Here is a 57,671-nt window from a genome sequence, read left to right on the forward strand (position 1 = left end):
AAAGAAATAATATCTCCTTATATTCAATTCCGTAGCGGTTTTAACCAGAGGTAATTATCAATTATCAATTATCCATTATCCATTAATGAACTCCTGTCTCCTGTCTCCTGTCTCCTGACTCCTAGATCAAAAAACTTGGTATTTATCAAGATACGCTCAGGGGTTCTATAGGACTTACGCACTGACCATAGATATAGTTATTTGTGGGTGACGCTACGGCTAACACACCCTACCAATAGCGTTCATGCGTAAATCCTGAATTATTTCTCCCTGTTCCCTGTTCCCTGTTCCCTGTTCCCTGTTCCCTCTTTTGAAGGAGATGTCACTATATTGAGAAAGGTAAACCACAGAAAAAATCAAGAATGACCTCAACCCTAGTCCAACCAACCCTCGAATCTCTCAACGCCCCTACTATCCACCAACTACCAAATGGACTTACTATCATTGCCGAATACCTACCAGTTGAAGCAGTTAATCTCAATATTTGGCTAAACGTTGGTTCTGCAGTTGAATCCGAACCAATCAATGGTATGGCCCATTTTCTTGAGCATATAATTTTCAAAGGCACTCCCAAACTCGCTGGTGGTGAATTTGAACGCTTAGTAGAACAACAAGGTGCCGTAATGAACGCCGCCACTAGCCAAGACTACACCCATTTTTACATTACCACTGCTCCTAAAGACTTTGCCAAATTAGCACCTTTGCAGTGGGAAGTACTCCTAAATGCCAGCATTGCAGATGACCCTTTTGAAAGAGAGCGGTCTGTTGTACTAGAAGAAATTCGGCGCTCAGATGATAACCTTAACCGTCGTTGTTACCGAAAAGCGATTGAAACCGCCTTTGAAAAATTACCTTATCGTCGTCCGGTATTAGGTCCGGCTGAAGTTGTTTCTCAACTGCAACCCCAACAAATGCGCGACTTTCATCAGACTTGGTATCAACCTGGTTCTATGACTGCCACTGTAGTCGGAAATTTACCAGTAGAAGAATTAATTGATATAGTCGCCAGTTCATTTACCGAAGCACAAAACAGCAAAAATATTCCAGAAATACCTCCACTACCACCCACAAATAATTTAACCCCAGAGCAACCTTTTACAAAAATAGTTCGCCATGAAGTAGTTGATGAAGCTCTTCAACAAGCAAGGTTAATGATGCTTTGGCGAGTACCTGGGTTAACTCAATTACATGAAACTTATGCCTTAGATGTATTGGCAACTATTTTGAGTCGGGGGAAAACATCTCGCCTGGTGCGTGACTTACGGGAAGAGCGAGGTTTGGTTTATTCTATTGGTGTGAGTAATATGAGTCATCGTCATCAAGGTGTTTTCTATATATCTGCTAGGTTGCCAGAAGAAAATTTAGCTGAAGTAGAAGTAGCGATCGCTCACCACATACATACTATCCAACAAGAGTCGGTGACAGAAACAGAAATTCAACGCATTCGGACATTGGTTGCCAATAGGTTTGTTTTTGCCAATGAGACACCGAGCGATCGAGCTAATTTATATGGTTACTATCACTCAATAGTGGGAGACTTAGCACCTGCGCTCAGTTATCCTCAGAATATTCAGGCACTTGACTCGTCTGATATTCAACAGGCGGCATCAAAATATTTGTCTGTTGATGCTTATGGAGTAATAGCGTTTCGACCTAAGTAAGTGTAAAAATTCGGCGTTGCTGAGGGGCGGGATGAATCTAGAGGGAACGGGCAAATCCCAAAACTTAAGATAGTGAATTAATAGTCGGATGGAATGTTTAAGCATCTCTATTGACTTGGAATAACACAAGGTCTTGCGATGTAAGCGAGCCAAATAATGTCTTAGACCTGTATTTTCTCCCTCTACTCGGGTCATGTAGGTCTTGCTCACTATCTGGTCGCCCGATACGAATATACTGGGGGTACACCTTAAACCCATCAGTAACGTAGAAGAAGCACTGCCACAGTCCAACAATCTGCCATAGAGGTTCAAAAGTCAGAGCACTATGGTCTCCTACCACCCAACCTAATATACCAGCTTGGAAGTGGTCAACTGCTGTCCAGAGCCAGATTTTCTTTTTTTTGAGCCGACAAAAGTTTGTAGTTCGTCAAGGAACCCAACTTCAGGAATTTCGGAGGGTTCATAGGCATCTGGTAACTGTTCTCCCACCTGTCGTAACCATCGGATGACGGTGGTATGATGAATTCCTGTTACCCGTTCTATCCCACGAAAACCCATACCATTGACATACATTTTTAGACAAATGAGACGAGCATCGTCACTGTATCCTAGTTGAGTTTGAGGATTCGATACAAATTGGCGACCGCAATTGACACAAATGTGGTTCTGCTGGCCGCGTCTGCGACCGTTCTTACGGATATGTTTAGATTGGCACTCTGGACATTCCATATTTTTTCCCTTTGACTTGCTCTGTCCCAACCTATCATTCATCCCGCAAATCTGCAACGCCTAAAAGTTAGGTAGTTAGGTAGGGTGCGTTAGGCAGTAATCATATTTGTGGTGAATTACTCTATTGAAAATTTCTGCCGTAACGCACCAAGCAATCAAAATTGGCAGTAATCATATTTGTGGTGAATCACTCTATTGAAAATTTCTGGCGTAATATCATGTCCGGTTGAATAGTTTAATTAAAGCTCTACTACAAACAAAAACTTTTTGATTGCTCATGATCCGGACATCATATAATGCACCGAGGAGTCAAAATTCCCGGCAATTAAGCCATCAGTTACATCCGTTACTAACATGACTTTTGGAAGTCGCCACTACATCTATAGGACTAACTTGAAGACGAAATAATACAACGATCACACTTTAATATCCGGAAAGAGTTATGTCGCTTCATCAAAACTTAATAATTACCCATTCCATAGCAATACATTAGAATCTCGACTCCTAATATATTTGGCTGATTTTGACTACAAAAAACACTGTAGACTTTTTTAAAGATTCGGTAAAGTAGAGCATAAAGGGGTTGCAGAAATTTCGGGGGGGAGGTAGATTAGATTTGTACGCAATCAAAATAAACTTTACTAAGGAGATTTAATTATGTTGAAAAAGCTTTCTATTGCTGCTGCTACTGCTTTAGGCATTGTTCTTGCAGGTGGTACTGCTCAGGCACAAACTTTCGATATTAACGGCACTAATAGTTGGGATAACCTAGGCGATTCTGATAATGAAGTATTGACTCTAGACATTGCTGATGCTCTAGGTATGTCTGGTTCTGCAATTAATTTGTTTGGCGTGGAATGGGATGTAACTATTGAGACCTTTGGAATTTCATGGTTAAGTGAAGCTGATATTCAGATTACTGATACTAGTGGTAACGTATTATTTGATCTTGATCCTGGTACTGGTACCACTGGGACTGATACTTTTGTTGGTAGTGAGTCTTCTTCCTTCTATTTGCCTGATGGTCTAGTCAATGTAGAATTTTATGAGTCTTTTGATGATGTAGGTGATGCAATTGATGCAACTTTCTTAGACACTAGTATATTAACCTTTGATGCTGAATTAACAGAAACAATATTTACTCAGGCACGAACTTTCGATATTAGTGGTACTAACAGTTGGGATAACCTAGGTGATTCTGATAATGAAGTATTAACTCTAGATATTGCTGATGCTTTTGGTCTGGGTTCTGGTTCTGCAGTTAATTTGTTTGGCGTGGATTGGGATCTAACTATTGAGACCTTTGGAGGTTCATGGTTAAGTGAAGCTGTAATTCTATTTAGTGATACCAATGGTAACTCATTATTCTCTCTTACTGCTGGAGCTGGTAATAGTGTTCCCGGAACTGAAACTTTTGTTGATAGTGGGTCTTTCTTGACCCCTATCTTTTTAGCTGATGGTCTAGTCAATATAGAATTTTATGAATCTTTTGATGATGTAGGTGATGCAATTGATGCAACTTACTTAGATACTAGTACATTAACCTTTCATATAGAATCAGAACCAGCAGATGTTCCAGAACCAGCTTTCCTACTCGGTTTTGTTCTATTAGGGGGAGAACTATATCGTAGAAAGCGTACAAATAAAGGTTAAGTAATTCCCAGGTCTGAGAAAGTGATTTCTCTAGAAGCTCTAAGGGTAAGGTAAGACAAAACAGAAGTTCTAACCTTTTGTCTCTTGTGTTCTTACCCTTTTAGTATGAAGAATTTCAACTAGAAATGGTCACGGCGGTAAATATTCTAAGTCAAAAAATTATGAGCAATTCCCTTCAACAAAATTACTATGATGTCGTTATTATCGGGGGAGGACCTGCTGGTAGCACAGCAGGAACACTGTTAAAGAAATATGCCCCTAACTTGCAGGTTCTCATCTTAGAAAAAGAGAAATTTCCCCGTGACCATGTAGGAGAAAGTCAACTTCCAGGAATCAGCAATATTTTGGCGGAAATGGGTTGTTGGGATAAAGTAGAAGCTGCTAATTTCCCCATTAAAATTGGTGCGACCTATCGCTGGGGAAAAGATCCTGACCTTTGGGATTTTGATTTCATTCCGGTTGCAGAATTTAAGGATGAGTCCCGTCCTGCTAAATATAAAGGACAGCGCAAAATTACGGCATTTCAAGTTGATCGAGCAGTCTATGATGATATTTTGCTGCGCCATGCAGAAGAGTTAGGTTGTGAGGTTCAGGAAGAAACAGCAGTAACCAAAGTTGATATTGATGGCGATCGAGTTACCGCTCTACACTTAAGTAACGGACAACAGGTGACAGCTCGCCACTATATTGATGGCTCCGGACATATGGGAGTGCTGCGACGTGCTTTAGGTGTGCAAACCGATATCCCCACACGACTCCAAAATATCGCAATTTGGGATTATTGGACGAATGCAGAATGGGCGGAAGAAATTGGCGTTGGTGGGACTCGTGTTCAAGTCATGAGTTTGAGTCATGGCTGGATTTGGTTTATCCCCCTGGGACCAACTCGTACCAGTATCGGTTTTATTTGTCCTGCTGAACATTATAAAAAACTGAGAAAACGCCCAGAAGAAGTTTATGCTGAAGCATTAAAAAGTGAGCCTCGAATTGCTAATCTGATTACTAATGCTACCAGTCGAAACAAGATTGAAACAACCAAAGACTGGTCTTTTCTAGCCCAACGAATGGTAGGGGAAAACTGGTTTTTAGCTGGTGAATCAGCCGGTTTTGCCGATCCAATCTTAGCTGCGGGGATGACTCTCACTCACTCTAGTGCTAGAGAAGTAGCTTATACCATTCTTGAGTTAGAACGAGGAAAGCATGATTCAGGTTGGCTGAAAACGCACTATGAGCAAACTCAGCAAAGACGGATTAAACAGCACATCCAGTTTGCTGACTACTGGTATGCAGCCAATGGACAATTTACTGATTTGAAAAAACACTGTCGAGATATTGCCAAAGACTCAGGTCTACGGTTAAGTCCAGATGAAGCTTTCCGGTGGCTTGCCCAGGGTGGATTTACGAACGACCACATTGAACAGCCAGTGATTGGTGGTTTTGACCCAGGTTCTATGAAACATGTTTTACAAAAATTTGCCCAGCAGAAAGCTAAATGGCAAATTGATGGTTTTAATATCTTTAAGCTTAACTTGAAAGGTGCTCAAGAAGATTTTATTCCTCACTATTCCCAGGGAGAAATTAAACGAATCAAGTGTTATGTTAGAGGTAATGATCGTTTGCCGATAGCAGGTTACTATGACCTAATTTTTAAGGTTTTAAGCCAAACTTCAGATATTAGAGAGATCGCCAATGTAGTTAAAGTATTTTGTCAAAAGAAATTTTCCTCATCTCAACATGCACGCATCGCATTCAATCAAGTTTTTCAGTGTTTAGATGTGCTTGTCAATGAGGGATGGGTGAAAGCACAATTGGATAAGAAGAAGCCAAAGCTCACCATGACTATGCCAGAAGAGACTACTCATATTCACTCCCATCAATAAGATTAAGGGGCGAGCGGTAGTAACCTAAAGAAGTTTACCTCAACTTCGTTTTGCAGATTATTGGTATGCTGCAAATGGTCCGTTTAGTGACTTACAAAAACATTATAATTAATAATTAATAATTATTAATTAAATAATTCAGCTTGATTCGCCTCCCCTTTCAAGGGGAAAAATCGGTCGTTAGCGTAGCTTCCCGAAGGGTGGGATGGCGTACTTCGGAGCGGGTCTGCAAGAACGGGTCTCCTCGCCATATCCAATCGACCAAGAGAGCGGTCGTTTTGCTAGCGCAAAGCTCCGCTAACGTCTATCGCCGACATATTTGCACAGCATTCCGTAGGAAAAAGCGGAGCTTTCGGTAGGATGGGATGGCGAGGAAACCTCGCTATATCCAATCAACCAAGAGAAAAGTGCTATGATATTTCCTGATATTCAATCAAGCACCGTTTTAACCAGAGGTAATTAGGGCTTGCTGATTAAATCTAAAAGTATTTACAGATAAAGGTTTTAGCCTTTTTGGGGCCTTTAAAAAGTGCGCCTGTTTCAGCTCTTGACGCTCAAAAAGGAGCGTATTTTAGGCTCATAGTTGGGCAGAACAATCTTGGGACAATTCTTATCTTACTCCTATCTCCTCGCTCCCGACCCATTTCTCCCCTCCTGGGAGGGGGAGGGGCGAGGGGTGGGTTGTCTCCTGTCTTCCCCTCCTGGGAGGGGGAGGGGTGAGGGGTGGGTTGTCTCCTGTCTCCTACCCTTACCCATAAGACTTTTTCAGCAAACCCTAATTATCCATTATCCATTAATGAAGGTGTGTCTCCCAATCTTGATATTTCGGCCAAAAATTCCTTGCTCTCCAACTTCGGGAGTCTGTAGAAGTAGCGACTTTCGTTTGGCCTCCCCCGCTCCTGACTCCTGACTTTTTAGCCCAAGTGTCCCATCTCCGAGTTGAGTCTAGAGCCAGAGTGTACTATGCTGCTGATTAGCTATTTCCTAGTTATCATTAACCTAGCATGGAACTTAAAGACTTTCTGGGGACAGACCTTAAATACGACGTCAAAACTCTCGCCGATGATGAACACCTCACCCGTGAGATTCAGGCCATACTCATTGACCTAAATATGCTTAACCCTCCAATAGATGGCATATTTGGCCCATTAACCACAGCAGCACTTCATCGATTTCAAGTAGATCAAAAAAGTGGTGAAGCTGGATATTTAGGGGAGAAAACTATCAAAAAATTGTTCGATGCAAAAGAAGTAAATATTCCTGCATCTCTAATCATATTAAAAACGAAAAAAGACACTATCCTGAAATCAAGACCCCTTCAATCTTCTCAATTAACTGAGTCAGAAAAACATCATATCCCTGCTAATCAAGAGTTTGAACTTTTAGCTTACGCTACAGTGAGAAACCACTTCCGGATTGCCTTTCGTAACCATAAACACAACAGTTCAGGAATTTGGTATATCCATGAAAAACACATCGAAATTTATGAAAATCATCAAATTGTGCATCCTAAGCACAAACCAAATACTATCAGAATTAAAGTTCCCTACAAACCAAAACTAGACAATTGGTATAATCCCACAGGTTTATGTAATATTACTTCAATCGCTTCCTGTTTAGAGTTTTTGCAGGCTAATCGTAGGTCTAATTATGGTCAATTTGAAGATGAACTTTATGAATATGCTTTAAGTCAAGGTTACAGTCGTCATAATCCACATCATTTAGTTAAAATTGTTAGAGATTATGGATGTCAAGATACTTTTAAAACTAATGCTACTATTGAAGAAGTTCAAGACTACCTAATAGCAGGAAATCCTGTGGCTATACATAGTTATTTTACTTCTTTTGGTCATCTGATTGTCGGTGTTGGTTTTGATAATGAAGGATTATTTATCCATGACCCCTATGGGGAATGGTTTTCTACTGGATATCGTACTGACCTAAGTGGTGCTTATTTACATTATTCTTATCGATTCATTCGGAATGTTTGTATGCCAGATGGGAGTTTCTGGGTACATTTTATTTCAAAGTAGAAGAAGGAAGAAGGGGCGTTGCTGAAGCGCGTGTATGATATTAATCTTAATTACTTAGGAGACAGGAGACAGTCCTCAGGAGTCAGGAGGGAAGAAGCAAAAAGGTTTTATTTATCTAGGAAAGAAGGCTTAAAAGCACGAAAAGACCTATATTTTCCTTAGATATTCACCCTTTGATTTACATGAACAATATCAATAGATAATGATATAAATTTTGAAAAAAAATAGGGAAATGATAGAGATAGTTTTCTAATTATTGGCGTGGATATTTTGAAGCATCTAGCATCTATACTTCGAGATTATTTGTAGTATTTTTTTTCAAACTGGTATAAAACCTAAAACCTACCATCTAAAACCTTTTCTATTTTCATACTTAAATCTAACCAAGTTGACCGAGTAACGAGTAATAGGAGCGCTTGTAGAAATATCATCTACTCCTATTTCGGCAAAATTCCTAATAGTTTCCAGGGTAATATTTCCCGAAGCTTCTATTTTAATCTGACTATTATTTTGCCAAATCATTTTAACTGCTTGCTCCATAACTTCAACAGACATATTGTTGAACATAATAATATCTGCCTGATGCTCTAAATTAGTCTTTACCTCTACTAATGTTTCTGTTTCTATTTCAATAGTAAAAGGATAAGGGATTGTTTCTTTTACTTTGGCGATCGCTTCCCCAATACCTCTAGCACCAGAAGTTAAAATACCCTAGCTGCGATGGCTAAACCTGCGATGACTACTATTTCCTTTACTAACCAATGGCCTATTTCTAGAATTATTTCATCTCCTACAAATAGGCCAGAAGTTGTGCGATCGCCCCTGTCAATATCTTCTTAGGAACCCATTTTTTAATAAATTGTCTAATATTACTTTTGGTGATATAACAAGTTTAATCGTTTTGTCTAAAGAGAGTTGGTTTACCTGAAATATCAATAATTTTATGTAAATCCAAGCTCTCAGTAGAATATAATTAGTGTGAATTCCGACTATAATTATAACCTCTCTGTCTCCAGCAATGCCCTCCGCATAGCATTTAGGCTTTCTTCTTGATCCACCAGACGGTTTAGAGCTAATACAATATCATCAGGAACTCCTAAAAGTTTAGCTGCTTTTTTGACTGCCATTTGTTCTTGAGTGGCGAATTCCGAATCTGCTCTACACATTTGAATGGCATCAAAAATTAATGTCCTAGGAACACTAAAAGGCACATCACATTTATTAATATCAGGAACTAGCTCTTCCAAGTTAGCATTTTTATAGTCAAATACTTTGTATGCCTCAATAATTTCTTCTGGCACATTTATAGAACGTTGATGATTTATTAACCCATTCATTTCTGCTTCGCTAACTTCTCCATCTGCTCCAGCAATAGTCAACATCCCATACCCATATTTAAGAGTAGCTATTTCATCTGCATAGGATCAACCATATGTCTGTTGATAAAATTCAGGAAATTCTACTTTTTTTCCAGATAAATCGCTCATAGTTATTAGTAATGAGGAATAAGATTAGTCTTCAGGATAGTATCATAACTATAATCAATCTCATTTGTGTTTATCATTATTTCAACATTTTGATGACAGTTTAATGAAAGTACAAACGTTTTATGGAATCTCCTTACCGAATAATAAAGGTTTAAAGCCTCCTTTAAAAAAGAAAAAATTTTCACGCTCCGCGTCAATCCTCCCTCCCTCTTTTTTTCAAGGAGATGTATTTGTTAATTATTAATTATTAATTGTTGAATCTACCCTGTGCTTCATCTAGCTGAAAACCGCTATAAATTAAATTAAATTCACCAAAAAACAAAGGCTCCCTCGTATCGTTGAGAGAACCTTTGTTCATATTTAACCTGGCATCGCGCTATTTTACCGGGCGGCTACCCACCGAGTATCTTCGCCACCGTAGCGTTTAACTTCCGAGTTCGGGATGGATCGGAGTTGGTCCACTACGTCATAGACACCAGGAAAAGCTGATCATGATATAAATTAATTATTTTTGCCTTAAACTATTTAAGTTGTTGGGCGCTTTCTTTTCCTTACGTTTACTACTATAAATATCTTTTTCAGAAATGTCAACCCCCTAAGCAAATTTTTTTTAATCTCTGAATTTTAGGCCAAGGGGAGTGGGGGAGTGGGGGAGTAGGGGAGCAGGGGAGTAGGGGAGTAGGGAAGTAGAGGAGCAGGGGAGCAGGGGAGAAATTCAGATAAATCAAGGTAATTATCCATTACCCATTATCCATTATCCATTATCCATTATTGAATCCCCTCTTTCTCATACCATTTAACCACCTGTTGCACCGTCAAATCTTGGAGTGGTACACCAAATTCTTGAGAAACCTCTTTTAAAGGACGTAACGAGGAGATGACTAACCTAGTAAAAAAGCTCTCAAAGTTAGCATCTACATCTAAATGTTCCTTAATATTCTCGTCCTTTTGAATCCAAGTAGTTATTTGCTCTGAGGGTATTTCTTCTGGAGCTAAACCTGTTTCTTCTGCTATTTGCTTCAGACACCTCAATGAATAAATGGCCAGTCGCGTTGAAAACTTGTCTTTGGAAGTTAGGAGCGCCCCATCAACTTGAGCAGATTCCTCCGCTGTTAAAAATTCCATAGATTGTTGCATATTAATTTTTGATTTTATATTTTTGATTCAGGAGAAAAGGGGAGTGGCTCACACTGATTATGGCACGGATATACGGATACGGAAGGGAGGACCGGGAGTAGGGGAATGGGGGAGTAGGGGAGATTGAAGTAATTATAGAATGGTCAACACATATCATATTTATCAAAATAATATGGGTCTAAAACCCCGCCTTGACTGGCGATCAGGTTTTTGGAGCAAAGCTCAAATCCTCGTTACAAAAATAACTTCTGACTTCTGACTTCGTTAAATAACCGGATTCTATATCAGAATTAGACTACTCATTCTTATAGCAAGGTTAGGACAGAAACTGATGATAAAGGAAATGTTTCCCCCTATTCCCTATTCCCTATTCCCTGTTCCCTGTTCCCTCTCTTAGTTATTAAATAACCACAACGATGTTCTCCATTAACAATCCAATGAGTTCTCTCCACAGTACAATCAGGCAGTACAGCACCAAACATCTCTAACTCATGGCCACAAACACTGGGAAAAGATTCGGCCACACTGGAGATAGCACAGTTGTGCTCCATAAATATGTAGCGTTCAACGGGCAACTGTGGTTCCCCTATTTCTGCTGAGGAAGCTGAATCACTTTTGACTTTTGAATTCTGAATTTTGAGCGATCGCTCGTCCACTTCCTGAGATTCTACAGGATACCACTCTGCCATGAAACCCTCTGCTTTGCGGAGTTCTACTAAATGGGCTACGCGTTCCTGCACTTTTCCTGTCCCTAATAGTTGGCGATAGTGCATTGCTTTACGCTGCCATTGTTTGTGGAATACTTGACTGAGTTGGTCCTGGCCAATAGTTTCGGCTAAGGTGTCGAGGAAGGAAACAGCAAATTCATCATAATTATGGGGAAAGCGATCGCGTCCTTGGGTGGTCAATTCATAAATATGTTGTGGCCTTCCCATCCCGGTTTGTACTGACTTATATATAATCAGTCCTTCTGCTTCTAAGTCTTTTAAATGGCGACGTATAGCTTGGGGGCTAATTTCTAAAGATTCTGCTAACTCTAAGGCGGTGGCTTGAGTTCGCTTCATTAAATGTTGTAGGATTTCTTGTTTGGTCGAATTTTGTTGGGTAATTTCCATTTTGTCAAAAAAAATACTTAAATTGGACTTTGACAATATCATTGTTGTTAATGTAACCTAAAATAGACTTAAGCAACAAATAAGTTGTTTAAGTGGTCGCTAAAGGCCATCTAAATTACTAAAGAAGTAAATATAACTAGGAAATAAATACAATGACTGCTAAAGTAACAACCTTAGTTAATCAACCTTATAAGTATGGTTTCGTTACCGATATCGAATCAGAAACTATTCCTCGTGGACTGAGCGAAGATGTAGTTCGTCTGATATCTGCTAAAAAAAATGAGCCAGAGTTTATGCTCAACTTTCGTCTGAAAGCATATCGAAAGTGGCTACAAATGAAGGAACCAATTTGGGCACAGGTTGACTATCCACAAATAGATTATCAGAATATTATTTACTATTCTGCGCCAAAAGTTCAAGATAAGAAGAAAAGTCTGGATGAAGTAGATCCTACTTTGTTAGATACTTTTGAGAAACTTGGCATTCCCCTTTCGGAGCAGAAGCGTCTGAGTAATGTTGCGGTTGATGCTGTATTTGATAGTGTTTCTGTTGCGACTACTTTTAAGGAGAAACTTGCTGAAGATGGTGTGATTTTTTGTTCTATTTCTGAAGCAGTGCAGGAATATCCAGAGTTGGTGGAAAAATATCTTGGTAGTGTTGTACCTGTAGGGGATAATTTTTTTGCTGCTCTTAATTCTGCTGTATTTAGTGATGGTTCTTTTGTCTTTATTCCTAAAGGTGTAAAATGTCCGATGGATCTTTCTACTTACTTCAGAATTAATAATGGAGACGCTGGTCAGTTTGAGCGGACTTTAATTGTTGCTGAGGAGGGTAGTTCGGTAACATATTTGGAGGGTTGTACTGCTCCAATGTTTGATACTAACCAACTTCATGCTGCTGTAGTTGAACTTGTTACTCTTGATAATGCTGAGATTAAATATTCGACGGTGCAAAACTGGTTTGCTGGTGACGAAAATGGTAAGGGTGGTATTTATAATTTTGTGACTAAGCGCGGTTTGTGCAAGGGAGTAAATTCTAAAATTTCTTGGACGCAGGTAGAAACTGGTTCTGCTATTACTTGGAAGTATCCTAGTTGTGTGTTGGTGGGAGACAACTCTGTGGGAGAATTTTATTCTGTTGCTCTGACTAATAATAAGCAGCAAGCAGATACAGGTACAAAAATGGTGCATATTGGCAAAAATACTCGCAGTACAATTATTTCTAAGGGTATTTCTGCTGGCAAATCTGCTAATAGTTATCGTGGTTTGGTAAAAATGGGGTCTGGTTCTAAGGGGTCGCGGAATTATTCTCAATGTGACTCAATGTTAATTGGCGATCGCGCTCAAGCAAATACTTTTCCTTATATTCAAGTAGATAATAATACTGCTAAGGTTGAGCATGAAGCTTCTACTTCTAAAATTGGTGAAGATCAACTTTTCTATTTTACTCAACGGGGTATTTCTGCTGAAGATGCGGTATCTATGATTATTAGTGGTTTCTGTAAGGATGTTTTTAATGAGTTGCCTATGGAATTTGCTGTTGAAGCTGACAAATTATTGAGTTTGAAATTAGAAGGAACAGTTGGATAATGGATAATTAATAATTAATAATTAATAATTAATAATTAATAATTAATAATTAATAATTAATAATTAATAATTAGGTGTTGCACAGTGACGAATGATTTGATATTTTTGATTGAATTGGATTGTAGATTTGAGAATTGCTAGAATGATTAATATGAGGTTTTTTTAGTCAAAATCTAAACCAATTTTTGGCAGTATCATTCCATAATGTGCAACCCCAATAATTATTAATGGATAATTGGTAATTATGAAAAATAATGTAGTCAAAGAAAAATCATTTGCATTTGCACTACGAATTGTTAAACTGTCAAAACACCTTAATCAAGAGAAACAGGAGTATGTTTGATCAAAGCAATTACTTCGTAGTGGTACAGCAATTGTTGCTTTGGTGCGTGAAGCTGAATACGCTGAAAGTCCTGCCGACTTTGTACATAAAATGGCTATTGCTCTAAAAGAGGTCAATGAAACTCTGTATTGGTTAGAGCTATTACATCAAGGAAATTACATTGATGTCAAAGGGTTTGACTCAATTAATCAAGACTGCATAGAACTCTTAAAACTTCTGACAGCTATTGTCAAATCGACCAAATCAAATAATTATTAATTATTTATTATTAATTATTCATTATTTACGGATGACGGCTATTGTTAAATCGACCAAATCAAATAATTATTAATTATTTATTATTAATTATTCATTATTTACGGATGACGGCTATTGTTAAATCAGCAAAATCAAAAAACCAATAAAAAGTTATCAATTATTCATTATCAATTACAAAAGAGGTATATATGATTAAAGAAAATAGCGAAGTTATTTTATCTGTTAAAAATTTAACTGCTAATGTAGAAGGAAAGGAGATTCTTAAAGGCTTAAATTTAGAAATAAAAGCTGGAGAAATTCATGCCATTATGGGTCCGAATGGTTCCGGGAAAAGTACATTTTCTAAAGTATTAGCAGGTCATCCTGCCTACGAAGTTACAGGGGGAGAAATTACATTTTTAGGCAAAAAATTATTAGAAATGGAACCTGAAGAACGTTCATTAAATGGCATTTTTTTGGCATTTCAATATCCCCTAGAAATTCCTGGAGTTAGTAATTTAGACTTTTTAAGAGTTGCTTATAATACTAAACGTAAACATCAGGGATTAGAAGAATTAGACGCTTTTGATTTTGACGATTTAGTGCAGGATAAATTAGATATTGTCAAGATGAAACCAGAGTTTTTAGACCGGAGTGTAAATGAAGGTTTTTCTGGGGGAGAAAAAAAGCGAAATGAAATCTTACAAATGGCATTGTTAGATCCAAAATTAGCAATTTTAGATGAGACTGACTCAGGGTTAGATATTGATGCTTTGAGAATAGTAGCAAATGGAGTAAATGAATTAGCAAATGAATCAAATTCTCTGTTAGTAATTACTCACTACCAACGTTTATTAAACTATATTGTGCCAGACTTTGTTCATGTAACAGAAGGCGGTAGAATTATTAAAACTGGTACAAAAGAATTAGCATTAGAGTTAGAAGAAAAAGGTTACGATGATTTGATTGAAGAAGCAAAAGTGGGAGTGTGAAAAATATGCAAGTGTCCGTAAAACCAGAGATATCTTATTTAGATAAGTTACTGAAAGAGTGTTGTAAAGGAGTATCTCCAACGGTACCGCCAGAATTTCCTCTAGATGGAAATATGGCAAGTTGGTTACAGCAAGTACGCGATCGCGCAGGAACCTGGGTGCGTGAGTTGGCCTTTCCGACAAAGCAAGATGAAGAATGGCGCTTTTCTGACTTGTCTGCAATGATGAAGTTAGATTTTCAAGCACCTGCACCAGTAAATTTGGATGCGTTGAATATTACTCCTTTTATTTTGCCGGAAGCAATAGACAGTCGGTTGGTATTTGTGAATGGGGTATTTGCGCCAAAGTTATCATCAGTCGAAGGTTTGACAGATCGAGTGTTTGTCGGAAACCTAGGGCAGTTACCTCCCGAATATCAAGACCGCATCGGAGATTATTTGGGGCAACAACAGGGAAGCAAGGAAGTATTTACATCCCTAAATACTGCTGGTTTAACTGATGCAGCAGTGGTATGGTTGCCAAAAAATCAAGTTGTGGAAAAACCAATACATCTATTATTTATTGCGACTCAGACCGACATTCCCATCTTGACTCAGCGTCGTTGTTTGGTAGTAGCGGAGCGTAACAGTAGTGCGACAATAATTGAGCATTGCGTTACAGCAGAAGTTATTTGTCCGGAAGCACCTAGTTCTCACTCCTATCTGACAAATACAGTTACAGAAATATGGGTAGAGGAAAATGCCGAAATTAATCATACTCGCGTACAACGAGATGCAGGTGCAGCATTTCATATCGGCAAAACAGCGATCGCTCAAGCTAAGAATAGTCGCTATACTTGCAATGCTATCCATTTAGGAGGAAGGTTATCTCGTCATAATTTGGAAGTTTCTCAAATGGGAGAGGGTACAGAAACTAATCTTTATGGTTTGGCATTTATTGGTAATGAGCAAGAAGCGGATACTCACAGTGCCATTATTTTGAATCATCCCAATGGTGTGACTGATCAAGTTTATAAATCTATTGTTGATGACAAAGCACATTCTATATTTAATGGCAAAGTCTATGTTTCTCAAACTGCCCAGTTGACTAATGCAGCTCAGTTAAATCGTAATTTGTTACTTTCTTCTGATGGGAGGGTTGATACAAAACCGCAGTTAGAAATTATTGCAGATAATGTCCAATGTTCTCATGGTGCAACTGTTAGTCAGTTGGATGATGATGAAGTGTTTTATTTGCAAAGTCGAGGTTTGAATGAAGAAGTAAGTCGTAACTTATTAATTGATGCTTTTGCGGCAGAAATTCTTAACAAGTTGCCACTACCTTCTTTGCAACAGATTTTAAAACAATGTGTTGCTTGTAAAGTGTAAAAGAAGGAGTCAGGAGTCAGGAGTCAGGAGTCAGAATATTATCAAAACAATCTATTCAATAATTGATAATTGATAATGGATAATTGATAATTACCTTTCCCTAAAAGGAAGAGGATTGAATAAAAGGAAAATTTTTTCTTGTTTCTCCTTGCTCATAAGAGAATTTTTACCTTAATTATTCGGTAATATCATGTCCGGTTAAATAGTTACACTTTGGATGAAGGAAGGAGGAAGAAGGTTGGTTTACAGAACTTTTGAGGAAGTGTGAGGTAGAGTTTAATACTAATCTCTATTCCCTATTCCCGAAATTCGTAAAACTTTGTACTTCATCAACTCCAAAACTGCTGTAAAAGTTGATTTAGACTTATGTAATAGAAAAAGATAATCTTTGAAAATTGGGAGGAACATTTTTAGTCAACATCTAGTAGATGAGAAACATTAGGATAGTAGACCTTTGATTTTTCAACGGGGCAAATTTTGTCTTTTGCCAGATTGGAAAATTGCCAGGAATATTTTGAGTAAAAATCTATCTAATAGATGAGGAACATCAGCAAAAGTAGACCTTTGATTTTTCAACTGGGTAAAATATCTAAAGGATTTGAGAATTTTCCCTTTTTGTCTTTTGCCAGATTTGAAATATTGACAGGAATATTTTGAGTAAAAATCTAATAGATGAGAAATATCAGCAAAAGTAAACCTTTGATTTTTCAACTGGGCAAAATATCTAAAAAATAAGGAAGGAGGAAGAAGGAAGAAAGTAGGAGGAAGAAGGTAGGTTTACAGAACTTTTGAGGAAGGGTGAGGTAGAGTTTAATACTAATCTCTATTCCCTATTCCCGAAATTCGTAAAACTTTGTACTTCATCAACTCTAAAACTGCTGTAAAAGTTGATTTAGACTTATGTCATGGAAAAAGATAATCTTGGAAAATAGCCAGGAGTATTTTTAGTCAACATCTCATCTAATAGATGAGAAACATCAGGAAATAAACTTGAAATTTGTTAACCCTGAAGACAAAAGTCCTAATTTCAACCTTCTTACTACTTCAAGTAAACAGATTTAAAATCAGTCAAAAACAAAATCTTACTTCAAAGAAAAATGACTATTATTCAAGAAAAAACATTAGGTGAAAAAGTACGGGAAGAATTTCCGATTTTAAATCAGGAAATAAATGGTAAACCACTGGTTTATTTAGATAATGCTGCTACTTCCCAAAAACCCCTAGCAGTTATTAATATTTGGCAAGAATATTACCTGAAATATAATTCTAATGTGCATCGTGGTATTCATACCTTAAGCTCAAAAGCAACAGATGCTTATGAAGGAGCAAGAGATAAAGTAGCTTCTTTTGTAAATGCAGCATCTCGGAATGAAATTGTTTATACTCGAAATGCTAGTGAAGCAATTAATTTAGTCGCCTATTCTTGGGGTTTAAATAATCTCAAAGCAGGAGATGAAATTATTGTCTCAGTTATGGAACATCATAGTAATTTTGTTCCCTGGCAAATGGTTGCTCAAAAAACTGGAGCAGTTTTAAAATTCGTAGAGCTAACCAAGACCGGAGAATTTGATTTTGAACAATATAAAACTCTAGTTTCAGATAAAACAAAATTAGTAGCAGTTGCCCATATTTCTAATGTTTTAGGCTGTCAAAATCCAGTGCAAAAAATCTGCGCGGTCGCTCATCAATATGGAGCTAAAGTATTAATAGATGCTTGCCAAAGTGTTCCTCATATCACAGTAGATGTACGGGAAATAGATTGTGATTGGTTAGTAGCTTCCGGTCATAAAATGTGTGCCCCTACTGGTATCGGTTTTCTCTATGGAAAATTAGAATTATTAGAGGAAATGCCTCCATTTTTAGGAGGAGGTGAAATGATTTCCGAAGTATTTTTTGACCATTCCACCTATGCAGAATTACCCCATAAATTTGAAGCAGGAACACCAGCTATTGGAGAAGCGATCGCCCTTGGTGCAGCAGTAGATTATCTGACAAATATAGGTATGGAAAAAATCCATAATTATGAAGCAGAATTAACTACTTATTTATTTGAAAGATTGAATCAAATTCCGGAAGTTACTATTTATGGGCCTCAACCAAATGAGAAAGGTGAAAGTAGGGCAGCATTAGTATCTTTTACCGTAGAAAGTCTTCATCCCAACGATCTATCAACAATGTTAGATGAAGCAGGTGTAGCAATTCGTTCCGGTCATCATTGCGCCCAACCTTTACATAAATATTTGAATATTTCATCCACAGCTAGAGCAAGTTTATCTTTTTATAATACTCGTGATGATATTGATGCTTTTATTGTTGCTTTGAAAGAAACAATAGAGTTTTTTAGCAATATTATGGGATAACAGAGGAGTCAGGAGTCAGGAGTCAGAAGTCAGGAGGAAAGAAAGAAGTAAGAGGAGGAAAAGGAGAAAGATACAGTAGCTTGGGTTAAGCGGAAGCGCAACCCAACAAATACCTAAACCAAACCTACATGAACAGTTATTTTTCACTCTTAAATTTATGGTTATGGATAGCTTTTAGAAGTTAAAAATGCGAAATATTATGACCGGAGCATAGTTGATTATATTTCTTTGTTTAAGCAGAAATAATGTAAGTTCTGCTAATGTCCTATGTGTTGAATTTTGTTCCTCAACCCAACTTACAAAAGTGAATATAGAATTAAATCATAATTGTAAGAAACCCTTCTGCTTTCTGCCTTCCTTCTACTAAAGTGTAAATATTCAAGCGGACATGATATGAGAGACTGGAATCTAAATAAACTGATAGTTATTAACTTAATTGTTTTGAATATTGCGATTATTTTTCTAGCGGTGGCGTTAATTTTTTCACCTAATAGGACTTTCGCAACTTCTATTCCTGAAACTACATCTAAAATAGAACAAAAAATTGAGGCGATCGATTCAGAAAAGTTAAGTCAAGGTAGAGGTAGAAAATATGAATATAAGGTTGAATATCAATTTGGTTTTCCTCAAAGTAATGAAGAAAGAGACCGCTATATAGAAGCTTTAAACGATGCGGGTAAAGATGGATGGGAATTAACTCAAACTGACGTTGTTTTTAATCCTTCTAGTGGGCGAGGATTATATATTCTGATATTTAAAAAAGATAAATAGTTGAAGAAGGAAGAAGGAAGGAAGGAAGAAAAAATGGATGGGGACTCAAACTCCAACTAATTGTAAATACTCCCGTTGACCGTGGGATATTAAACCCAAAAGAAAAGGAAGAAGGAAGAAGGAAGAAAGAAGAAGGAAGGAAGAAAAAATGGATGGGGACTCAAACTCCAACTAATTGTAAATACTCTCGTTAACGGTAGGGTATTAAACCCAAAATAACCAAAATGAAAAGATAATCAAGATGATTATTTATAAGTTACAGCACTTTTGAGGATAGCGAGGTACAGTTATAAGACTATTTATTCCTGTATAGCAATACGCAAATAGGTTAGGACATTGATAAATACTCAAACTCTGTCAGGGATTATTTCTGACTTCTGTACGTTGCCAATTGTACGTTGCCAATCCGGTGGTTCCCCTATGCGCGTAGCGCTATATTTCCAGATCCGGTGTTCTCTGTTCCCTAAAACAATAAAACCTTGTACTTCATCAACTCGATAACTGCTGTAATTAATCCTATTTTTGGGGTGCATCTCATATTTGCAAAAATACTTTTTTCCTATATATTCCCTGTTCCCTGTTCCCTGTTGCCTGTTCCCTGATGAACTGTTGCCTAAAAGCGATAAATTTTTGGCTTTATTCTTGCATTGAGATGCACCCTATTTTTGTGCTGTCACTTCAATAATTTCTGTATCCATAATCATCTTACTATTACTGACTAAATCTTCGTGTTTATTGGTATTTAGAGTAACAGTTATTTTATTGTTGCCTGGGTCTAAATTTCCTAGATAATACCAATTGCTATAAATTCTAGTAATTTTTTTGTCATTGATATATAAATGAGCATGACCTTCATTAGGGTTACTACTTTGATTTACTGTTTCTGGGGCAAACTTAAAATTAGTTAGCTTCAACTCTAAATTCCATCCTTTCATAGTATCCTTATAAGCAACTAAATCAACTTTAGGAACTGGTTTATCTGCTGGAATTTCTATTTTTTTATGACTATGACTCATACCTCCGTGAGACTCATCAGCAATTAGATCGTTACTAGAAGAATGAACTGTCTTAGCAATTCCTAATCCCACAGTTAAAATAAATATTACTGATGTTAGTTTTAATATTTTTTTCATTCTTCTCTTTCCTTTATTTTATGATTTTTAATTTTGGTGTTGCTGATTCTAGGTATGATTTGATAATTTTGTATTTTGTATTTTGGATTGTTTGAATTACTTGTTAATATTAACTGTTCCCTGTTCCCAATTAAGTGTTGCCTATTCCCTATAAATCTATTTTCATACCTTAATTCAGCAATGCCTTAATTTTTTTTATGATGGGTAAAAGTAGTGAAAATGTCAAAAGACAAGCTGTCATACTTAAAAATTTAGGACGTAGGAAATATTTTCAGCACAAATTATATTATGTCCGTCTTAGTAGTTATAGCACTACAAGAATTGGTTAAGACATTTTTCAATCTTGTTAGCGGAGGGTTCCCGCAGGAAAAAACCTTTTTATAATTTGCTCTTTCCTGTTATCTGTTCCCTATTTCCTATTCCCTATTTCACTAAAAGGAGAATATAAATTGAATAATATTAACAAACTCAAAGCTATAGAATTATTTTCTGGAATTGGTGGATTTTGTTTAGGAATGAAAGCTGCAAATATTGAAACTATTTGGGCTAATGATATTAACGAACTTTGCTGTCAGGTTTATCAAAGTAATTTTGGTAATGACTCAATAGTATTAGGTGATATTAATAAAATTCAGATATCAAAAATTCCCGAACATGATATTTTAACTGCTGGTTTTCCCTGTCAACCATTTAGTCAAGCTGGCAAAAAAATGGGAATTAGAGATAAAGTTAGAGGAACACTTTTTGAGCGGATTATTGAAATTATCCAAGCCAAACAACCCCAATATTTTTTATTAGAAAATGTCAAAAGAATTTTAACAATGGAAAAGGGGTATCATTTCCGAATAATTTTAAATGCTCTAGCTGCATTAGATTATTTTATTTAATGGCGAATTATTAACCCAATAAATTTTGGTATTCCTCAAAATAGAGACAGAATTTTTATTTTTGGTACTAGAGTAAAATCAACACAAAAAATACTCGATTTAGAAAAATTTTCTGTATTTTTAACAGAGAATGATATTGACAGTTTACCCTGGAATAAAAATAGCGAAATAGAAACATTTATGCAGCCCATTATTCATGGTACTAGCAAAAATTATCACTGGGGTATTGCGTATAAAAATAAATTTTATAGTCAATCTTTACCTTTAATGCTTGATATCAAACCCAGAAAAAAACTCAAAGATATTCTGCAACATGAGTTAGAAATAAATACACAATTTGATTTTACTTCTGAAACTCTTGAAAGAATCAAACAGAGCAAAATTGTTAATAGATATTGCAACGGTGTTGAAATATTATATAACCAGGGTGGAGGAGCGCGTCTTGGCTATACTATCTTCGGTATTAATGGGGTTACTTCCACATTAACTGCCTCTACTTCTAGACATTTTAAAATATCTATCAAATATAGCAGAAGGAAGAAGGAAGAAGGAAGAAGGAAGAAGGAAGAAGGAAGAAGAAAAAATATTGCTTTGTCTGAATTTTAGGCTTTTAATATGTCCTAACCTTTCCTTCGACTGCAATAACAGGTCATTTCAGTTATCAGTTATCAGTTAGCCTACTCCGGAGGAACTGCGGACTTCAGTAACTCTGCAATAAGGAGGCAAGAAAATACGGAATTCTCTTTTTTTTATCCCCAATGATACCCGCTCTAAAAGCACATCATTAAATAAACTCAAGATTATCAATTTGAAAATATCTAGAAAGATGCAAAAATGAAAATATCTAAATAGGATTTGCTGATTTTTTCCAAGCAAGTCATAAATAAACAAAGGAAAATCCCACAAAAATTATTCAATTATTGCTAAATCAAAAGCAATAAAATACAAAAACTTGCCAAATAAAAATAGTTGTGTATTAATAACTAAAATATCCCGAATAAATAAATGACTTATGCTAGAAATTAGTGACTTATTTGATGAAAACCTTTATCTAGATGTTAATCCCGAAATTGCAGAAGCAGTAAACAATGGCATCGTACAAAGCGGCTTCGACCACTTTATTCGCTTCGGTCAATTTGAAGGGCGAGACCCCAGTATTTTTTTTGATACTAACTTTTATTTAACCAATAATCCAGATGTTGCTGCCTTAGTTCAACAAAACTCAATCACTCCCATTCAACATTTTATTCAAGTCGGTCAATTTGAAAATCTCGATCCTAATTCTCAATTTAATACCGATATTTATCTCCAAACAAATCCAGGTGTTGCTGATGCAGTTCAACAAAACTTATTAACTGCCATCGAACATTTCGTTAATTTTGGTATTGCTGAAAATAGATTATTTTCCCAAAATTTTATCGGCATAATATTTGATGTAGTTGTCACCAGTGCAGCTAATAATGGTAACGATGCAGCAATTCGTTTTGATGGTTTAACTGGTCGATTAATTGGTGAATTTCCTAATGGTGGAGAATTAACCGACCCCAGGGATATTGTACAAGAAATTGATGGGTCTAGTACTGTTTTAATTAATGGTGGAAATGACAATGTTTTACGCTTCGATGCCACTACAGGAAACTTCATTGAAACATTTATAGAATTTCCCGAATTAAATGGTGGCGGTGCAGTTTTTGGACCAGATAATAATTATTATGTAGGGGCGCGATCGCTAGGTTCAATTGTACGTTTCAACGGTCAAACTGGAGATTTTATTGATGAGTTTATTCCCTCAGAATTAGTAGATTTTCCCAGAGGTTTTGTATTTGGTTCCGATGGCAATTTTTACTTAGGAAATGGTGCCGACCCAGCAACAGGTGGTGGCGGTGGAACAGTCATTCAATATGATGGTCTTACGGGTCAAGTATTGAATCCTAATTTTGTCAATGACCCTGAATTAAGTCCCCTAGATGTGATTAATGGTCTGGATGGCAATATCTATGTCAGCAGTGAATTTCCTTTTGGTCAGGATGATTCGGTAGCTAGTGTTCGCGTGTATGATGTTGAGACAGGAGCGTTGTTAGATGTACTTGATGCCGGTTTAGATGCAGAGGGAGTGCCAATATTGGATGCCCCAAGAGGGTTAGGTTTTGGACCAGATGGTAATCTCTATGCTAGTAGCACTGGTACTGGTAGTGTGGTTCGTTTTGATGGTGCAACGGGTGACTTTATAGATGTGTTTATTGAGTTTCCTCAGTTGAATGGTCAAGCATTAAATTTCGTTCCTGCGGAAAATTAAGCTATCTAATTAGTTATGATACAGTAGGTTGGGTTAAGCGGGAGCGCAACCCAACAAATACCAAGTTGGACTTATACAAAGAAATTATATCAAATCCGGTAGCATTGGTGTAATTAGATAAAGAATGTGGAGACCCACCCCTAACCCCTCCCAAGAGGCGAATCTGGGGAGATCAAATCCCAGGAGGAGAATGTGGGGAGATCAAGAAAGATTTGGCAATGGCGCTTGTGATGTAACATTTTTTTATACCTAATTAACCAGATTTGATATTAGACTTGTCGCTTTATAACTTAAAAAATCCCCAAAAACTTTGTTCTGTAAGGATTGTAGCTATTGGCAACCAAAAAATCTTGGAATTATTGCTCTGTCTAGGTTGGAACGGTTTTTTCCCTCTATTTAGCGACAACTCTATTATATATAGTCAGGAAAAACTATGCGGACATAATCTAAGTTTTGCTAATGTCTTATCTATTAGACGTCTCCAGAAAAGAGGGAATAGGGAATAGGGAATAGAGAATAGGGAACAGGGAAGAATAATTGATAATTTATGGATAAGAATTGATTTGATTTTTGATTTTGGAGATGTCTATTGGGTTTTGTTATTCAACCCAACCTACATTAATGATATTAACTGTTATTTTTCACGATTAAATTTATGGTTATGGATGAGGGAGTAATAAAATATCAATGTCATTGGGTTAAAGACGAACCTGTGGCAAGCTATAGTATTACTGATTTAATGAAAAAGCGGGATTTCATGTACTCGTTAGGATTAATTGGCGTTTATGAAAATGGTATTGGTTTCGGTAATATCAGTCAGAGAATAAATAACTCAAATCAGTTTATTATTACTGGCACTCAAACCGCCCATTTAGAAACTTTAGGACCAGAATATTACACGGTAGTTACTGATTTTAATATTGAGGAAAATAGCCTAACTTGTTGCGGACCTGTCAAAGCTTCTTCTGAATCTTTAACTCATGCTGCTATATATTATTATCAACCAGAAATTATGGGTATTATTCATATTCATAATTCTCAGCTTTGGCAAGAACTCATGTATAAAGTTCCTACTTCTAATCAAGAAGTGCCTTATGGTACTCCACAAATGGCAAAAGAAATATTTCGTTTGTTTGATGAGGAGAAGTTAGGAGTAGAAAAAATATTAGTAATGGCAGGTCACGAAGATGGGATAATTTCTTTTGGGAAAGATTTAGATGAAGTTGCTAATATTTTGTTAATTTTGATCGGACATCTCTAGAAAAGAGGAAGTAGGGCAGTAGGGAAGTTCCATGCAACGTCCGAGAGCGAGAAGTAAACATAAGAATAATTAACAATAACTGGGGTGCTAAATTTAATCTCGCCCTACTTCCCTACTCCCCACCCTCTTTAATCTAATTACACCGATGCTACCGGATTTAATATCATGTCCGGTAGTATCGGAGCGTGTATAAAATTAAGGTGACACTCTTGAGAAAACCTTCTGCCTCCTGCCTCCTGCCTCCTGCCTTCCTTCCACCAAAGTCTAATTATTCAAACGGACATGATATGATATAACTCCTGAGTCCTAAGTCCTGACTCCTGACTCCTGACTCCTAAAGACTTATCCATACCCACTATGTTGACGAATCTCTGGAGGATGAAAAGCAAGTACAATTCTATGCTTCGGTACTCCAGCACCAACAAGTTCATCCGTAGTACCATCTTCAATACCATCGTAGTGAATCCAAATTTTATCATTGCGGATTTCAGCATGGACAATAGTACCATATACACGGCAACTATCCTCCCATCCTTCATGGACTAACAGAAAATGGTTGCGATCGCTACTAAACCTAACATTCCCATTGTGCTTGTAACTGATCCTGTGGTTATTGAGGCGATCGCTCTTTTCTATCGATCAATACCTGAAGTACATTTGTATTATGTCGCATTATTGCGATATACGCAATAAAAAAGAAGCAAGATGTTAACTCGGAGGTCGATCTCTCAAAAAGAGTGATCGCTCTTTTCTATCAACCAATACCTGAAACACATTTGTATTATACCAAATCCGGGTATAAAAAGAGGTTTTTTCTATTCACAAATCCTATGTATAGCAAAAGCTACAACTTTTTAAAGTACCTTATTGCTAAGGCGGATTTGGTATTATTTCGTATTATTGCGTATGTCGCAATAAAAGAGAACGAATGCCTAACCCACCCAAGACAAACAGACCTAATATTGAACTGGGTTCGGGAACAGATTCTGGTAATTCTGGATTGTCTATGGGTGTGATTTGACTCCCTGGATCGAAGCTCGTACCTATACCTATATGTCCAATTTTGTTGGGACTGTATGAAAATAGATTTTCATATATATTGATGGTGCGGTTGCGACTGTTTCCTGTTCCCTGCTATACGAACAATATAAACTTGACAACATGAATCAATATCAAATATAGTTAAAGACGCTCAAAACTATAGATTAAAAGGAGTCAAATATGAGTGGTGGAAAAAGCCTCCAACCGACAAAATATGCCGAACATCGGTATAAGATCAGTGCACCAATTGATTTTGATGTGGCAGTGAACTACGGTGGTGCATTAATGGGGATCGCTGGAGCAGATGGCGAATTAGCAGAAAAAGAATTCCAGTGGTATATTGATGAACAAGAACTTTTGTTCGTAGACTCTACGGAGTACATTGAAACGCTACGCAAATTCGATTGGAAAAATTCTAGCATTGAGGATATGTTGAGTGGTATCAAGTACGATTTTCCTCTTAATTTTCGCCGTTCCATGTTATACCAAGCGATTAAGATGAGTCGAGCTGATGGAGTTTACCAAGAAAAAGAAAAAGCTGCTGTGGCTAAAGCAGCAGAAATTTTGGGAATTGACCGTAGCATGGTTATTAGCATTGAGTCATTAGCTGAAATGGAAGAAGCGAGCGAGCGACTGCGACTTGCTTTATTTGAAACGGAAGTTTAATTCTTCTTTAAACCTGTTTATAGAGGATTTTGATATGTCGATCTTATGGGTAAGTATATCAAAATCCTCAATTGTGTTTTAGAGTTAGTCTAACTGCATTCATAGTTTGACGGCAGATAATATCGATCATTTTTTCATATTGCGATTACATTCAAGATTGCTGCTCTATAAAACTGACACAAAGCGTCACATAACGTAACAAATTGATGTTTACTTCCTGCTTCTACTGAGGCCGTCGGCGGTTACTCATCCACAGGCATTCACGGTCGAACCAACCGCATCTCTCAAATTAATACTGGCGTTTAAATCTCTGTCTATTGACAAGCCACATTCAGGGCAGTCATAAGTCCTTACATTTAAGGGCAGATCTTGAACATGACCACAGTTAGAACAAGTCTTTGATGATGGAAAAAACCTATCAACTATTGCTAACTCAGAACCGTACCACTGTGTTTTATATTCTAGCTGTCGCCTGAACTCATAAAAGCCTTGGTCTGCTATTGATTTAGCTAGCTTATGGTTAGCTAACATTCCACTAACGTTTAAATTTTCTATGACAATAGTGCCGTGGTTCAAGGCTTGCGTATGTTGTCAATTTATGAAGTGCATCTTTACGGATGTTAGCTACTTTTGCGTGTAGCTTGGCAATTTTGAGTTGTGAAGAACGCCAATTAGCTGAACCAATTTCTTTATTCCGGTTTAGATATTGTAGTTGGGAAAGCTTTGCTTCAAACTGGCGGTATGACTTGACGATGCGCAAAAACTTTTCCATCACTTAATGTAGCTAAGGTTTTAATGCCTAAATCTACACCTACAACTTCAGTAGTTTTTGGTGTTGGATATTGAGTAAATTCATAACTCAAACTTAAGTACCAATCACCTGCGTGTCTACTAATAGTTATCTTTTTAGTTGTTGCTTCAATGGGTTCATAAGTTTTTATCCATCCGATGAAAGGTAATTTATGATTCCATCCATTTAACTCTATTGGTTTTCCAGAATTATCAATTGTGTTTGCGTAGCATTCCGAAGGAAAAGAATTAGACCTACTTTTCTTCTTAAACTTTGGATGTTTACCTAACCCTTGTTTGCGTTTGCGTAGCATCCCGTAGGGAAGCATTCCGCAGGAAAAGAATCTTTTAAATGCTTCACCTAACCCTTGTTTGCGAAGCATTCCGAAGGAAAAGCGTATTGATAAACTTTAGATGAAAGATTTTTCATCCAGGGATAGAGTGGTTTTGTGTGATTGGTAAACACCTCTCTTAGCTTACGTTTGCGCAGCATTCCGCAGGAAGCATTTGGCTTGTAACCATCTTTATATGCCTGATTCCATAAACTCAAACCCCAGTTATAACACCATCTGCTATAACCTGCGTGTTGAGCCATCAGAGTTTTCTGCTTATTATTAAGTTTCAGCTTTGTTAATCATGGATTTCATATATGGGTGAGTGCAACCTGCCTAAAAATATGCTTCTTAACGCATTATATCGTTATTCTCTGATTAAGTCAATGCTCTCAAGAATATCTATATAGAATGAGTATAGCGCTACGCGCAAGTCAAAAGTCAGAGGTAGTTCTGCATAGTAATGGTAATATATTCAAATAGGTTAATAAAGTTAAGTTTGTGGAGATCAATTGTCCTGAGTGCCAGTCTACTAAAATCATTAAATATGGACATACCCACGATGGTAAACCTCGTTTCCGTTGTACTCATTTTGGGCGACAGTTTGTAGAAAATCCTAGCCGAGGATCTATGGATGAAGCAACAAGAATCATGATTGATCAAATGTTGCTCTTATAGAACCCCTAAACGGATCTATTTAAAAATAGAGAAGGAGATGGGGAGATGGGGACCCACCCCTAACCCCGACCGTGGAGGGGAATTTGGGGAGATGGGGAGATGAGAGTATTTTTCTACCTGCAAGGGAAGCTACCAGGTTTGCTATTGAGCGACGCGGGGTCTCATCCGCTTTTTCCCCATTCTCGTTCCTGAATTTCCACAACTTCCTCAGGCTGAGGACGGAAGCCAAAAGCACATACCGCGTCCAAAGATACACTCAGGGGTTCTATAAAGAGCCGATAATATTGTCGGTAATTTGAGCAATATTTTGGCCTTGACTTTCTCCTAATAATCCCGCCAAATCCAAGGCGAAATCCTTTTTTTTCAGCTTTGGTTTTGAATACATCATCAAATTTTTGACACCACTTTTGAAACCATGGCGGTAAGGCAGACAAGGTTGTTTGTTTGAGCAGCTATCAAATTTAGGTAAGAACCATAATATATCATAATTTTCACCTCAGAGACTGCATTTTTTTTTGAAAGTCCAGCTAATATCATGTCCATTGATATCGTTTGTGTAAAAGTTAGCGTGAATATCTACAGGAAATTTAAGTTTTTTTTCTTGCTCAATTGCCTGTTGCCTGTTGCCTGTTGCCTGTTGCCTGTTGCCTGTTGCCTGTTGCCTGTTGCCTGTTGCCTGTTGCCTACCTTTGCTATACAATACCGATGCTACCGGACATGATATAAAGCCCAACTACAAACAAATGTATTGCTGTAGTAGATAAAAACAATGAGTTTACAAACAACTGATTTAATGTTAATCGCTGATGGAGAAGCAGCACCTGTGGAGGCCAAAATTCCACCACGAAAACCAAAATTTTATGACACATTTAATTATATAGCTAACCCCGATCGCTTCTGTCGTCAAAACTTCAAAAAATATGGTCCTATATTTAAAACAAGTGTTTTTGGTGGAACGACAGTATTTGTAGGGAGTGTCTCAGCAATTAAAATGGCCTTCAACGGAGACCAGAAATATACAGAAATTGCGCTACCAGCAACTACAATGGAGATGTTTGGCGAGTACAGTCTATTTCAACGTCCTGACTTACATCGTCAACGAAAAACAGCACTAGCTCCTGGTTTGACTGGTGCAACATTGGAAGGATATGCAACTCACATTAATAATATTATTGCTCAAGGCATCAAAACATGGGCGAATAGAAAAATTCAGCTATATCCAGAAGTGGAGAAAATTAGTTTTGATATACTCACACCTCTATTGTTAGGAATTAGCTTAAATGACTCCGTTCCAAAAACTTTTGAGGGGTTGCCAATTTCCTCTAAAGCGGAATTAAAAGCTTTATACAAAACGTACTTTGATGGTTTTTATGGATTGCTCAAATGGAAATCTCCTCTCACAACATTCGGTCGTGGAATTAAAGCACGGGTAAAATTGATTGAGTTTATGGATGCTGTCATCAAACGGCGACTAGCGGAAAATGAAAAGATTAACCCGACTCAAGATTTCCTGTCAATGATGTTAGCTAGTCAGCAGGAAGACCCAGATGGAGTATTTAGCGATATTTTGATTAAAAATCAATGTCTTTTGCAATTGTGGGCATCTCATTACGAAATTTCAGGGTTTATCTCTTCCTTAATATATCAACTTGGCAAGCATCCACAAATATTACAACGATTACGACAGGAACAGGTACAAATATTAGGAGAAAATAACAACTTTAGCCAGTTTTCACCAGAAGATTTGAAACAGATGATTTTTCTGGAAGCTTCCATTAAAGAAACTCTCCGCACTTTACCGCCAAGTTCTACTGCTAGTCGTCGGTTAACTCAATCTGTTGTACTCGATGGTGTTCTCTACCGGAAAGGTTGGACTTTGATTGCAGAACCTAGAATTGCTCATATTATGCCTGAATATTTTCAGCAACCAGAGAAATTCGATCCGAGTCGTTTTTTGCCGGAACGTGGTGAGGGTAAGATGTATGAATTTATCCCTTTCGGCGGTGGTGTTCACGCTTGTTTGGGAGCGCAGATGGCAATATTAGTTAGCAAAGTGTTTGTATCTCATTTACTACAAATGTTTGATTGGCAACTGATGGGAGAACCAAGGTTTGTTCAATTTCCCCTGAAGAAAATTAAAGATGATTATCAAATAGAGATTAAATCTATAGCAGGGAATAGGGAACAGGGAACAGGGAACAGGGAACAGTAGGAAAAATTTTTCTATTTCTAAAGTTCATCATCAGTCTATGTCAAATACCAACTCATTCTTTGCTATAAATATGCAAATATTAGTATCAGTATTGTTTCTAGGTATCTGCTTTTTTCTCGGCGCTCTCCCACTCACTGGTTTAATAGTTAAAACTCTGGCAAATATCGACCTCAGAAAAGTCGGTACGGGTAATGTTAGTGTGGCAGCAGCGTTTACTCACGCGCCGAAACCAGTGGCAATAACAGCAGTATTAGCAGAAATAGTTAGAGGTATCGCGCCAGTTTTAGTAGCAAAAGTGTTATTTCCAGAGATTTTTACCTTACAGTTAGTAGGATTAATTTTGTTAGTCGCAGGTAGATATTTTATTGCTAAAGGTGGGGGTGTGACTAATGCTAGTTGGGGAGTTTTGGTTTATTCTCCTATGGTGGCATTGGGTTCGGGAATTACAGGATTATTAATATTAGTAATAGGAAAAAAAATATTTCCTCAAAAAAATCAAAATATCCGACAATGGGCAGCTCGTCTGGGATGTCTCAGTAGTTTTTTCTGGGTATTATTATTTCGCCAGGACGCATCTTTTTTTGAAGTTTTTGCATTATTAGGATTAGCAATTCTATTAGTAGTAATAAATCTGAGGCAAAGTGATGATATGGCTTTAAAGAAACAAATTATATTTTCTCTCGATAATCAACTAGATACCAAAGTATGTGGTGAGAAAGCAGCTAGATTAGCTCAATTGAAAAAAGCTGGTTTTAATGTTGTTAAAGGTTTTGTTTTACCTGCAACTGAAGTAGGGAGTCGAGGCAATTGGAATAAGGAAGTTAATTCTTCATTACCTACTATCAACTCTCCTTTACCGAAGCTGGATAAAATGTCTATTAATTTTCCCCTAATTGTTCGTTCTTCTGCTGTGGGGGAAGATAGTGATAATAGTTCTGCTGCCGGACAATATCAAACTATTTATCCGGTGAAAAATCAAACGGAATTATTAGAAGCAATTAATATTTGTCGTCAATCTTATTGGTTGCCAGAAGCTGTTGCTTATCGTCGGCAAAGAGAAATTCCTGATGCGGAAATGGCAGTATTAATTCAGCCTTATATTATTAGTCAAGTTGCTGGAGTAATGTTTACTCGTAATCCTTTAGATGGTGGTGCAAAAATAATTATTGAAGCTCTGCCAGGAGGTGCAGAAAAAGTTGTGGGTGGGCAGTTTAGTCCGGTACATTTAGAAATTGTTGAAGAAGGAAGAGGGAAGAAGGAAGAGGGAAAAAGGCATCCCCCCTTGCCCCCCTTTGAAAGGGGGGAGGAAGAAGGAAAAGGGAAAAACTGGATTGTGACTCAAACTTCAACCAATTTTAACCCTGTAGGCGACGGCGAATTAAACCTAAAAGAAAAAGATAAAAATCAATCTTTAGAGCAAGTAAAAAATCAGGATATTTTACCTGAAAAAATTATTCAAGAATTGGTAAATCAAGCAGAGGCTATAGAAGTCTTTTTTCATGGTTTACCCCAGGATATTGAATGGTGTTGGGATGGTGAAAAAATTTGGATTTTACAAAGTCGCCCCATTACTAATCTCAGACCAATTTGGACGCGAACTATTGCAGCAGAGGTAATTCCTGGGGCAATTCATCCTTTAACTTGGTCGATAAATCGTCCTTTGACTTGTGGAGTTTGGGGAGAAATTTTTACTATTGTTTTAGGGGAAAAGGTAGCAAAATTAGATTTTACTGAAACGGCAACTTTGCTCGGTTCCCATGCTTATTTTAATGCTACTTTGTTAGGGGAAATTTTTAGAATGATGGGATTGCCGGAGCAGGGTTTAGAGTTTTTATTACGAGGGCAAAAAATGGGAAAACCGCCTTTAGGAAAAGTGTTGCCTTCTTTGCCTGGTTTATGGCGGTTGATTAAAAAAGAAATGGCAGTTGACCGAGAGTTTGAACGGGACTATTATCAAATTTTTATTCCCACTCTACAAATTTTAGAAAATAATTTAAAACAAAATTCGTCTCAGTCTTTATCAGAATTATTAGACCAAGCAGAACAAATTCAAGCATGGTTAAAACCGATTACTTTTTATAATATTTTGGGTCCTATAGGTTTGGCAATTAGGCGATCGCTCTTCCGTGTTTCTGAGGAATGGTTGCCTACTGATACTGCACCGGAAATTGTTTCAATTAGAGAATTACAAAAATTAGCAGTTAAGTTAAAAATGGCAACTAATTATGATGGGGAAATAGAGGCAGAGTTTGAGCAAAATCAGGAATTACAAAGGGAGTTTCAGCAATGGTTGAAAAGTTATGGTTATTTGAGTGAAGTTGGTACGGATATTGCTGTAGCAACTTGGGGAGAAAAGCCGGATAATTTCCGTGAGTTATTATTTGCAATGGCTCGGAAAGGTGAGGGGGAAAAAGATAATTTTAAAGAGAGTTTTTCGGTAAGGTCTTTAAACTTGTGGCAGAGGTGGCGACTGGCGCAATGTGCAAAACGTGCGAGAACTAAGGGGAAAATTGCTGAGGTTTATGGGAAATTTTTGGCTTATTTACGACTGACGTTTTTAGCAATAGAAATAAAAGTCAAAAGTCAAAAGTCAAAAGTCAAAAGTGATGAGCGACAAGAAAATTTAGAAGTTAAAAGTCAAAAGTCAAAAGTCAAAAATGATGACTTACAAGAAAATCTAGAGGTTTTTGAAGAAAAGGGTGATATTTTTTATTTGGAATTTGAGGAAATTCGGCAATGGATTTTAACAGTAGGTTGGGTTGAGGAACGAAACCCAACAAAAGAATCCCTCCTAACCCCCCTTGAGAAGGAGGGGATGTTTAGCGATCGCCTCCTTGATCGGGCAGGAATGTTTAGCGATCGCCTGCTTGGACAACTTATCTGTGAAAGAAAGGAACAGTTGGAAAAAGACCGCGATCGCCAAATTCCCCAGGTAGTTTATGGGAATGTATTACCCCAAGAAAGTCAGGAAACTATTTATACTGAGGAAAATGTTTCTATTTTACAAGGGATACCAGGGAGTGTTGGTTGTGTGGAAGGTTATGTCAAGGTTTGTGGGAGTTTAGAAGTAAATCTACCTGAGTCGGAAAATCTAATTATAGTTGTGCCTTATACGGATGCAGGTTGGGCACCTTTGTTGTTGAGGGCAAAGGGTATTATTGCTGAAGTGGGGGGGCAATTATCCCACGGAGCTATTATTGCGCGGGAGTATGGCATTCCAGCAGTAATGAATGTTTCTGGAGCGATGACTCGTTTACAGGATGGGCAAAAAGTTAGGGTTGATGGGTATCGGGGAACGGTGGAATTTATTTAATCAGGAGTCAGGAGTCAGGAGTCAGGAGTCAGGAGGGAAGAGTTGAAAAGGCAGGGCGATCGCCTATTTCCTTCAGATATATCTGGAATCTGCTGTAATATTACTTCGTTACTTCTTCCTTCTTACTTCTATCCCAGGAACTTTTTGATAGATTAATTCAATCTGATAATTAAAATCTAAACTAGCAAAGTTAACTTTTTCTCCCCCACTATAAGTCTGAGAAATCCAAATTCCTTGTTCATTTTTCCGAAAACATTCTATACTCATCTCAGACTGACTAACTAATACATATTCTTGTAAACTTGTAGCTGTTTGATAATCGGTAAATTTGCCTCCTCTATCAAATTTAGCTGTGCTTGGAGACAAAATTTCTATGATTAAAGAAGGATAAAGAATAAAGTCTTCATTTGAACTTAAATCCCGTTCATCACAAGTTACTACCACATCAGGATAATAATAACAGTTAGCTTCTTCTAGTCGAACTTTAATATTCAAAGGAAGTACAAGACAGTCATTATCCAGAAGATGATTTCCCAATAATGCGCCTAAATTACCAGCAATAATAACATGGGGCAAAGAAACCCCTACTCTTGCATAAATTTTGCCTCGTCTATACTCATGTTTAATCGGACTTTGTCGCTCTCCTGCTAAATAGTCTTCTGGAGAAAAATAGAGTTGATTTGGGTTAGCTATCATTGGGTTTTAGTTTGCTATTGAGACTGTTATATTATATAATATTAGCTATGTTTAATCAAAAAAATTGATAATTAGAGATAGTTTTCATTATTCATTATCCATTAATTATGATTGCAATTAAAAACTCTCAATATCTTACCGAAAAATTGTGGTCTAAAGCCTCCCCTTTTAAGAGGAGAAAAAAAGAGAATACCCCTGATGCCAAGCCTCCTTATTCCACGAGGTACTGATAACTGATAACTGATAACTGATAACTGATAACTGAAATGACTCCCCAAGAATATTTGGAATGGGAAGAAAAACAACCGATTAAATATGAATATATTGACGGTGAAGTTATAGCCATGACTGGGGGTACTATTCCCCACAGTGAGATTGTCGCTAATCTGACAACAGCATTAAAAAATCATTTGCGCGGGAAAGGTTGTAAGGTCTTAGTGGCAGATGCAAAAGTGGAAATATCTGAGCAAGGACCATTTTTTTATCCTGATGTAATGGTTAGTTGTGATGAACGAGATAAAAAGGCAATAAAAGTGATTAAATATCCTTGTTTAATTATTGAGGTTTTATCTCCAGGAACAGAATCTTTTGACAGAGGAAAAAAAATTCAAAATTATCGTCGCATTTCTACTTTGAAAGAATATGTTTTGGTCAGTGCTAATGAAATAATGCTTGAATGTTTTCGGTTGAATGAAAAGGGAGTGTGGGAGTTTTATTCTTATTTGGAAGGGGATAATATTGAGTTGAAAAGTGTTAATTTGAGTTGTCCTATAGATTTAATTTATGAGGATGTGTTTTTAGGGGAATAATTGTCAGAAAAGTTAGCGATCGCCAATTTCAGTTATCAGTTCATCAAGTGTAGGTTTGGTTGAGGAACGAAACCCAATAATAGGGTTTACTGAAAAAAGCAGAGTGTGGGAAGAGGAGAAAGCCAAAGCGATCGCCTATTTCCCTCAAAGAAAATTGATTTGAAATTACCTAATTTCAACCATTCTCTAAAGATTATTTTTCCATGTCTGATATTATTTACAAGCTCCTTTCATCAGATAAGTTTTCTTGATAAATAATCCCGTCATTTTTAGATAAATTTAGCTATTAGCAAAAGATTTTAATCCTTAGCTATACCAGGAACTTTTTGATAGATTAATTCAATCTGATAATTAAAATCTACACTGGCAAAGTTAACTTTTTCTCCCCTGCTATAAGTTTGAGAAATCCAAATTCCTTGTTCATTTTTACGAAAACATTCTATGCTCATCTGAGACTGACTAACTAATACATATTCTTGTAAACTTGTAGCTGTTTGATAATCAACAAATTTGCCTCCTCTATCAAAGTTGGCTGTGCTTGGAGACAAAATTTCTATGATTAAAGACGGATAACGAATAAAGTCTTCAGTTGAACTTAAATCCCGTTCATCACAAGTTACTGCCACATCAGGATAATAATAACAGTTAGCTTCTTCAAGTCGAACTTTAATATCGGAAGGAAGTACAATACAGTCATTATCAAGAAGATGATTGCCCAATAATCTGACTAAATTACTAGCAATAATAACGTGGGGTTTCTTTGCCCCTACCATTGCATAAATTTGGCCTCGTCTATACTCATGTTTAATCGGACTTTGTCGCTCTCCTGCTAAATAGTCTTCTGGAGAAACATAGAATTGATTTTGGTTAGCTATCATTGGGTTTGACTCTCCTATTTTTACTGTTATATTATATCATAATTATAGTTGGAAAGAGCGATCGCCTCTGAATCATTGGAACGCCTATTTTCCTCAGAGAAAATTGATTTTAAATTACCATTATTCAACTATTCTCTAAAGAGAATTTCTCCATGTATGATATTATTAGCAAACTAATTTTATCAGATAATTCCTCTTGTCTTTTTTCCCTGAGAACTTTCTGTAAAAAATCTCGATAGTTTTTCTGAAAAGTTTGAGTATTGGGATGTTCTGTTCCTAGCAGTTGCGTTATTATCTTCAATGCTTCTAGAAACAAAGGTTCGGCTTCTGTGTATCGCCCTTGAGAGTAGTAGAGATATGCCAGATTGTTGAGAATCGTAGCAACAGATGGATGTTCTGCTCCTAGAAGTCGCTTTTTCATTTCCAAAGCTTGTTGATACAAAGGTTCTGATTCTGTGTATCGCCCTTGGGAATCGTAGAGTCCTGCCAGATTGTTGAGACTCATAGCAACATCAGGATGTTCTGCTCCTAGGAGTCGCTTTCTCATTTCCAAAGCTTGTTGATACAAAGGTTCTGCTTCTGTGTATCGCCCTTGAGAGTAGTAGAGATTTGCCAGATTGTTGAGATTCATAGCAACATCAGGATGTGAAGAGCCTAAGACTTGCTTATACATCTCCAATGCTTCCAGTAATAAGGGTTCTGCTTCTATATATTGCCCTTGGTAGTAGTAGAGTAGTGCCATATCGTTGAGAATCATGGCAATATTAGGATGTGAAGAGCCTAAGACTTGCTTATACATCTCCAATGCTTCTAAATACAAACGTTCTGCTTCTTTGTATCGCCCTTGGAAGCGGTAGAGATTTGCCAAATTGTTGAGACTCATGGCAACATGAGGATGTGAAGAGCCTAGCAGTTGCTTAAACATCTCCAATGCTTGTAGATACAAAGGTTCTGCTTCTGTGTATCGCCCTTGATAGTAGTAGAGATTTGCCAGATTGTTGAGATTGGTGGCAGTCTCAGGGTGTGAATATCCTAGCAGTTGCTTACACATCTCCAAAGCTTGTTGATACAAAGGTTCTGCTTCTATATATCGTCCTTGGGATTCGTAGAGTAGTGCCAGACCATTGAGACTCATGGCAGTCTCAGGGTGTGAATATCCTAGCAGTTGCTTATACATCTCCAATGCTTGTAGATACAAAGGTTCTGCTTCTTTATATCGCCCTTGAGAGTAGTAGAGACTTGCCATATCCTTCAAACTCGTGGCAATATCAGGATGGGAAGAACCTAGCAGTTGCTTTTTCATCTCCAATGCTTCCAGTAACAACGGTTCTGTTTCTGTGTATCGCCCTTGAGAGTTGTAGAGATTTGCCAGATTGTTGAGATTGGTGGCAGTCTCAGGGTGTGAAGAGCCTAAAAGTTGCTTGTACATCTTCAATGCTTCTTTATGCAGGGGTTCTGCTTTTGTATATTGCCCTTGACAATAGTAGAGATTTGCCAGATTGTTGAGAGTGGTGGCAATATCGGGATGTGAAGAGCCTAGCAGTTGCTTACACATCTCCAACGCTTCTAGATACAAAGGTTCTGCTTCTGTATATTGCCCTTGAAAATAGTAGAGATTTGCCAGATTGTTAATACTGGTGGCAACATGAGGATGTGAAGAGCCTAGCAATTGCTTAAACATCTCCAAAGCTTGTTGATACAAAGGTTTTGCCTCTGTGTATTGCCCTTGAGAACAGTAGAGATTTGCCAGCTCATTGAGACTAGCAGCAACACCTAGATTCTCAGGTCCTAAACGACTACGAGTAATATCTAAGCATTGCTGATACCAAGGCTCTGCTAATTCATATAATCCCTGACCTTGATAAAATCTGCCAAGGCCGACGAACGGCCAGATTAAATCTTCATCCCCAATCCACTGTTCCATCTCAGTAGCTGTCTCAGCCAAGTGAGGAATAGACAAAGCTAGTTCTTCTATCTCTGTTTTTACTGGAGTCTGAGGAATTTTTTTTGCTTCCACCACCATACCCCGACAAAACTGATACCTCAACTCCTCTACTTCCTCCATCTTCTCCAACTTTTCTCGGAAATATCGACGTACTAATTGATGTAATTGAAAAGTTTCCTCCGCAGTCTGTTGAATCAAGTTTAAATCCAACAAACTATCTTCCCTAACATCCTCCCAAACGCTTATAAATTCTTCCTCCTGACTTTCACCTCCAGACAAACACTGTTCCACCAAACTCCAAGGAATAGGAGCTAAAGCAAACATACTCAAGAAACAACCCAAATACCTAGCTCTCTCATCCAACTCCTGCCAACTTAATTCCAAAGCAGCTTCCACTCCTCTTTTTGCTGTCATTTCTCCCGATGGTTTCTGTAGTGCAGGCAAATCTAAAGCTAGTTTCTCCAACTCCCGTATCATTCTTGCCAACTTCCACCCAGATCGCCTCTTGAGAAAACGTCCCACCAATTCCAACCCCAAAGGTAAATATCCCAACCACTGACAGAGTTGTTTAGCCTCCTCTCTTTGCTCTGCCACGCGAGACTCACCAATCAACGCCGCCAACAACTCCAAGGCAGCACCCTCATCCAATACTTCCAAACGCAAATTTTCAAAAGATTCAGACAACCAATATCTGCGGGTAGTAATTAGCAACTTGAAACGCTTTTCCTGTGGAGGTAAATAACCTGCAATTTCCTCATACTTATCCACATCATCCAAAATAATTAGCACATCTCCCGCAGGTTGCCAGTTTGCCCAACAAAAGTCAAGCCTCTGTTCTAAATCCCAATTTTCTGCGGGAAATAGCCCTAGTTGAGTCTGGGCAAAATCTAATAACTGTTCTACAACACTCCTTTCCCGAACCCCTATCCAGCAAATGCCACCAGGATAAATCAACTCCCTTTTAGATAAGAGAGCGTACTGGAGTGCCAATTCTGTCTTGCCTACTCCTGCCATCCCCGTGACTACTGCGGTGATGGAAACTCGCTCCTTTTCCTGAAGTTGGTCATGTAATGTTTTGAGGTCTCCATCTCTACCGACAAATTTGACAGCACCAGTGCGTAGTTTATTCAGGTTATTAGGAAATTTTGCTGGCTCCCCCTTCCTTGGCAGTCCTTTTGTTTTTGTGTCAAAATAATTATTTTCATTTATTGTATGAGCAATCTTTAAGTTTTCAATTTTTCCCTCATTGACACCTACACCAATACCTACACCATAATTTTTATTGATATCAACAACTTTTTTATCTCCACTATTTTCTGACATATTTGTATCTCTTTTAATTTAGAATTTGGCATTTTTAGGACTTACGCATAACCACCAAAAATAGTAAGGGTTAACGGCCGTTAACCCCTACAAATGGTCTATAATTTCATCTTTTGCCTAAGTCCTGATTTTATTTAATTTGTTTATTCTTTTGCCAATCTTCCAACGCTCCAATAATAAAACTACTAGCAGGGTGATTAAGTAATTGTTCAACAGCAGCAACTCCACCAGCTTTTATAGCATTAAATATTCTTTTTGCCTTAGTTGGATTATTATCAATTTGTGTAATTACTTCTGTAGCAATTTTCATTCTACCCGCTGTTGTATCCGATTGATAAGTTTCATCTAGTTGCTCTAGTATTTCTTGAATATCTTTTGCTGCCTCTGCTAAATCTTGCTGCTGAAATTCATTAATTGTATGAGCAGACTTGAAGCTTTTAATTTCTCCCTTGTTGATACCTACACCAATACCTACACCATAATTTTTATTGATATCAACAACTTTATCTCCAGTATTTTCTGACATATTTGTATCTCCTTAATTACTATTTTAATTATTTCCAAAAAATCTATTGTGATTTAAGTTTAACGCAACAAGAAGTTAAAAGTAAAAAGAAATATTTTATAGGTTTAAAGCCTCAACTGAGACACTCAAAACCTCAACAGCGCAACAACAACTAAATTAATAATGCGTTACCGAATAATTAAGGTTTAAAACCTCTCCTTTAAAGGAGAAAAAAGACAAAATTTCCCTTAAGCGTCAATCCTCTTTTTTTCAAGGAGAAGTAATTATTAATTATTAATTATTAATTATTAATTGTTGCTCAACCTACCTTTCTCAAATTCTGTTCATTGTAAACGATACCTAAATTATTGAAAATAATTTCCCAGTAGAGAGGATAACTTTCCTTAGTATATACTTCTTGCGCTCTAACAAAACAAGCGATCGCCTGTTCGAGATTATCTTGTCTATCTCCTGTTATCCTGTCGAGATAAGCATTTCCCAGATTATTTTGAGTAGTTGCCCAGTCTGTAGGAAACTGTTCGCGAGTACGTACTTTGAGAGCCAAATTATAACAAGCGATCGCCTGTTCAATATTTTCCTGTTGCTCTCCTGCAATACGGTCGTGGTAAGCGCTACCCAGATTATTTTGAATACTGGCCCATTCTTGAGGTAGCTTTTCTAGAGTTCTGACTTTTAAAGCTTTCTGATAACAATTAATCGCATTCTCTAAGTTTTCTATTCTTTTCCCCATGCTACGTTGTTGATAGGCATTACCAAGATTATTGTTAGTGCTTGCCCATGCTTCAGGTAATGTAGAGTAAGTCCTAACTTGAAGTGCTTGATCATAGCAAGCGATCGCCAATTCGATATTTTCTTCTGAGTTTCCGACAGTACGTTTGTGGTAGCTAGTACCCAAATTATTTTGGATAGTTGCCCAAGTTACCGGAAATTGTTGACGGGATAAAACTTGTAGAGCATTTTCATAACCTGCAATTGCTATTTCTACGTTATTACTTTGATTGCCAAAAGGAAACTGTAAAATCAGGTTACTCAAATTAACAATATCTAGAGCAATATTTTGTGCTAATTGAGGCTCCATTTTGGGGAAATTTTCCCCAGGCCAAGTTCGTAGCACTGTTAGGAAATTTTGATTCAGCTTATCTTGATTATATTCTAGTAAAGAATACACCGCTTCAGGTTTTCCTTCATTGTCTGAGATTACTTGTAAAATTTGCATGAGGAAATTTCGATATATTTCTCGATCTACAGGTTGGGAAGCATAATCTAAGTTAGTCTCTAACATTATCGCCAAATTTTGCAACCATTGAGCATTCAAGTTATCCATTTTGTCATTCGTTTGTGCTATTTGTTTCATTACTTGAACTAATTTACGGTCTATCAAGTTTTGATTAGCTTGCAAAATTTTATTTTCATCACCACTAGGGCAAACTAATAAAGATTGAATGAGACCAACATAACTAGAGATATTTTGTTGATTCATGATTTTTTCCTCAGAGCTTTTTTCTAGGCACAATTACTTTGGTGTCTAGTAGACATATTGTTTTTCTATTTGAAATAAATGCTTACCCTGATGAAAAACTTTTATAGCAGTGGCAGGAAAGGGCGCGGAAATATCAAAAGCTTAAAACTCAGACAACGCCAGATTTTTTCTTCTGCTATAAATAATTGAAATATTAATCATTATTGTAGCATCCTGATTTAATTTGTAAACATACCTTTGAAGGAAATACGCAACAAATAATCAAGTATATAAAGATTTCCTGTAGAGAAAGAGCTACATTTTTATTTGCTCATTTTCAGAGAAATTTGAGTATTCAAAATTTTGTATGTACCATTTTTTGATTAAGTTGTGTTTAATAAAAGATTAAAGATTACTGTAGGGTGGGTTAAGTAGAAATAATTTCCCACAATACAATTATAAGTTCAAAATTATAGCAGGGAACAGGGAACTGTGAGAAAAAGATTTTCCTGTCTAAAGGTTCATTATCAACATAAGTCCTAACCAACTCGTTCCTTGCTATAGCCAATTTTCCAGAAAATTTTATATCTCAATATTTAACCTTATTTATGTATACTTCCTTTGATCAGAAATTGTTTCCGTAAAACTTAAAATTTGGAACCAAAAAATTTTAATAAAGTTGATGAATTTTTGTTTTATAGCAAAGAAAAAGTTGGTGAAGACATCTCAAAAGCTTAAAAATCTGGCGTTGTCTGATTTTTCCTTCTCTCCCAGAAAACTAAAGCCTTCTTCATTTCTTCTGTTATAAATTATAACTTTTGTGCACCAAGTGGCCTAACTTATACTTAACTTGGCCAATATTATCAAACTTATTGCTATTGCTACAGTATTTCATACTTTAGAGACAAAGTGATGATAATCTATTCCAAAACACTATATTTAATGGCCAGTTGCTCTTAACAACCTTTTAGAACAGCTTTGCTCGAAGCAGGCAAAAGAAAGGAGACCTCCTTATACTAATTCACTTAAAAAATGTCACAAATAGTTGGTAGCTGATGAAGTCAAATAATAGACTGAAATTACTGTACAGTAGAAGTTTTAAGTACCTAAAATATCACTTCTAACTTCTGAGTTCTGACTTCTGACTTTAGTGAAACGGTATTAATACCCTCTGCTTTTTTGAAATTTTTTTGACACCCCCTAGGAGAAATATCTGTCCAATGACAAAATTAATTATTCAAATTCCTTGTTACAACGAAGAAGAGTCTTTAGGAGTAACTCTTGCGGCTTTACCTAGAAAGTTAGCAGGAGTAGAAATTATCCAATGGTTAATCATCAATAATGGTAGTCAAGACCGAACAGTTGAAGTTGCCAAAGAACATGGGGTAGACCATATTGTGAATTTCCCCACTAACCAAGGTTTAGCAAAAGCATTTATGGCAGGTCTAGAAGCTAGTCTAAAAGCAGGAACAGATATTATTGTGAATACTGATGCTGATAATCAATATTGTGCTGATGATATACCCTACTTAGTTCAACCTATTATTTGGGGTCAGGCAGAAATTTTAGTTGGGGAGAGACCAATTTGCCAAACTAAACACTTTTCTCGTACTAAAAAATTACTTCAAAAATTAGGTAGTTGGGTAGTAAGAATAGCTAGTAATACAAATATTCCTGATGCACCTAGTGGGTTTCGTGCTTTTAGTCGAGAAACTGCCATGCAACTTAATGTTTTTAATGCCTATACTTACACCCTAGAAAAAATTATTCAAGCAGGGCAAAAAGGTATGGTAATAATATCAGTTCCTATCAGAACAAATAATGTATTACGACCTTCCTAACTGTTAAGAAGTCCCCCTCCCTATGTGTTGCGATCGCTCTTTACTATCCTCATATTTTTTTTACTTGACCGAATAATTAAGGTTTAAAGCCTTTTCTTGAAAGGATAAAAAAGAAAAAATTTTCCTTTTAGTCAATCCTCTCCTTTGAAAGTATAGGTAATTATTAATTATTAATTATTAATTCTTGAAAACCCCCTACGTTTTTTCTTAATTTTAGGAAGTGTACCATTTAGTTTTGGAGTAATTTCTGGTATCCGTTGGTTATTTTTCTTGTTTAGTGGATATGAAAAAACTAGGGTTCCAACTTTGATTTTAGCAACAATTTTAATCTTAGTCTGATTTCAATTATGGTTGTTAGGTTTAATAGCAGATTTAATGGCAGCAAATCGCATAATTATGGAAGAAATTCAAGTAAGAATGCGAAAACAAGATTGTCAAAATAAGAAAGAGGGAAGAGTTTATTAATGGATAATGGATAATGGATAATGGATAATGGATAATGGATAATGGATAATGGATAATTACCTCTCTCTAAAAACTATCCCTGATCAGCAACTCCTGAAAACCTTGTGGTCAGAAGGGGAGCAGGGGAGAAGGGAGGAAAGAATCATAGTATATAGAAAAAACTACTTAAGTTATCAAAAAAAACGTACTTTTTCATACACTTTTTTTCTGACAAAAACCTTTTAAATACTTATACATAACTTGTCTATTTTGTAATTTTTTATGTTAAGAAAGATGTTGATAAAGCATAGCCCTAAAAGGGAGAGGATTGACTAAAGGGAAAAAAACAATTTTTTTCCCTTGAAAGAGGAAGCTTTCAACCTGAATTATTTAATCATTTAATTATTTAATTATTTAATTATTAATTATTCGGTAATAGGGAAGAAGAATAAATACTCTCTCAATGTAGATTTTATGAGGTTGATTAAATTTAGTAAAAATTTTATATCTGAGGTCTAAAATTTAATAATTATTCAATTAATTTTTAGTGAAAAAAAATATATATATTTCACAATATGTGAAAATATAAATATGCAATATAAGCGTTCATCCATAGCTGAAATTGAAAAAAAGGAATAAGAAAAAAGAATAAATATTTTATCTATCTAGCTTTTATTAGGCTTGTAAGATACAGTAAAAAAAATAATACCTGATTTTTCATAGCTATAAAATTAATTTTTAGCCAAATAAATAAAGTAGAGAAAATTATTCATAATATAAAGTAGTAAAAATATAACTATGCAAGACCATCGACCATCCATCACCAATCAAACTGATTTATTAAAGACAGAGTCTAATTTAGACTCTAATAAAGATACTATAACTGACACCAAAGAAGAACACATGAGAGATTTATTTGCCAGAGAAGCACTTGCTCAAATTCCTAAAATATTGACCTTGTTAGACCGCAATTATCATAGTCCTACCTATGGTTGTTTCGACCGCAATTTTTGGCATTACAAAATTATAGATTTTCCTAGTGGCATGGCTCAAGAATTCGTCTTACCTTTAGCCTTAGCTTATAACTTAGATATTCCTAATAATCAATTTTATTTGCAAGAAATGATATATAAATGGGCAGAAGCAGGCATCTTATATGCCGCCCACACTGCTCATATTGATGGTTCTTGTGATGATTATTTCCCTTTTGAAAGAGCTAGTGGAGCAACAGCTTTTTCTTTATTAGCTAGTATTGAAAGTTATCAAATATTGGGATTAAATAACTATGAAGTACTCAGCTTTTTTGAAAAACGAGCAGATTGGTTAGTAAATCATTATGAAAGTGGCAATTTAGCTAACCATGAAGCATTAATTGTATTGTCCTTAGAATTGTTGAGTAAACTATTAGAAACCTCAAAATGGGAGGCAACTAAAGCAGCACGTCTGGAAAGATTATTAAGTTGGCAGAGTCAGGAAGGATGGTTTACAGAATACTCTGGTTTTGACCCTGGTTATCATACTTTAACTATATCTTGTTTAGCCAGAATTTATGAATTAAACCCCAGTGAAAAACTCAAAAATTCTATTACTACAGCAGTAGAATTAGCTGCTCAATTTATTCATCCTGATGGTTCTTTCGGTGGTGAATATTCTAGTCGCAATACCTATAACTTTTTTCCCCATGGATTTGAATTAATAGGTAAATGGTTGCCCGCTGCTTTGTCTATTAACGACCAATTTTTAGTAGGCTTAAAAAATGGTTTAGCTCCTTGTTATGCAGACGACCATATTATCGGTCATCATACCTGGAATTATTTCTTAGCATGGCAGGATTTTATTCAAGAAAGACCTGCTGATGTGAATCGCGATATTGCTAGTCTTTGGTTAAAAGAAGCTCAAATTTTGATTAAACGCAGACCTGGAACAGAATTATATGTAAGTATGAAAAAAGGTGGTGTTTTTAAGCTATTTTGCGACAAAAAATTAGTTGTTTCTGATACTCATTTATCACTCCAAGTAAAAAAAGGAAATAAAATCTTAAATGCAGTTAGTCATTTAACTGGGGATTATGATGTAAAAATATCTCAGGATGAATTGGTTATTTCTGGTAATATGGGTTGGGCAAAACAAACTCAAATGTCACCTTTGAAGTTAATCATTCTCAGGTTTGTCATGTTAACTTTTGGGCGTTTTTTCCCCAATTTTATTCGGAAAATATTACAAAAAATTCTGATTACTGGCAAACAAGATGCACCTTTCCACTTCACTCGCCACTTTAAGTATGAAGATGGAATTTGGTACATTACAGACGAACTTTTTGCTAAATCTTGGTGGGATGTAATTAGTGCAGCTATTGGTTCCGACCAAACTTCTATTTATGTTGTAATGAGTCGCACTTTTCAAATCAATCAATTACAACCTTGGTATGATTTAACAACTGAGATTAAAAAACTTTCTCCTGGTCAATCTTTGAAAATTGAGCGCAAGTTTTAACTTGATTTATTCTTACAACTTCGCTTTTTATTTCTTACTTATATAAACTCTCATAAAATCTTGCTATAATCAGGAAATAGGAAATAGGGAGAAAAAAAAGGTTTCATAATAATATGGAACAGGGAAAAGAGAAAAAAAAGTTGTTTTATCACTAATTAAGCGCCCATAAAATGGCAGATTTAAAGCGCAATATTATTAGTGAAAGAAAAAAATGTTTTTAACTTTTAACCTTTGTGATATTATATGCGAGTAATTTAACAGTTCGATCAGGAGTCCCCAATTAATATTATGTTTGCTTGAATACCTAATAAATATAAATAAAGACAGCTACTTATAAGGATAAGGAGAATTGTATCCGTTTCATGTAAGTCAAAAGTAAAAAATTTAATATTTTATTGATAATGCACTGATTAGGAGATGGTATGATACTAATTATCAATTTTTTCATCATGTAAGAAAGTGAATTGATAACTTAATTTAACTTTTATTTGTTACCCATTCTCCACTCTTATTGAATCTCCCTCAATAATTACAGCACTTTGTCCGGAGAGTGAGGTACAGTTTATTAATTCTCTGTTGCCTGTTGCCAGATGAGCTGTTGCCTAAAGTCCTAAAATTTTTACCTCACTAACTCCGAAACTGCTGTAAGAAAAATGGTATTATCTATTAGCAAAAAATCAAAGGCCAATGACAGAACAGTCATCAACATTTGCTTTACCAGAGGCTCTATTAAATAAGTATGATTTTGACCTTGCTGATGAGACTTCTGAGCAACTTATTACTCGTTGGCACAATAAGTATCAAGTAGAGTGGCTTCTCTTAGCAGTAGTTGAGGCACTATATCTTGGACGTTACAAAGCTGTCTGTGTTGAGCAAATCTTGACATTATGGGAACGTCGTGGTCAACCTGTCTATCATTTCAACTCTGAATTTCAAAATATTATTACTAAAAATATTCTCACAAATTTAACATCTCAGATAGATACTCAGTCTTTACAACCAGAGAAACTACCTAGTTTATCTGAATCCAAACCTCCTGAGTATTCTACATCTACATCAGTCGATCCATCCTCAAACCCCTTCAAGGCAAGCTCAAAAAATACAGCTCAAGACCTGGTAGAGCATATTCCAGTAAAAACAAATCAGTCTAAGATCAAACACACTGATTTTTATACTAAACTAAAAGCATTTGTAAAAAAAAGTCAAGCATCGCGATCGAATCAGAGCAAACCCGATCGAGTTAAATAGACAGAAGCATCGCAGAAAATAGAAAGTACACAAGAGCAATGAAATAGGTTAATTCTTGCTACAGATGATTGATGAGAAGATGGGGAGATGGGGAGATGGGGAGATTGGTATATTTGCACAATTTTTTGTATTTCATATAACTAATTAGGGCTTGCTGATTAAATATCAAAGCATTGACTGATATTGGTTTCAGCCTTTTTTTGCCTTGAAAAAGTGCAAGCTTTTCGGTCGCTCAAGCTCAAAAAGCTAGTGTTTTGGGGCGATTATGGCAGAAAAATCACTCTTACAATTTTTCCGACTACCTCCTCTACAATTCCCCGTTCCTCCTGTCTCCTGTCTCCAGTATAGCTGTCTCCTACCCCTACTAAAAGACTTTTGAGCGCAAACCCTAATTAAACGGACATGATATAACATATTAGGGTGAGTTTATCAAGTAAGATACAAATAACTCACCCCTACAGATTCTTCTTTGGAGATGTTTTCTGACGATCAAGCAACCAATATGATCCAGTTTAATTTTTCACTCGGCGAATTTCTGAGCAAAAAGAAGCTAGAGTAAAACCTAATGGTCTTTTAACTACACTGGTGCGTAACCGTAAATTAGGCATCAAATACCAGAAACGTTCCTCCGCGTATAAATCTTCCGACTCAGTAATAAATGTTAAAACATCATCACTCCCCATAATATATCGACCACTGATATTTGTACTCTTACCATCCCCTTTATCCTGCAATAATCTACCTTGGTGGGGGTCGTCAGAATTAGGAATAACTATCAACATTGTTGCACCTATATCTTTCACTTGCTCTCGGTTGATAGTACCATTCCAGTTAATCTGCAACCCTACTAATTGAGCTACACTTGGGTCAGTTTGATGTTGTTCGCACAACTTGATTACTGTGGGATTTGTTTTTTCTAATATTTCAACATTTACTTCTGATTTGCCTGCTTGCAACTCCCCGGAAACTAAATTGTGAATCGTGCGTTGGGAAAACCATTGACCTGCACTCAACTGCAAAAATTCGATAATGTCCATTAACCTGCTAATAGTATTAATTCTGAATCAATACTATTGTTGCACTGATTGGCATATATGGCACTTATATCATGTGCCCCTTTCTAGGGGAGTTGCGCTAACGATTGAATACCAATAATATCTGTGAAGGTCAATGGGTAATAGGTAATTGGCACGCTTCTCAAACAGCTTCAAATTTTGGAATTGCAGCGAATGTTACTATTATATCTAGAGCTACTAACTACTAAATTTTATTATTACTGAAATAAAAACATTATATATTTTAGCCTCTAGTAGCTTTTCTCTATTGAATGATCTATAATAGATGAGATATTAGGCTATTAGAGTTAGAAAATAATATCTTAATTATTAACTTGAATATTTTAACACTCATAACATTAAATAATTATGTATAATATTGTCAATCTGTATTTTTTTTTGATGTTACTAATTTTCATCTAAAGGTTGATTTTCATAAATTCAAATAATAGTGATCGCATATTTTCAGAACAACTGTAAAAAATAATTATTTCCTAGCTAAGTTAGCCACAATAGACATAGGGATAAAAAAGACAAGCTATAATAGGGGATTTAAACCCAAGCTTTTAGCACTCTGAAAACTGTTTGCGGAGCATTCCGGTACGGAAATGCTGAAATGCTGATAACTAATTAATTGATTGGCTGAAGATGTCTAATCAACAAAAACTGTAATAAGCAAGCAAAGAATTTTTATTATCGCAAATATATTTGATTTTCTTAGGAGGTAAAAAAATCAAAAATCAAACTATAGCTTGATCCCAGCAACAATAGATGAATCAAAAAAGAGAATTCAATTGGACTAAAAAACCATAATTGTGACGATAACTCTTTCCAAAAACATCAAATTGTGGTAGATATTAAGGTTAAGCTATGCTATTAAAATTATTATATATCACTAAATATGGTATAAGTCAAGGGTACTAAACTATGCTCATAGAGATATTAACCCTTTTTGCGGGTGCAGGACTTGAACAAGCAACCAGTGTCACATGGCATTGGGTAAGTAAGTGGGCAGCAAAGAAAGCTGATGAAAAGAATCAGGTAATACAGACAGCGTTAGTAACTTCATATTGTAAGGCTTTACAGGTAATTCGTAAAGAATCTCAAAAACTATCCCAGTGGAGGCAAGATAAAGCTGAAATTGAAGGCAGACTAACAGAAATGGAGAAAGATGCACTAATGATACTAGATTTAGTGCAAACACACAAGCAAAGAATAACTCATCTACCTCAAGGTAGAGAAGAAGAAGCAATAGTGAAAGTCGTGATGTCTAGACTGCAAAGCAAAGATAAGTGGCTCAAACACGCTCCAAAAGAATTATCTGTGCTAGTGGAAACTAAATTAGTGTCAATTACAGTCCATCAATTTCGCCACGAGCTGAGAACAGAAAGTACAGTATTTCAAGCCTTAGTACACGATATGCTAGCAACAGCAGGTGAAGATATCAGTTGTCTTGTTGATGTGACCAACAAAATAGAGAGAAGAGTCGATCAATTTGTTGGTGACTACCGTCAAGATATAGACAGAATAATTGCAGGTATTGGTGGAGCTAATACTCACTTAGAACAGTTAATATTACTGCTGCGTAAACAGATGCAACAATGTCAGGTAATACCTGCTGACTTTGCTGCATTAATAGCAGATAAAACTGAAGGATTTTTGGGACGGGGTTTTGTTTTTGATGCCATTGAAGATTTCATCCATAACCAATCTAAAGGATATTTTATCATCGAAGCAGACCCAGGAGTAGGCAAAAGTACAATCATAGCCGAATATGTACGTCGCACAAGTTGTCTTGCCTATTTCAATTTATTATCAGAAGGTAGAACTAGGGCTGAAGATTTTCTTAAGAGTATCTGTACCCAGCTAATTGAAGGCTATAACTTGCCTTATGAACTACCATTACATCCGGATAACACTAGCAATGGCAACTTTCTATCAAAACTACTAAACGAAATTAGTGCCCAACTAACACCAGGAGAAAAACTCATAATTGCAGTTGATGCTTTAGATGAAGTCGATTTAAGTAGTCAAAGTGGAGCGGCTAATGTGCTTTACTTACCAGCAAACTTACCCAATAAAGTTTATTTTCTGCTTACTAAGAGGTCTGACCCACTACCGTTAGTCATTTCGGCACCGCAGAAGATTTTTGACTTAATGATTTATCCTAATGAAAGTCTAGAAGATGTCAAACTATTTATTCGTCTGCGCACAAAACGACCAGCAGTAAAAGAATGGATCGAACAAAGAGGCTTAACATTAGAAGAATTTGTCGAATCTATAGCCAGCAATAGTGAAAATAATTTCATGTACTTAAAATATGTACTTGATGATATTGAGCAAGGTAACTATAGAGATATTAACTTAGAAAGTTTACCTCAAGGTTTAGAGAAATATTACGATCAACACTGGCATCGAATGAAAATGAATGTCAAACCATTGCCTGTAACTAAATTAAAAGTCATATATTTCTTAACAAAAACTCGTAAACCAGTATCCTGCAGAATGTTAGCAAAATTTAGTGGAGAAATTTCCTTAATAGTTCAAGAAATTCTGGATGAGTGGGCACAATTTCTGCGAATTTATCAAACAGAAGGAAAACCAGTTTATAGCATATATCATGCTGCATTTCAAGACTTTCTTTACCGAAAAGATATCGTCCAAGAAGTAGAATCATTAATTGAAATCGAAAGTATGGAAAAACAAATCAAAAATAATTTGTTAGGAATGGTTTACAAAAATGCCTAAAAAGGAGTAGGGGATATCCTCATTCTCAATATTATCAGAAAAGTTCGCTCTTCTTGAAAACCACGTCGCTCCAGCGCGTGGATGAAAAGTGAACGGACGACTTGAGTCGCCGTTAAATATCTTAACAAAAAATACTTCGTTTTTCTTAACATTTTCTCAGTCAATTATGCTATAATACCAAGCATAAAGATGGTAAGGTCGGGCTATGATAATTTATGAGTTTAAAGTGAAAGCAAAAGAATTCCAATATCGTGCAATAGACGAGGCGATTAGGACATCTCAGTTCATTCAAAACAAGTGCTTGAGGTATTGGATGGACAATAAAGGTGTAAGCAAATATGACCTTAATAAACATTGCGCTGTATTAGCTAAAGAATTTGCTTTTGTTAATGAACTAAATTCAATGGCTCGACAGTCTGCGACAGAAAGAGCTTGGAGTGCGATTAGTCGATTTTACGATAACTGCAAGAAGCAAATACCCGGTAAAAAAGCGGTGCGACCCCGCGACGACGACAGTCGCAAGGGAACGCGCACCAAGAGAGGTTATCCTAAATTCAAAAAGTATTGCCGTTCTTTAGAATATAAAACGTCTGGCTGGAAGATATCTGAGAATAGGAAAGCGATTACATTCAAGGACAAAAAAGGTATTGGTAAGCTTAAGTTGAAGGGAACTTATGACCTTAACTATTATCAACTAGACCAGATTAAACGAGTTAGGTTGATAAAACGTGCTGATGGTTATTATTCCCAATTTGCTATTAAAGCAAATGTTAAAGTTGAAACTGAGCCAACAGGAAAAGCAGTCGGTTTAGATGTTGGCATCAAATATTTCTTAGCAGATAGTAATGGCAATACTGTAGAAAATCCAATGTTTTATCGGCAATCGGAAAAGAAGTTAAACCGTGCTAATCGACAGAAATCCAAGAAGTACAAAAAGGGCGCAAAACCGCAGTCTAAAAACTACCATAAAGCCAGATGTCGATATGCCAAAAAGCATTTAAGAGTAAGTAGGCAGCGAAAAGAATATTGCCAGGGAGTAGCATATTCCGTGATTCAATCTAACGATTTGATAGCCTACGAAGACTTAAATGTTAAAGGCATGGTAAAAAATCGACATTTAAGCAAATCAATCAGTGATGTTGGATGGTCAACTTTTCGACAATGGTTAGAACATTTTGGAAGAAAGTACGGCAAATTAACTATTGCTGTATCGCCACAAAATACTTCTCAAAATTGTTCTAATTGCGGTGGGAAAGTTAAAAAGTCTCTATCAACTAGAACTCATATTTGTCCTCATTGTGGCTATGTAGAAGATAGGGATATTAATGCAGCCAAAAACATCCTAAAAAAAGCGCTCAGTACCTTGGGGCACAGGGAAGCTAATACGCTTGCGGGAGATTTGCCCTCTGGCTTGGTTGGCTTCGGCCTGTCAAGTGATGGCGAGTCGATGTTCGCGCAGCGTTGCGTCAGCAAACCAAGAATCACCGTCGCGAAGAGCGCGGGGAGTGTCAAAAATGTATAAAATGTATAAGCACTAAAGCTAAATTAATTGTATATTTGATGGTCATATTAAATAGGTGGGCAAAATTATTTTTATATCTACTGCTCAAGCATACAAGTATATTTTTTTCCCTACTCCCTGCTTAAAGATGTTAAATTAATTTTGCACAGATATCTATTAGTTTACATCAGTATAACAAGGAAATTGAAATGGGTGAGTTTAGAGAAAATTTAGCTCAAATGCCCCTAGAAGATCAATACTATCTTTTAGAAACTTTACCAGGTTTTCTCGTGAGTGAATCTGATACAGAGCAATTGCATCGCTTACTCACAGATTTTGATTTTATCGAATCAAGACTATATTTATTCGGAGTAGAATATCTATTAAATGATTATGAGGAAGCCATGCATTCTAATGTATGGACTTCAAGTGAAAAAGTTAAAACTCTAAAATTAATTCAAGGGGCAATTGAACTATCATCTCATATTCTTGTGGAAGATAAAACGCAATTACCAGGACAATTGTGGGGGCGACTGCTATCTTTTGAAATACCAGAAATTCAGAAAATGCTACAACAAGCAAAATCCTGGAACCGGACACCCTGGTTAAGACCAATGGCACCAAGTCTCACACCTCCAGGAGGTAGATTACTACGCACCTTCATCGGTCACACTGGTTGGGTAAATGCAGTAGTTGTCACCCCTGAAGGATTGGTGATTTCTGGTTCTGCTGACAATACTCTCAAAGTTTGGAACCTGGAAACAGGGAAAGAAATAGCAACCTTAACTGGTCACAAGGCGAGAATTAGAGCTATAGCATTATTAAATGATAAATGGGTGGTTTCCGGGTCTGATGACTTCAGCATCAAAATTTGGAACCTAGAAACAACTAAAGAATTGATCACACTCACTGGTCATACAAGAGGAGTAAGAGCAGTGGCAGTATTACCAGATGGTAGAGTAGTTTCCGGTTCTTCAGATCATACGATTAAAGTCTGGAATATTGAAACACAAAAAGAAGAAATTACCCTCACTGGTCATAAAGGTTGGGTCAATTCGTTAGCAGTATTATCTGATCAAGAAATTATTTCAGGCTCATCTGATCGCACTCTCAAAATTTGGAATCTCCAGACAAAAGAAGAAGTATTGACACTAAAAGGTCATACGGGTGGTGTGAGAAGTGTAACAACACTTCCAGAAGGACAAGTAATTTCCGGTTCTTCTGACAACACAATTAAAGTTTGGAATCTGCACAGTCAAAAAACTATTTTGACATTCAAAGGTCATACCAAAGGGATAAATGCAGTAGCAGTAGCTCCAGACAATAAGGGAATTATTTCTGCTGCTTCCGACAATACTCTCAAAGTTTGGAGTCTCCAGACAGAAGAAGAGTTATTTGCTCTCAAAGGTCATGCTGATTCAGTATATGCAGTTGCAGTTTTACCAGATGGACGCATAATTTCAGGTTCTGATGATTTTACTCTCAAAGTGTGGAGTCTTGATACCTCTGAAGAACTACCTCCCGCGATCGGGCATACTAATAGGGTGAATGCAGCAGCAGCGCTGCCAGGTCTACAAGCAGTATCAGCATCTTGGGATCACACAATCAAAGTCTGGAGTTTCAAGACAACCAAATCAGTTTGTACTCTTAAAGGTCACACCGATCGAGTCAATTCAGTAGCTGCATTACCAGGAAAACGTATTATTTCAGCTTCTGATGATAACACTCTCAAAATTTGGAGTTTGGAAACAGCAAAGGAATTGTTGACGATAGAAGGTAACACTAGATGTATTTTTGCTGTGGCAGTTACACCAGAGGGTAAACGAGCGATCGCCTGTTTGTCTGACCAAACTCTAAAAGTCTGGAGTTTAGAAACTTTACGGGAAGTTTCTACTCTCATAGGACATACTGACTGGGTAAGTTCAGCGATTGTAACACCAGATGGTAAACGAGCGATTTCTGGGTCTTTTGATAAAACTATTAAAATTTGGTGCTTGGAAACTGGGAAAGAAGTTTCTACTTTAGTCGGTCATAATGGGTGGGTGAAAGCTTTGGCAGTAACACCAGATGGCAAGCGAGTGATTTCTGGGTCTTTTGACAAAACTATTAAAGTTTGGTGCTTAGAGACTACAGAGGAACTATTTAGTTTGAGCGGTCATACTGACTGGGTAAGTTCAGTTGCAGTAACACCAAATGGTAAGCAAGTGATTTCTGCATCTGATGATCATACTCTCAAAGTTTGGGACTTAGAAAAGCGACGGGCGATCGCCCATTTTACAGGAGAGAGTTCCTTAGAATGTTGCGCTGTGGCAGAAGATGGAGTAAAAATTATTGTTGGTGAAGCCTCTGGAAGGGTACATTTTTTAACATTAGAAAGTTCTTAGGTCGTAGGTCGTAGGTGTAAGCTCAAGATCGAACACTGGAAACGGAGCAGAAATTTGGGATATTCCTTCAAGAGCGCTTCAATATAACATTTTGATTATACTTAATCATCCAGACATGGTCATGGCATTATACAAATTTGATAAATTTTTGTTACAAATAGCTAGGCTATTTCTTAGGAGTCAGTGGTAGGGCAAACGGCCGTTTGTCCGTACAGGTAGGGGAGATGTCGGATTGGCGACGTACAGAATGAATGGCTTCTATACCATTTTTTAGGTTAAAACTTATCTTTTTCATCAAAGGGATATCTTTGATAAAATCTTTTAATCACCCCCAATTATTCGTAACATTCTTTTTTTAAATTGGTATTAGAGGGAGTAGGCAATAGGGGGAAAATCAGGCAAAGAAGGATAGAAGAGAAAGTTTGTCGAGGATGAGATTAACTGGACATGATATTACAGAGCGATCGCTTAATAGACATCTCTATAAAAGAGGGAAAACCGGATAAATAATTGAGAATCTATGGATAATAATTGATTTTATTTTTGATTTTTGGAGATGTCTAAATAATCTCAAAATAACTGGCTTTTGATCGAATATTACTGCGACCACCCGATAGAAATCAATGTATCAACATCATTGTTGTTTTAATAGTTATTGTTTTAGTAGTCGCAATGCTTGAATTGCCAGGAATAAAAAACCCACCGATCCTAATGCAGTGAGAATTTGGGCTACTAAACTAGGTGTTAATATTTCACTCATAATTGTATCCTAAGAAAATCATAAACTTACAGTCTATTTTATCTCAAAGTGCAAAAATTGATATATTATAGTTATTATATTTTTTTGTAATGGCTAGTTTCTAGTAAAGCTTTTGGAGAAAAATAATGCAATTTGAGACGAATGTACAAGAAGCTTGCTACAACAAAATTTCTCTCTGGATGAGAGAATTATTTGATAAATTTCCCTGTGTGAGACAAGATTTACCAGGTGTTACTTTGTTTATGGGTTCTGCTTTAGTTGAAATATCTGTTTTTGCTTGGGGAGATAATGAGGCAATAATTAATACTCGCTCCTATGTGGTGACAAATGTAGATTTAAAAGCAGATTTGATGAAATTTTTACTGCAAGAAAATAGTAAAATGCGCTTTGGTGCTTTTGGTATAGATGAAAATAATAGTATTATATTTGAACATACAATAGTTGGTTCTACTTGCGATAAACCAGAATTAGAAGCATCTGTAAAAGCAGTTTTAGCAATTTCTGATGAATACGACGATAAAATTGTTGAACAGTGGGGAGGACATAGGGCCATGGACAGAATATATTAGACATCTCCAGAAAAGCTATCCATTATCAGGAACTTCTGAAAACTTTGTGGAGAGCAGGGGAGCAGCGGTGCAACCCCGCGGGGTGCGACAGACGCATCTGGTAACGCACCAAGAGAGGGAGCAGGGGAGAAGATAGAAAAAGTCAATTTAGCAGTAGCGATCGCTGCTTAAGTTCTCAAAAAAATGTACTTTTCAATACATTATTTTTGAGGAAAAAGTCTCTCAAGTACTTATACATAACTTGTCTATTTTGTCAAGTTTACTCTTAAGAAAGATGTTTATAAAGCATAGCCAGAAAAGAGGGAGTAAGCGGAAAAAATTAGTAATTTATGTGCGATAATTGATTTTATTTTTTATGATTGGAGATGTTTATTAGACCTCTCTCCACTCTAATAGTTAGGAAAAAACTCCTTTTCATCTCCTAACATCTGACTTATGTAATATCATACATTTATTTAGCAATGCCTAAATTCTGAACAGCTTAACTAGCTATCAGCTATTAGCACTTCAGCTATTAGCACTTCAGCCTAAAAAAGCAGTGCATAGAATTAGGTATAGAATTAGGTATTGAAAGCTTTTTAATAATTTTAATTGCCTTATTTTAGAATTAATAGTGGTTCGACTGAATATTCATTAATCTAAATTTTTCATACTTTATGCTAAAAACAGACCCTACTTACACATTTCCTGAATCTAATCACCCTATAGTTAAGTCACTATTCCATCATAGTGACCAGGAACTATTAACCTTATTTCAAAACTATCCAGACCAAGGAAAATACTTCGTAGCGATTTTTTGTCGCTATGGTATGATAGTCCAAACTTTAATTCAACATTCCGTGCGATCCCCTGTTCAAGCAGATTATCTATTTGCCCAAACTTGGCAACATATATTTTATGAACTGCGTGGCCTAGATTTACGAGAGGGGGCAGATCCAACCCAGGAAAATACTACTCTCCAGAATTGGTTAATAAATGTTACAGCTATTAGTCTTAACCAAGCAGAAATTCCTCCTGTTGAATCAATTCG

44 protein-coding genes, 1 rRNA gene and 6 pseudogenes (1 of these 51 running past the window's edge) are annotated in these 57,671 nt (G+C 36.6%); 30 read left to right on the forward strand and 21 right to left on the reverse strand.

The window, feature by feature from the left end; translation table 11 throughout:
• Nucleotides 1-362: 362 nt before the first annotated feature.
• A complete protein-coding gene (locus tag F6K18_RS17115) occupies nt 363-1,661 on the forward strand; it encodes a pitrilysin family protein (protein ID WP_287522434.1) in 1,299 nt (432 codons plus the stop codon).
• Here F6K18_RS17115 and F6K18_RS17120 read toward each other — a convergent pair.
• A pseudogene (locus tag F6K18_RS17120) lies at nt 1,608-2,390 on the reverse strand (IS1 family transposase). The gene F6K18_RS17115 and the pseudogene F6K18_RS17120 overlap by 54 nt on opposite strands.
• Nucleotides 2,391-3,047: 657 nt before the next feature.
• Between F6K18_RS17120 and F6K18_RS17125 the strand changes: the two are divergent.
• Together F6K18_RS17125 and F6K18_RS17130 are read left to right on the forward strand one after the other, a co-directional pair.
• Nucleotides 3,048-4,043, forward strand: coding sequence for a hypothetical protein (locus F6K18_RS17125; RefSeq protein ID WP_287522435.1), 996 nt, complete (start codon nt 3,048-3,050; stop codon nt 4,041-4,043).
• Nucleotides 4,044-4,204: 161 nt separating this feature from the next.
• Nucleotides 4,205-5,923, forward strand: a complete 1,719-nt coding sequence (locus tag F6K18_RS17130) for an NAD(P)/FAD-dependent oxidoreductase (protein WP_287522436.1) — start codon at nt 4,205-4,207, stop codon at nt 5,921-5,923.
• Between the two features lie 621 nt (nt 5,924-6,544).
• Here F6K18_RS17130 and F6K18_RS17135 read toward each other — a convergent pair.
• Nucleotides 6,545-6,679, reverse strand: a complete 135-nt coding sequence (locus tag F6K18_RS17135) for a hypothetical protein (RefSeq protein ID WP_287522437.1) — start codon at nt 6,677-6,679, stop codon at nt 6,545-6,547.
• A 248-nt stretch (nt 6,680-6,927) separates the two neighbouring features.
• Here F6K18_RS17135 and F6K18_RS17140 point away from each other — a divergent pair, with 248 nt between their 5' ends.
• Complete coding sequence (locus F6K18_RS17140; RefSeq protein WP_287277726.1) at nt 6,928-7,956, forward strand: C39 family peptidase; 1,029 nt, start codon at nt 6,928-6,930, stop codon at nt 7,954-7,956.
• 18 nt (nt 7,957-7,974) lie between these two features.
• Complete coding sequence (locus F6K18_RS17145; protein WP_287522438.1) at nt 7,975-8,118, forward strand: hypothetical protein; 144 nt, start codon at nt 7,975-7,977, stop codon at nt 8,116-8,118.
• Nucleotides 8,119-8,291: 173 nt separating this feature from the next.
• On the opposite strand, the pseudogene F6K18_RS17150 reads toward F6K18_RS17145, so the two are convergent.
• From F6K18_RS17150 to sufR, 5 genes and pseudogenes are all read right to left on the reverse strand, one after another.
• Nucleotides 8,292-8,649, reverse strand: a pseudogene (locus tag F6K18_RS17150) (nicotinate-nucleotide diphosphorylase); the annotation flags it as partial.
• 302 nt (nt 8,650-8,951) lie between these two features.
• Complete coding sequence (locus F6K18_RS17155; protein WP_287522439.1) at nt 8,952-9,338, reverse strand: TerB family tellurite resistance protein; 387 nt, start codon at nt 9,336-9,338, stop codon at nt 8,952-8,954.
• Between the two features lie 468 nt (nt 9,339-9,806).
• A 5S ribosomal RNA gene (gene rrf / locus F6K18_RS17160) occupies nt 9,807-9,923 on the reverse strand.
• A 288-nt stretch (nt 9,924-10,211) separates the two neighbouring features.
• The gene (locus tag F6K18_RS17165; RefSeq protein ID WP_287522440.1) at nt 10,212-10,580 is read right to left on the reverse strand and encodes a hypothetical protein; all 369 of its coding nucleotides are present in this window, start codon (nt 10,578-10,580) and stop codon (nt 10,212-10,214) included.
• 353 nt (nt 10,581-10,933) lie between these two features.
• On the reverse strand, nt 10,934-11,695 hold the full coding sequence (gene sufR, locus F6K18_RS17170; RefSeq protein ID WP_287522442.1) for an iron-sulfur cluster biosynthesis transcriptional regulator SufR: 762 nt from the start codon (nt 11,693-11,695) through the stop codon (nt 10,934-10,936).
• Between the two features lie 152 nt (nt 11,696-11,847).
• Between sufR and sufB the strand changes: the two genes are divergently transcribed.
• The 6 genes and pseudogenes from sufB to F6K18_RS17200 all read left to right on the forward strand — a co-directional run bounded on the left by sufB (nt 11,848) and on the right by F6K18_RS17200 (nt 19,354).
• Nucleotides 11,848-13,284, forward strand: coding sequence for a Fe-S cluster assembly protein SufB (gene sufB, locus F6K18_RS17175; protein WP_287522444.1), 1,437 nt, complete (start codon nt 11,848-11,850; stop codon nt 13,282-13,284).
• Nucleotides 13,285-13,639: 355 nt separating this feature from the next.
• Nucleotides 13,640-13,885, forward strand: a pseudogene (locus F6K18_RS17180) (four helix bundle protein); the annotation flags it as partial.
• 188 nt (nt 13,886-14,073) lie between these two features.
• Nucleotides 14,074-14,856, forward strand: a complete 783-nt coding sequence (sufC, locus tag F6K18_RS17185; protein ID WP_287522446.1) for a Fe-S cluster assembly ATPase SufC — start codon at nt 14,074-14,076, stop codon at nt 14,854-14,856.
• Between the two features lie 5 nt (nt 14,857-14,861).
• Nucleotides 14,862-16,223 (forward strand): Fe-S cluster assembly protein SufD, encoded by a 1,362-nt coding sequence (gene sufD / locus F6K18_RS17190; protein ID WP_287522447.1) that lies wholly within the window; start codon nt 14,862-14,864, stop codon nt 16,221-16,223.
• A 1,097-nt stretch (nt 16,224-17,320) separates the two neighbouring features.
• Nucleotides 17,321-18,583, forward strand: a complete 1,263-nt coding sequence (locus tag F6K18_RS17195; RefSeq protein ID WP_287522448.1) for a SufS family cysteine desulfurase — start codon at nt 17,321-17,323, stop codon at nt 18,581-18,583.
• 393 nt (nt 18,584-18,976) lie between these two features.
• Nucleotides 18,977-19,354, forward strand: a complete 378-nt coding sequence (locus tag F6K18_RS17200) for a DUF4177 domain-containing protein (protein WP_287522449.1) — start codon at nt 18,977-18,979, stop codon at nt 19,352-19,354.
• Between the two features lie 347 nt (nt 19,355-19,701).
• On the opposite strand, the gene F6K18_RS17205 is transcribed toward F6K18_RS17200, so the two are convergent.
• Both F6K18_RS17205 and F6K18_RS17210 read right to left on the reverse strand, forming a co-directional pair.
• Nucleotides 19,702-19,887 carry a hypothetical protein gene (locus F6K18_RS17205; RefSeq protein WP_287522450.1) on the reverse strand — a complete coding sequence of 62 codons (186 nt, stop codon included), beginning with the start codon at nt 19,885-19,887 and terminating at the stop codon, nt 19,702-19,704.
• 126 nt (nt 19,888-20,013) lie between these two features.
• Entirely contained in the window at nt 20,014-20,487 is a 474-nt protein-coding gene (locus F6K18_RS17210) for a hypothetical protein (RefSeq protein ID WP_287522452.1), read from the reverse strand.
• 449 nt (nt 20,488-20,936) lie between these two features.
• On the opposite strand from F6K18_RS17210, the pseudogene F6K18_RS17215 reads away from it, so the two are divergent.
• The 4 genes and pseudogenes from F6K18_RS17215 to F6K18_RS17230 all read left to right on the forward strand — a co-directional run bounded on the left by F6K18_RS17215 (nt 20,937) and on the right by F6K18_RS17230 (nt 24,931).
• Nucleotides 20,937-21,980, forward strand: a pseudogene (locus F6K18_RS17215) (DNA cytosine methyltransferase).
• Nucleotides 21,981-22,386: 406 nt separating this feature from the next.
• On the forward strand, nt 22,387-23,670 hold the full coding sequence (locus F6K18_RS17220; protein WP_287522454.1) for a hypothetical protein: 1,284 nt from the start codon (nt 22,387-22,389) through the stop codon (nt 23,668-23,670).
• 124 nt (nt 23,671-23,794) lie between these two features.
• Nucleotides 23,795-23,923, forward strand: a complete 129-nt coding sequence (locus tag F6K18_RS17225) for a hypothetical protein (protein ID WP_287300902.1) — start codon at nt 23,795-23,797, stop codon at nt 23,921-23,923.
• Nucleotides 23,924-24,325: 402 nt separating this feature from the next.
• Nucleotides 24,326-24,931 carry a class II aldolase/adducin family protein gene (locus F6K18_RS17230; protein ID WP_287522456.1) on the forward strand — a complete coding sequence of 202 codons (606 nt, stop codon included), beginning with the start codon at nt 24,326-24,328 and terminating at the stop codon, nt 24,929-24,931.
• A gap of 342 nt (nt 24,932-25,273) precedes the next feature.
• Here F6K18_RS17230 and F6K18_RS17235 read toward each other — a convergent pair whose 3' ends face one another.
• Nucleotides 25,274-25,534: a XisI protein gene (locus tag F6K18_RS17235; protein WP_353735102.1), complete on the reverse strand. Its 261-nt coding sequence runs from the start codon at nt 25,532-25,534 to the stop codon at nt 25,274-25,276.
• On the opposite strand from F6K18_RS17235, the gene F6K18_RS17240 reads away from it, so the two are divergent.
• Nucleotides 25,484-25,624 (forward strand): hypothetical protein, encoded by a 141-nt coding sequence (locus tag F6K18_RS17240; RefSeq protein WP_287522458.1) that lies wholly within the window; start codon nt 25,484-25,486, stop codon nt 25,622-25,624. The two genes, F6K18_RS17235 and F6K18_RS17240, sit on opposite strands and share 51 nt — an antisense overlap.
• A gap of 204 nt (nt 25,625-25,828) precedes the next feature.
• Here F6K18_RS17240 and F6K18_RS36675 read toward each other — a convergent pair whose 3' ends face one another.
• Nucleotides 25,829-26,035, reverse strand: a complete 207-nt coding sequence (locus F6K18_RS36675) for a PEP-CTERM sorting domain-containing protein (RefSeq protein WP_353735103.1) — start codon at nt 26,033-26,035, stop codon at nt 25,829-25,831.
• 195 nt (nt 26,036-26,230) lie between these two features.
• On the opposite strand from F6K18_RS36675, the gene F6K18_RS17245 reads away from it, so the two are divergent.
• The gene (locus tag F6K18_RS17245) at nt 26,231-26,638 is read left to right on the forward strand and encodes a TerB family tellurite resistance protein (protein ID WP_287522459.1); all 408 of its coding nucleotides are present in this window, start codon (nt 26,231-26,233) and stop codon (nt 26,636-26,638) included.
• Nucleotides 26,639-26,884: 246 nt separating this feature from the next.
• On the opposite strand, the pseudogene F6K18_RS17250 reads toward F6K18_RS17245, so the two are convergent.
• A pseudogene (locus F6K18_RS17250) lies at nt 26,885-28,022 on the reverse strand (RNA-guided endonuclease InsQ/TnpB family protein).
• A 238-nt stretch (nt 28,023-28,260) separates the two neighbouring features.
• Here F6K18_RS17250 and F6K18_RS36680 point away from each other — a divergent pair.
• Nucleotides 28,261-28,437, forward strand: coding sequence for an IS1 family transposase (locus F6K18_RS36680; RefSeq protein WP_353735098.1), 177 nt, complete (start codon nt 28,261-28,263; stop codon nt 28,435-28,437).
• Nucleotides 28,438-28,598: 161 nt separating this feature from the next.
• On the opposite strand, the gene F6K18_RS17255 is transcribed toward F6K18_RS36680, so the two are convergent.
• Together F6K18_RS17255 and F6K18_RS17260 are read right to left on the reverse strand one after the other, a co-directional pair.
• Nucleotides 28,599-28,871, reverse strand: coding sequence for a hypothetical protein (locus F6K18_RS17255; protein ID WP_287522461.1), 273 nt, complete (start codon nt 28,869-28,871; stop codon nt 28,599-28,601).
• A gap of 62 nt (nt 28,872-28,933) precedes the next feature.
• Nucleotides 28,934-29,170, reverse strand: coding sequence for a hypothetical protein (locus F6K18_RS17260; protein ID WP_287522463.1), 237 nt, complete (start codon nt 29,168-29,170; stop codon nt 28,934-28,936).
• Between the two features lie 36 nt (nt 29,171-29,206).
• Between F6K18_RS17260 and F6K18_RS17265 the strand changes: the two genes are divergently transcribed.
• Together F6K18_RS17265 and F6K18_RS17270 are read left to right on the forward strand one after the other, a co-directional pair.
• Nucleotides 29,207-30,649, forward strand: coding sequence for a cytochrome P450 (locus tag F6K18_RS17265; protein ID WP_287242593.1), 1,443 nt, complete (start codon nt 29,207-29,209; stop codon nt 30,647-30,649).
• 70 nt (nt 30,650-30,719) lie between these two features.
• Nucleotides 30,720-33,962 (forward strand): glycerol-3-phosphate acyltransferase, encoded by a 3,243-nt coding sequence (locus tag F6K18_RS17270; protein ID WP_353735099.1) that lies wholly within the window; start codon nt 30,720-30,722, stop codon nt 33,960-33,962.
• 108 nt (nt 33,963-34,070) lie between these two features.
• Here the strand turns inward: F6K18_RS17270 and F6K18_RS17275 are convergent, their stop codons facing one another.
• Nucleotides 34,071-34,658 (reverse strand): Uma2 family endonuclease, encoded by a 588-nt coding sequence (locus tag F6K18_RS17275; protein ID WP_287522466.1) that lies wholly within the window; start codon nt 34,656-34,658, stop codon nt 34,071-34,073.
• Nucleotides 34,659-34,924: 266 nt separating this feature from the next.
• On the opposite strand from F6K18_RS17275, the gene F6K18_RS17280 reads away from it, so the two are divergent.
• Complete coding sequence (locus F6K18_RS17280) at nt 34,925-35,467, forward strand: Uma2 family endonuclease (RefSeq protein WP_287522468.1); 543 nt, start codon at nt 34,925-34,927, stop codon at nt 35,465-35,467.
• Nucleotides 35,468-35,766: 299 nt separating this feature from the next.
• On the opposite strand, the gene F6K18_RS17285 is transcribed toward F6K18_RS17280, so the two are convergent.
• From F6K18_RS17285 to F6K18_RS17300, 4 genes are all read right to left on the reverse strand, one after another.
• The gene (locus F6K18_RS17285; protein WP_287522469.1) at nt 35,767-36,345 is read right to left on the reverse strand and encodes a Uma2 family endonuclease; all 579 of its coding nucleotides are present in this window, start codon (nt 36,343-36,345) and stop codon (nt 35,767-35,769) included.
• 124 nt (nt 36,346-36,469) lie between these two features.
• Complete coding sequence (fxsT, locus tag F6K18_RS17290) at nt 36,470-39,613, reverse strand: FxSxx-COOH system tetratricopeptide repeat protein (protein WP_287522471.1); 3,144 nt, start codon at nt 39,611-39,613, stop codon at nt 36,470-36,472.
• 130 nt (nt 39,614-39,743) lie between these two features.
• Entirely contained in the window at nt 39,744-40,139 is a 396-nt protein-coding gene (locus F6K18_RS17295; protein WP_287522472.1) for a hypothetical protein, read from the reverse strand.
• Nucleotides 40,140-40,437: 298 nt separating this feature from the next.
• On the reverse strand, nt 40,438-41,619 hold the full coding sequence (locus F6K18_RS17300) for a tetratricopeptide repeat protein (protein ID WP_287522474.1): 1,182 nt from the start codon (nt 41,617-41,619) through the stop codon (nt 40,438-40,440).
• 1,199 nt (nt 41,620-42,818) lie between these two features.
• On the opposite strand from F6K18_RS17300, the pseudogene F6K18_RS17305 reads away from it, so the two are divergent.
• The 3 genes and pseudogenes from F6K18_RS17305 to F6K18_RS17315 form a co-directional block, all read left to right on the forward strand.
• A pseudogene (locus tag F6K18_RS17305) lies at nt 42,819-43,520 on the forward strand (glycosyltransferase family 2 protein); the annotation flags it as partial.
• A gap of 1,266 nt (nt 43,521-44,786) precedes the next feature.
• Complete coding sequence (locus F6K18_RS17310) at nt 44,787-46,376, forward strand: hypothetical protein (protein WP_287522560.1); 1,590 nt, start codon at nt 44,787-44,789, stop codon at nt 46,374-46,376.
• A gap of 687 nt (nt 46,377-47,063) precedes the next feature.
• Nucleotides 47,064-47,624, forward strand: a complete 561-nt coding sequence (locus F6K18_RS17315; protein WP_287522476.1) for a hypothetical protein — start codon at nt 47,064-47,066, stop codon at nt 47,622-47,624.
• 246 nt (nt 47,625-47,870) lie between these two features.
• Here F6K18_RS17315 and F6K18_RS17320 read toward each other — a convergent pair whose 3' ends face one another.
• Both F6K18_RS17320 and F6K18_RS17325 read right to left on the reverse strand, forming a co-directional pair.
• Nucleotides 47,871-48,038 (reverse strand): hypothetical protein, encoded by a 168-nt coding sequence (locus tag F6K18_RS17320; RefSeq protein ID WP_287522478.1) that lies wholly within the window; start codon nt 48,036-48,038, stop codon nt 47,871-47,873.
• Nucleotides 48,039-48,136: 98 nt separating this feature from the next.
• Nucleotides 48,137-48,661: a phycobiliprotein lyase gene (locus F6K18_RS17325; protein WP_287522480.1), complete on the reverse strand. Its 525-nt coding sequence runs from the start codon at nt 48,659-48,661 to the stop codon at nt 48,137-48,139.
• 104 nt (nt 48,662-48,765) lie between these two features.
• Here F6K18_RS17325 and F6K18_RS17330 point away from each other — a divergent pair, with 104 nt between their 5' ends.
• The 6 genes from F6K18_RS17330 to F6K18_RS17355 all read left to right on the forward strand — a co-directional run.
• Entirely contained in the window at nt 48,766-48,888 is a 123-nt protein-coding gene (locus tag F6K18_RS17330; protein ID WP_287284463.1) for a hypothetical protein, read from the forward strand.
• A gap of 718 nt (nt 48,889-49,606) precedes the next feature.
• The gene (locus F6K18_RS17335) at nt 49,607-51,427 is read left to right on the forward strand and encodes a hypothetical protein (protein WP_287522482.1); all 1,821 of its coding nucleotides are present in this window, start codon (nt 49,607-49,609) and stop codon (nt 51,425-51,427) included.
• 205 nt (nt 51,428-51,632) lie between these two features.
• A complete protein-coding gene (locus tag F6K18_RS17340; RefSeq protein WP_287522484.1) occupies nt 51,633-52,949 on the forward strand; it encodes a transposase in 1,317 nt (438 codons plus the stop codon).
• Between the two features lie 188 nt (nt 52,950-53,137).
• A complete protein-coding gene (locus F6K18_RS17345) occupies nt 53,138-55,312 on the forward strand; it encodes a hypothetical protein (RefSeq protein WP_287522486.1) in 2,175 nt (724 codons plus the stop codon).
• Between the two features lie 885 nt (nt 55,313-56,197).
• The gene (locus F6K18_RS17350) at nt 56,198-56,641 is read left to right on the forward strand and encodes a YbjN domain-containing protein (protein WP_124147728.1); all 444 of its coding nucleotides are present in this window, start codon (nt 56,198-56,200) and stop codon (nt 56,639-56,641) included.
• A 656-nt stretch (nt 56,642-57,297) separates the two neighbouring features.
• A protein-coding gene (locus F6K18_RS17355; RefSeq protein WP_287522487.1) for a sigma-70 family RNA polymerase sigma factor crosses the window boundary here: on the forward strand, nt 57,298-57,671 show its 5' portion. 319 nt of this gene lie beyond the right edge of the window; the window shows 374 of its 693 coding nt (coding positions 1-374); it begins with the start codon at nt 57,298-57,300; its stop codon lies beyond the right edge, outside the window.

It is taken from the genome of Okeania sp. SIO2C2 (genome assembly GCF_010692625.1).
Taxonomy (GTDB): domain Bacteria; phylum Cyanobacteriota; class Cyanobacteriia; order Cyanobacteriales; family Microcoleaceae; genus Okeania; species Okeania hirsuta.

Excerpts from the sequence above, each read along its gene's own strand:
- F6K18_RS17115 (WP_287522434.1), top strand. The coding sequence starts at position 363 with ATGACCTCAACCCTAGTCCAACCAACCCTCGAATCTCTCAACGCCCCT.
- F6K18_RS17125 (WP_287522435.1), top strand. The coding sequence starts at position 3,048 with ATGTTGAAAAAGCTTTCTATTGCTGCTGCTACTGCTTTAGGCATTGTT.
- F6K18_RS17130 (WP_287522436.1), top strand. The coding sequence starts at position 4,205 with ATGAGCAATTCCCTTCAACAAAATTACTATGATGTCGTTATTATCGGG.
- F6K18_RS17135 (WP_287522437.1), bottom strand. The coding sequence starts at position 6,679 with ATGGGTAAGGGTAGGAGACAGGAGACAACCCACCCCTCACCCCTCCCC.
- F6K18_RS17140 (WP_287277726.1), top strand. The coding sequence starts at position 6,928 with ATGGAACTTAAAGACTTTCTGGGGACAGACCTTAAATACGACGTCAAA.
- F6K18_RS17155 (WP_287522439.1), bottom strand. The coding sequence starts at position 9,338 with ATGTTGACTATTGCTGGAGCAGATGGAGAAGTTAGCGAAGCAGAAATG.
- F6K18_RS17165 (WP_287522440.1), bottom strand. The coding sequence starts at position 10,580 with ATGCAACAATCTATGGAATTTTTAACAGCGGAGGAATCTGCTCAAGTT.
- sufR (WP_287522442.1), bottom strand. The coding sequence starts at position 11,695 with ATGGAAATTACCCAACAAAATTCGACCAAACAAGAAATCCTACAACAT.
- sufB (WP_287522444.1), top strand. The coding sequence starts at position 11,848 with ATGACTGCTAAAGTAACAACCTTAGTTAATCAACCTTATAAGTATGGT.
- sufC (WP_287522446.1), top strand. The coding sequence starts at position 14,074 with ATGATTAAAGAAAATAGCGAAGTTATTTTATCTGTTAAAAATTTAACT.
- sufD (WP_287522447.1), top strand. The coding sequence starts at position 14,862 with ATGCAAGTGTCCGTAAAACCAGAGATATCTTATTTAGATAAGTTACTG.
- F6K18_RS17195 (WP_287522448.1), top strand. The coding sequence starts at position 17,321 with ATGACTATTATTCAAGAAAAAACATTAGGTGAAAAAGTACGGGAAGAA.
- F6K18_RS17200 (WP_287522449.1), top strand. The coding sequence starts at position 18,977 with ATGAGAGACTGGAATCTAAATAAACTGATAGTTATTAACTTAATTGTT.
- F6K18_RS17205 (WP_287522450.1), bottom strand. The coding sequence starts at position 19,887 with ATGCACCCCAAAAATAGGATTAATTACAGCAGTTATCGAGTTGATGAA.
- F6K18_RS17210 (WP_287522452.1), bottom strand. The coding sequence starts at position 20,487 with ATGAAAAAAATATTAAAACTAACATCAGTAATATTTATTTTAACTGTG.
- F6K18_RS17220 (WP_287522454.1), top strand. The coding sequence starts at position 22,387 with ATGCTAGAAATTAGTGACTTATTTGATGAAAACCTTTATCTAGATGTT.
- F6K18_RS17225 (WP_287300902.1), top strand. The coding sequence starts at position 23,795 with ATGTGGAGACCCACCCCTAACCCCTCCCAAGAGGCGAATCTGGGGAGA.
- F6K18_RS17230 (WP_287522456.1), top strand. The coding sequence starts at position 24,326 with ATGGTTATGGATGAGGGAGTAATAAAATATCAATGTCATTGGGTTAAA.
- F6K18_RS17240 (WP_287522458.1), top strand. The coding sequence starts at position 25,484 with ATGGTTGCGATCGCTACTAAACCTAACATTCCCATTGTGCTTGTAACT.
- F6K18_RS17265 (WP_287242593.1), top strand. The coding sequence starts at position 29,207 with ATGAGTTTACAAACAACTGATTTAATGTTAATCGCTGATGGAGAAGCA.
- F6K18_RS17270 (WP_353735099.1), top strand. The coding sequence starts at position 30,720 with ATGCAAATATTAGTATCAGTATTGTTTCTAGGTATCTGCTTTTTTCTC.
- F6K18_RS17275 (WP_287522466.1), bottom strand. The coding sequence starts at position 34,658 with ATGATAGCTAACCCAAATCAACTCTATTTTTCTCCAGAAGACTATTTA.
- F6K18_RS17280 (WP_287522468.1), top strand. The coding sequence starts at position 34,925 with ATGACTCCCCAAGAATATTTGGAATGGGAAGAAAAACAACCGATTAAA.
- F6K18_RS17285 (WP_287522469.1), bottom strand. The coding sequence starts at position 36,345 with ATGATAGCTAACCAAAATCAATTCTATGTTTCTCCAGAAGACTATTTA.
- fxsT (WP_287522471.1), bottom strand. The coding sequence starts at position 39,613 with ATGTCAGAAAATAGTGGAGATAAAAAAGTTGTTGATATCAATAAAAAT.
- F6K18_RS17295 (WP_287522472.1), bottom strand. The coding sequence starts at position 40,139 with ATGTCAGAAAATACTGGAGATAAAGTTGTTGATATCAATAAAAATTAT.
- F6K18_RS17300 (WP_287522474.1), bottom strand. The coding sequence starts at position 41,619 with ATGAATCAACAAAATATCTCTAGTTATGTTGGTCTCATTCAATCTTTA.
- F6K18_RS17310 (WP_287522560.1), top strand. The coding sequence starts at position 44,787 with ATGAGAGATTTATTTGCCAGAGAAGCACTTGCTCAAATTCCTAAAATA.
- F6K18_RS17315 (WP_287522476.1), top strand. The coding sequence starts at position 47,064 with ATGACAGAACAGTCATCAACATTTGCTTTACCAGAGGCTCTATTAAAT.
- F6K18_RS17320 (WP_287522478.1), bottom strand. The coding sequence starts at position 48,038 with ATGTTATATCATGTCCGTTTAATTAGGGTTTGCGCTCAAAAGTCTTTT.
- F6K18_RS17325 (WP_287522480.1), bottom strand. The coding sequence starts at position 48,661 with ATGGACATTATCGAATTTTTGCAGTTGAGTGCAGGTCAATGGTTTTCC.
- F6K18_RS17335 (WP_287522482.1), top strand. The coding sequence starts at position 49,607 with ATGCTCATAGAGATATTAACCCTTTTTGCGGGTGCAGGACTTGAACAA.
- F6K18_RS17340 (WP_287522484.1), top strand. The coding sequence starts at position 51,633 with ATGATAATTTATGAGTTTAAAGTGAAAGCAAAAGAATTCCAATATCGT.
- F6K18_RS17345 (WP_287522486.1), top strand. The coding sequence starts at position 53,138 with ATGGGTGAGTTTAGAGAAAATTTAGCTCAAATGCCCCTAGAAGATCAA.
- F6K18_RS17350 (WP_124147728.1), top strand. The coding sequence starts at position 56,198 with ATGCAATTTGAGACGAATGTACAAGAAGCTTGCTACAACAAAATTTCT.